The following is a 56,929-nucleotide window of genomic DNA, read 5'->3' as shown; positions in this document are numbered from 1 at the left end:
GATGCGCTGGATGATCTGGCCCGCGCGCTGGGCCTGCTTCGAGGTCTTCTCGAGCGCGGCGAGCAGGGCGTCGTTGTCGATCGACTGGCCCTTGATGCGCGACATCATCCCGTTGCAGTAGTTGGTGATGGCGGTCAGCGGCTGGTTGAGCTCGTGCGCCACGCTGGAGGCCATCTCGCCCATGGTGATGAGGCGGCTGGCGGCCTGGGCCTTGTCGGCCTGCGCGGCGGCCTGTTCCTCGGCGTCGCGGCGCTGCGTGATGTCGGTGGCGATCACCAGCTGCGCAAGCCGGCCGTCCACCCAGGTCAGGTAGCGCGAGCGCACCTCGAGCCACTTGCCGAGGTGGGGCACGAAGATCTCGTTGTTGGCGGTCTGCGCGGCGGTGAGCGTGTCGATCGGCAGGCCGGCGTACGGGTCCACGTCGTCAAGGCCCTCGTCGTGCGCATTCGAGGCCGGCACGCCCGCCTGCGCGACCATGCCCAGGTGGCCCACGGTGTCGGAGCCGAACCACAGGCGATAAAGCTTGTTGGCGAACAGCAGTTCCTCGCTGCCGATGGGAGCCACCGACACCGCCGCGTCGAGCGCCTCCAGCACCGTGGTGAAGCGCTCGTAGGAGGCCGAGAGCTGCTCGCGGATGCGCGTGGGCTCGGTGATGTCGGTCATCGACGTCATCCAGCCGGTCTGGTGGCCGCGCGCGTCGATCAGCGGAGACACGTAGAGGCGGGCGTTGAACACGCTGCCGTTCTTGCGCTTCACCCGCACCTGGAAGCCGCCGGGCAGGGCGCGGCCGTGCAGTTCTTCCTCGAGCCGCTCGTTCATCACCTCGCGGTCGGATTCGAGCCAGTAGGGGAAAGGCGGCGACTGGCCGACCAGTTCTTCCTCGCTCCAGCCCGTCATCGCGCAGAAGGCGGCGTTGACGTAGGTGATGCGGCCCTGCAGGTCGAGCACGCGCATGCCGGTGAGCATGGAGTTCTCCATCGCCCGACGGAAGTTGGTCTCGGCCACCAGCCGCTGCTGCGCCTGCAGCCGGCGACGCGTGTGGCGCCAGGTGCCGATCAGCATCCAGCTGGTGAGCACGCTGAGCGCGCACACCAGCCAGAAGAGCCCGTTGCCGACCACGCCCTGGGAGGTGCGGTAGGCCTGCGCCCGCAGCACCAGCGCATTGCCGACCGGGGACACTGGCACTTCGTATTCGTTCGTGCGCTCGCTCCAGGGCAGCAGGCGCGTGCCGCTTTCCTTCAGGTTCGTGGTGTTGCCGGCGATCACATGGCCCTTGGCGTCGAGCAGCGACACCGCGTAGCGCGCCTGCACCTCGGAGGGCATGCCGTAGCGCAGCAGCCCGTCGACCGAGAATTCGCCCAGCACCACGCCCGCGAACAGGCCCTGGTCGAAGAGGGGAATGTGCAGCTGCAGCATCGACGCCGGGTCGCCGCCGGCCACGGGCTGCGAATAGACCGGCTGCCGCAGCTCGCGGGCCAGCGCGTAATTGCTCTCGATGTCGCCGGGACGCAGCACGTCGCCGATCAGGTGCTGCTGCGCCGGGTGCACGCTGGGCGCCGCGTAGCCGGCCTTGAAGCGGCGGCGATCGTCGATCCAAGTGATGGTCTGCAGCTCGGGGAACTGGCTTACCAGCGACTCGGCGCGGCTGGTGAACTCGACGGGGTCGATCTCCCGGTTGGAGGCATCGCGCGCGATGCGCATCAGCTGTTCCTGCCGCTCGAGCAGCCGCAGGCGCATACGCTGCTGTGCGTACTCGACGTCGCGGCGCACAGACTCCTGCTCACGCTCGACCTCCTCGGTGCGCAGATACCAGAAGGCGGAAACGATGGCGGCGAGGAACAGCAGCACGGCCGCCATCGGCGCGAGCATGGCGACCGCGTCCTGCAGCACCGGAGTCTGGCGTCGCCACCACCTGCGCCACCAGGACAGCGGCGAGGCGTTAACGGCACTGCGGGCAACCGCCAGCGGAGAGGAGAGAGGCATGCGCGGATTCTAGGCTCGCCCCCTCGGCTTGCCACGCCTGGCGCGGGTATCCGCCATGACGGATGCGGCCTGGCAAGACAGGTTTTGCGGCGGGCTTTGCAGGCTCATGTTGTTTTTAAAATTTCATATCAAGAAATCAATGAGCACTATTTGAAATTGCGATGTTTCTATGCGAAACTCCGCCGCGTTCGCCATACGGCGCACTTAAATTACAGCCACTGCCCTAAAAGGAGAGACAAGCATGTCGGCAAATCCCGAGAACCTGTTCGGCTCGGCCGCAAACGATGCGGACGCCCAGGAGACCCGTGAATGGATGGATGCACTGTCCTCCGTCATCCAGAGCGAGGGTCCGGAGCGGGCCCACTTCCTTCTCGAGCAGTTGCTCGAACATGCGCGGCAGAACACGGTCGACATGCCGTTCTCGGCCAACACCGGCTACGTCAACACCATCGAGCCCTCGCAGGAGGCTCGCAGCCCCGGCAACCTCGAGATCGAACAGCGCCTGCGCGCCTACATGCGCTGGAACGCGATGGCCATGGTGGTCAAGGCCAACCGCCACCATCCGCCCGAGGGCGGCGACCTGGGCGGCCACATCGGCTCCTTCGCCTCGCTGGCCAGCATGTTCGGCGCCGGCTTCAACCACTTCTGGCACGCCGAGAGCGAGAACCACGGCGGCGATCTGCTCTACATCCAGGGCCACGTCTCTCCCGGCATCTACGCCCGCGCCTACCTCGAAGGCCGTCTCTCCGAAGAGCAACTGCTCAACTTCCGCCAGGAGGTAGACGGCAAGGGCCTCTCCAGCTACCCGCACCCCAAGCTGATGCCCGAGTTCTGGCAGTTCCCCACGGTGTCGATGGGCCTTGGCCCGCTGATGGCGATCTACCAGGCGCGCTTCCTCAAGTACCTGCACGCACGCGGCATCGCCAACACCGAGAACCGCAAGGTCTGGGTGTTCTGCGGCGACGGTGAAATGGACGAAGTCGAATCGCTGGGCGCCATCGGCCTGGCGGCACGCGAGAACCTCGACAACCTGATCTTCGTCATCAACTGCAACCTGCAGCGCCTGGACGGCCCGGTGCGCGGCAACGGCAAGATCATCCAGGAGCTCGAAGGCGAGTTCCGCGGCGCCAACTGGAACGTCGTCAAGCTGATCTGGGGCAAGGGCTGGGACGCCCTGCTCGAGAAGGATCATGACGGCGCGCTGCGCAAGATCATGATGGAGTGCAACGACGGCGACTACCAGTCCTTCAAGGCCAACGACGGCGCCTACGTCCGCAAGAACTTCTTCGGCCGCGATCCGCGCACGCTGAAGATGGTCGAGCACATGACCGACGACGAGGTCTGGAACCTCCAGCGCGGCGGCCATGACTCGCAGAAGGTGTACGCCGCCTTCCACTCGGCCCAGAACCACAAGGGCCAGCCGACCGTCCTGCTCGTGAAGACCGTCAAGGGCTTCGGCATGGGCAAGATCGGCGAGGGCAAGAACACGGTCCACCAGACCAAGAAGCTCGGCGACGAGGACATCAAGGCCTTCCGCGACCGCTTCAACATTCCGATTCCCGACAGCCAGATCGCCGAGCTGCCGTTCTACAAGCCGGCCGACGACACGCCGGAAATGCGTTACCTGCACGAGCGCCGCAAGGCGCTGGGCGGCTACCTGCCGCACCGCCGCGTCAAGGCCGACGAGAGCTTCACGGTGCCGTCGCTCGACACCTTCAAGGCGGTGATGGAGCCCACGGCCGAAGGCCGCGAGATCTCGACCACGCAGGCTTATGTGCGCTTCCTCACGCAACTGCTGCGCGACAAGGCGCTGGGCCCGCGCGTGGTGCCGATCCTCGTGGACGAGGCGCGCACCTTCGGCATGGAAGGCCTGTTCCGCCAGATCGGCATCTACAACCCGCACGGTCAGCAGTACACCCCGGTCGACAAGGACCAGGTCATGTACTACAAGGAAGACAAGTCCGGCCAGATCCTGCAGGAAGGCATCAACGAAGCCGGCGGCATGTCGAGCTGGATCGCGGCGGCCACGTCGTACAGCACGAACAACCGAATCATGGTGCCGTTCTACGTGTACTACTCGATGTTCGGCTTCCAGCGCATCGGCGACCTGGCATGGGCTGCCGGCGACATGCAGGCGCGCGGCTTCCTGCTGGGCGGCACCTCGGGCCGCACCACGCTGAACGGCGAAGGCCTGCAGCACGAAGATGGCCACAGCCACATCCTGGCCAACACCATCCCGAACTGCGTGAGCTACGACCCGACCTTCGCGCATGAAGTCGGCGTGATCCTGCACCACGGCCTGAAGCGCATGGTCGAGAAGCAGGACAACGTCTACTACTACCTGACGCTGCTCAACGAGAACTACGCGATGCCCGGCCTCCAGCCCGGCACCGAAGAGCAGATCATCAAGGGCATGTACCTGTCGAAGCAGGGCCCTGCGATCAAGGCCGCCAAGGGCAAGGAAGCGCCGACCGTGCAACTGCTGGGCAGCGGCACCATCCTGCGCGAAAGCTTTGCCGCACAGGAGCTGCTCGAGCAGGACTGGGGCGTGTCGGCTTCCGTGTGGAGCTGCCCGAGCTTCAACGAGCTCACCCGCGACGGCCAGGACGCCGACCGCTGGAACCTGCTGCACCCCGACCAGACGCCGCGCGTGCCCTTCGTGGCCGAGCAGCTCGCCGCCTCGACCGGCCCGGTGGTCGCCTCGACCGACTACATGAAGGCCTACGCCGAGCAGATCCGCCCCTTCGTGCCGAAGGGCCGCAACTACAAGGTGCTGGGCACCGACGGCTTCGGCCGCAGCGACTTCCGCAGCAAGCTGCGCGAGCACTTCGAGGTCAACCGCCACTACATCGTGGTGGCTGCGCTCAAGGCCCTGAGCGAAGACGGCATCGTGCCGGTTGCCAAGGTGGTGGAAGCGATCAAGAAGTACGGCATCAATGTCGACAAGGTCAACCCGCTCTACGCCTGATCCCCAATCAACAACCAATCAACGAACGAACGGCGCCTGACGGCGGGAGACAACGATATGGCAGCAGTGGAAGTGAAGGTGCCGGACATCGGCGATTTCGATGAAGTCGCGGTGATCGAGGTGCTCGTGAAGGTGGGCGACACGGTCAAGGCCGAGCAGTCGCTCATCACGGTGGAGTCGGACAAGGCCTCGATGGAAATTCCGTCGTCGACCGCCGGCGTGGTCAAGGAACTGAAGGTCGAGGTCGGCAGCAAGGTGAAAGAGGGCTCGGTGGTGCTCGTGCTCGAGGCCGAAGGAGCGGGTGCCGCAGCACCGGCTCCTGCGCCTGCCGCGGCCCCGGCTGCCGCAGCGCCTGCACCGGCCGCGGCAACGCCCGCGCCGGCTCCTGCCGCCGCACCCGCGGCTTCCGGCCCGGTCGAGGTCAAGGTGCCCGACATCGGCGACTTCAAGGACGTCGCGGTCATCGAAGTGCTCGTGAAGGTGGGCGACTCGATCAAGACCGAGCAGTCGCTCATCACGGTCGAGTCGGACAAGGCCTCGATGGAAATCCCGTCGTCGGCTGCCGGCGTGCTCAAGGAACTCAAGGTCAAGGTGGGCGACACGGTCAACATCGGTGACCTGATCGCCGTGCTCGAAGGCGCCGCCGGTGCGGCTGCTCCGGCACCTGCCCAGGCTGCAGCAGCCGCTGCCGCTCCGGCAGCCGCCACGGCAAGCGCTCCTGCTCCGGCTGCCGCGGCGCCTGCACCCGCCGCAGCGGCTCCCGCCCACAACCCGACGGTCGCTCCCACCGGCAGCCTGCCGCACGCCTCGCCTTCGGTGCGCAAGTTCGCGCGCGAACTCGGCGTGCCGCTCGAGGAGGTCAAGGGCTCCGGTCCCAAGGGTCGCATCACGCAGGAAGACATCCAGAGCTTCACCAAGGCCGTGATGAGTGGCCAGGCCAGCACCAAGGCCTCGGCGGCCAAGGCGCCGGCTGGCGGCGGTGCCGACGGTGCGGCGCTGGGCCTCATCCCGTGGCCCAAGGTCGACTTCACCAAGTTCGGCACGGTCGAGCGCAAGGACCTGTCGCGCATCAAGAAGCTCAGCGGCGCGAACCTGCACCGCAACTGGGTGATGATCCCGCACGTCACCAACAACGACGAAGCGGACATCACCGAACTCGAAGCCTTCCGCGTCTCCACCAACAAGGAGAACGAGAAGTCGGGCGTCAAGGTGACGATGCTGGCCTTCGTCATCAAGGCGGTGGTCGCGGCGCTGAAGAAATTCCCCGAGTTCAACACCAGCCTGGACGGCGACCAGCTCGTCTACAAGCAGTACTACCACATCGGCTTCGCGGCCGACACGCCCAACGGCCTCGTGGTGCCGGTGCTGAAGGATGCCGACAAGAAGGGCATCCTGCAGATCAGCGCCGAGATGGGCGAGCTCGCCAAGAAGGCGCGCGACGGCAAGCTCGGCTCGGCAGACATGCAGGGCGGCTGCTTCTCGATCAGCTCGCTCGGCGGCATCGGCGGCACGCATTTCACGCCGATCATCAATGCGCCCGAAGTGGCCATCCTCGGCCTCTCCAAGGGTCAGATGAAGCCGGTGTGGGACGGCAAGCAATTCGTGCCGCGCCTCACGCTGCCGCTGTCGCTGTCGTACGACCACCGCGTGATCGACGGCGCCCTGGCTGCGCGTTTCAACGCCTACCTGGGGCAAGTGCTCGCGGACTATCGCCGTATCCTGCTATGACCACCGTAGTGGCCGTCCGCAAGGGTGGCCAGGTCACGATGGCAGCCGATTCTCTGGTGACCTTCGGCGACACGCGGCTCTCGCACCGCGCCGAGGCGAACCAGAAGATCTTCACCGTCGAGGACGCGGCGGGACAGAGCCTGTTCGCCGTGGCCGGCGCCGCTGCGCACTTCCTGGTGCTGCAGCACGCGCTGGCCGCGCAGCCGCGCGAGCAGCTGATGTTCGGCAGCAAGCACGAGATCTTCCGCACCTTCACGATGCTGCATCCGGTGCTGAAGGACTCGTTCTTCATGCAGACCAAGGAAGACGAGCACGAGCCCTACGAGTCGAGCCAGTTCACGATGCTGATGGCCAACCAGAGCGGCATCTACGGCATCTACAGCTACCGCGAGGTGTTCGAGTTCAAGGAGTTCTGGGCCATCGGCTCGGGACGCAGCTTTGCGCTCGGCGCCATGCACGCGGCCTATGACATCAAGTCGCGCACCTCGCGCGACGTGGCGGAGGCGGGCATCGCCGCCGCCTGCGAATTCGATCGCAATTCGGCCCCACCGGTCGACGTTCTCACACTCAAACTGAAAGTGTCCAAATGAGCGAACAACAAATCAAGGTGCCCGACATCGGCGACTTCGACGAAGTCGCGGTCATCGAGGTGCTGGTCAATGTCGGAGACACGGTCAAGGCCGAGCAGTCGCTGATCACGGTCGAATCGGACAAGGCCTCGATGGAGATCCCGTCGTCCGCCGCCGGCGTGGTGAAGGCGCTCGCGGTGAAGGTGGGCGACAAGGTCAAGGAAGGCTCGGTGGTGCTGACGCTGGAAGTCGACGGTGCCGCGGCCCCCGCGCCCGCAGCGGCGGCGCCCGCCCCGGCGGCAGCGGCTCCTGCACCGAAGGCGGCTGCTCCCGCGCCGGCCCCCGCTGCACCGGCCGTGGCCGTGTCCAGCTACGGCGGCAAGGTCGATGTCGAGTGCGACGTGATCGTGCTCGGCGCCGGCCCCGGCGGCTACTCGGCGGCCTTCCGCGCCGCAGACCTCGGCCTGAAGGTCGTGCTGATCGAGCGCTACGCCACCCTCGGCGGCGTGTGCCTGAACGTGGGCTGCATCCCTTCGAAGGCGCTGCTGCACGTGGCCTCCGTCATGGACGAGGTCAAGCACTTCGCCGATCTCGGCGTGAGCTTCGCCGCCCCGACGGTCGATCGCGCCAAGCTGCTCGGCCACAAGAACAAGGTGGTGGGCAAGCTCACCAGCGGCCTCACGGCCATGGCCAAGATGCGCAAGGTGACGGTGCTGCGCGGCGTCGGCAACTTCATCGACCCGTATCACATCGAGGTCGAGGAAACCTCCGGCACCAGCTGGGACACCACTGGCAGCAAGCAGACCGTGAAGTTCCGCAGTGCCATCATCGCGGCCGGCTCGCAGGCCGTGAGCCTGCCCTTCATGCCGAAGGATCCGCGCGTGGTCGACTCGACCGGCGCGCTCGAGATGGGTACCGACCCCAAGCGCATGCTGATCCTGGGCGGCGGCATCATCGGCCTCGAGATGGGCACTGTGTACTCCACGCTGGGCGCGCGCCTGGACGTGGTCGAAATGCTCGACGGCCTGATGCAAGGCGCGGACCGCGACCTCGTGAAGGTCTGGCAGAAGATGAACGCGCCGCGCTTCGACAACATCATGCTCAAGACCAAGACGGTCGGCGCCGAAGCCACGAAGGAAGGTATCAAGGTCACTTTCGAGGGCGAGAACGCGCCGAAGGAGCCGCAGGTGTACGACCTGGTGCTGCAGGCCGTGGGCCGCAGCCCTAACGGCAAGAAGATCGGCGCCGAGAAGGCCGGCGTGACGGTGAGCGACCGCGGCTTCATTCCGGTCGACATCCAGATGCGCACCAACGTGCCGCACATCTTCGCCATCGGCGACATCGTGGGCCAGCCCATGCTGGCGCACAAGGCGGTGCACGAGGCGCACGTGGCGGCCGAAGTCATTGCCGGCGAGCTGAAGGGCGACAAGGAGCTGTCGAGCGCGGCCTTCAACGCCCGCGTGATCCCGAGCGTGGCCTACACCGACCCCGAAGTGGCGTGGGTCGGCCTGACCGAGGATCAGGCGAAGGCCGAGGGCATCAAGGTCAAGAAGGGGCACTTCCCGTGGACCGCTTCGGGCCGCGCCATCGCCAACGGCCGCGACGAAGGCTTCACCAAGCTGCTGTTCGACGCGGAGACGCACCGCATCCTGGGCGGCGGCATCGTCGGCACGCATGCCGGCGACATGCTGGGCGAGATCGCGCTGGCGATCGAGATGGGCGCGGACGAGATCGACATCGGCAAGACCATCCATCCGCACCCGACGCTGGGCGAGAGCATCGGCATGGCGGCGGAAGTGGCTCACGGCACCTGCACGGACCTGCCGCCGCAGAAGAAGAGCTGACGGAAAAGAGCTGAAGGCGCCGGTCGACCGATCGGACGCCCATAAAAAAATCCCGCCTCGGCGGGATTTTTTTCGTCCTTGATCGGGGGATCAGGAGATCGGGAAGAGGGCGGGGCTCAGTTGCCGGTATTGGCGACAGCCGCGGCCTTCACCTCGTCCGCCGGTCCGCCGACCACGCGGCGGGCACCGTCGAAGCGGCGCTGCCAGTAGCTGCCGTTCATGTCTTCCACGCGAACCTGGGCGCCGGAGCGGGGCGAGTGGATGAACTTGCCTTCGCCGACGTAGATGCCGACATGGCTGAAGGCGCGGCGCATGGTGTTGAAGAACACGAGGTCGCCGGGCTTGAGCTGGTCGCGGTCGATCTTCTCGGTGGCGGCTGCCTGCTCTTCGGCGCGGCGGGGGAGCATGTGGCCGACCGTCTGGTTGTACATGGCGCGGACGAAGCCGCTGCAGTCGAAACCCGATTCGGCGGTGTTGCCGCCACGACGGTAAGGAACGCCGAGGAATCCGATGGCGGTCACCACCAGGTCGGAGGTGCGTTCGGTGACGGTTTGACGAACCTGCTTGAGTTGTCCGATCAGACCTTTGTCGGCAAGCATTCGTGCCAGCTCGTCATCGGTCTTTTCCTGTTGGGGGGCTGCATGGACTGCAACGGCAAAGAGGAGGGACGCGGGTAGGACGAAAAAACGCATGGCGCGTAGGATATTGATGACGTGCGGTTATGTCAATTTAAAAAGAATTAGCGAATCCCTCTGTAAGTCATTGATTTACATGGGGAATTTCGATCCAGCCAAAGAAAAAATGTAACGACGAACGTTTATGCTCCATAAACGGTTGACCGCGAAAAGGCCTTCGCGAGTCGGGAGAACCAAAGGTTGTGCTGGATTCGGTCGTTATTTATCGACAAGATCACTGCAACTTCACGGAAAAGTCATGAACTTGCAGTGCTCCCCGTCTTTGACTTCTTTTCGCCGCTGGACATTTGTCACGGTAATCGGTTTCTGCGCGGCCGCCGCGGCCCAGACCAGGCCCGAGACGGTGGCCGCGGGTCTCGAAAATCCGTGGGGCGTCGCCTTCCTGCCTGGCGGCCGTTTCGTGGTGACGGAGCGGCCCGGCCGCCTCCGGCTGGTCGGCGCCGACGGCAAGATCGGTGCTCCCATCGCCGGCATGCCTCCCATTGCGGCAGGCGGCCAGGGCGGCCTGCTCGACGTGCTGGCCGACTCCGGCTTCGAGAAGAACCGCACGCTGTATTTCTGCTTCTCCGAGCCCGATGCCGCCGGCTCCGCCAACAGCACGGCGCTGGCCCGCGCCAACCTGTCGGCCGACGGCACGAGGCTGGAGGAGTTGAAGATCATCTTCAGCCAGCAGCCCAAGGTGACCAGCCGCAATCACTTCGGCTGCCGCATCGTCGAGGCGCGTGACGCCACGCTGTTCCTCACGCTCGGCGACCGCTTCAGCCGCAAGGAAGACGCGCAGAAGCTCGACAACCATCTGGGCAAGATCGTGCGTATCGGCAAGGACGGCTCGGTGCCCAAGGACAACCCCTTCGTCGGCAAGGCGGGCGCGCTGCCCGAAATCTGGAGCTACGGCCACCGCAACGGGCAGGGCGCCACGCTCGCGCCCGACGGCCGCCTCTGGATGACCGAGCACGGCCCGCAGGGCGGCGACGAGATCAACATTCCATTGGCGGGCCGCAACTACGGCTGGCCCGTCATCACCTACGGCGAGAACTATGGCGGCGGCAAGATCGGCGACGGCATCACGGCCAAGGAGGGCATGGAGCAGCCGCTGCACTACTGGGTGCCGTCGATCGCACCCTCCGGCATGGCATTTCTCACCAGCGACCGCTACGGCGCCGCCTGGAAGGGCAACCTGTTCGTCGGCTCGCTCAAATTCGGCTATCTCGACCGCATCGAGCTGAAGGGCGGCAAGGTGGCCGCCGAGCACAAGCTGCTGGCCGAGGGCCGCGCCCGAATCCGCGACGTGAAGCAGGGGCCTGACGGATTGCTTTACGTGCTGACCGACGAAGCCGACGGTAAGCTGCTGCGCCTGAGGCCGAATTGAGCCCCGGTTGCCTGTTCAGCCGGGGCAGCCCGGCAGCGGCAGGGTCGGCAGCATGCGTTGCCAGAGGCGGTTCCACTCTGGCCAGTCGTGCCCGCCTTCGGTCGTGAAGACGCGTTCGGGCGGCAGCACGTTCGCCAGCAGCCGGTTGCTGAAGGCGAAACGGTCGTCCAGGCCGTAACCCAGGTAGAGCGGCGGCCGGGCTCCCGCCGTGTTCGTGAAGCCCGAATAGCCGCGCAGCCATTGCCAGAGCTGGGTTTCATCGGGCGTGCGGGGAGGGCTCGCGGCCGGGTCGACCAGCGGGCCACGCCACTTGGCGAGGCCGCCGGCATTGGCGATGTCGGCGCTGAGCGCGCGCTCGCCGAGGTAGGGCGCCAGCGTCACCAGTCCCGCTAGTTCGCCGGGGTGGGTCTGCGCATAGAGCATTCCGCCGAAGCCGCCGAGCGAGATACCGACGAACCAGATGTGGCGATAACCCTGGCTGCGTGCCGGCACCATCACGTCGGCGCTCAGGCGGTCGAGGACGGACTTGTCGTTGAAGTAGCCGAGGTGGGAGTCGACCAGCATCACGTCGGCCGCGATTCGGTTCTCGCGGACCGCGCGGACGAAGCCTTCGTGCTCGAATTCGTCGGGCGTCGAGTACGCGCCGGGGAGCATCACCAGCAGCGTGTCGACGTTGCCGCGCGGGCAGCTGCTTTTCTCGAGCGAGGTCGCCATCGGCACCGTGGTCTTGCGCACGCCGCCGCATGCCATGACGAGCAGCGCGGTGCCCAGGCCCACCGCTGCGAGCCGCAACCGTTTCGAGAAGAGCTTCATCCGCCGGAGTCTAGGCGCGCCGCGAGGCCGGTAGTTCGACCATGACGGCCTGGCCCGGCGTGGTGCAGCCCGTGTCGCAGCATCTGCCGGGCTGGCGGTTGCGGGTGATGGCGCGCTCCGGGTCGTGAGGCGCGGCCGAGGGCGAGCCGTCGGCCGCGATGCCTCGTTCGAGGATGCGCTCGACCAGCTCGACCTTGGAGCCCACCGGGTAGTTGCGCCAGATTTCCTGCTTCATCGCCGCGGGCGAGCCGCCGCCGTGCAGGCTGATCACGCTGTACCAGCCGCCCTGGTAGCCGGCCGTCAGGTCTTCGATGAAGCGGGCCGTCTCGATGCGCTGCTCGTAGGGAATGGCGGGGTTGGCGCGCAGCACGTCCGAGAGGCGGGCGGCGGTCTCGGGGTTGTGGTCTTCGTCGGGGCCGGGCAGGGTGACGATCAGGCCTCCGCTCACGTAGTGAGCGATCCGGTGCATGTCGTAGATCTTCGTGGCGAGCAGCAGCTTGCCGATGTTGCTGAACACCGGGTCGGGCATGAAGACCTCGCAGTGCTCGTCGGCCGTGCCGTACACGCTGGCCGCCACGCCGCAGGCGAAGAAGCTCTCGGTGATGGTGATGAGCTCGACCATCTGCTCGCGCAGGTGGCTTTCCTTGCCCGGATCGAAGCCGTTGGCCTCGCACATCAGCGCGCCTGCGCCGATCAGCAGGTCGCCGAAGCCGGCGCGCGCACCGATGCAACTGTGGCGGTGGTGCGTGGCATAGCTGTAGGTCAGGTGGCCGGAGTGTTCCCACTCGCCGGCGTAGAACACGCGCTCCCAGGGCACGAGCACCCTGTCGAACATGCACACGCCGGTGCTCTGGCCGTACTTGCGGCTGAACAGGGCCTCGCCGTGCTCCAGCTTCTCGCCGGGCCGGCCAGCCGGTCGCGCGACGATGGTGAGGCCTGGCGCATCGAGCGGCACGGCGCAGCAGACGGCGAAGTCGGCGTCTTCCCGGCCCATGTTGCGGCAGGGCATGACCAGCAACTCGTGCACGTAGGGCGCCCCGGTCACGATGGCCTTGGTGCCCGAGATGAAGATGCCGCGCGCATTGCGCTCGACCACGTGCAGGTAGCTGTCGACGTTGGCCTGCTCGTGCGGGCGGCGGCTGCGGTCGCCCTTGGCGTCGGTCATGGCGACGCCGAGCGTCAGGTCCTGGTCCTGCACGCGGTGCAGGTATTCGTGGAAGCGCGCCGTGTGCTCGGTGCTGCCGCGGGCGTCGTCGATGCGGGCCGACACCTGGGCGATGGCGTTGAGCGCGTCGTGCGTCAGGTAGCGCTGGGCGCAGCCGGTTTCCTGGCAGACCAGACGTACGGCCTCTAGCTTGTTGAGCAGGTCGCCCGCGCTGGTGTTGATGTGGGAGAGCCGGTTGACCCGCTTGCCGCTGGTGTGCTGCACGGCGGTCATCAGCGGCTCGTATTCCTTCTTCAGGGCGTAGTCGTAGGTGAGGGCGATGGCATTGATGCCGGGCTGGAAGGCGGGTTCGTCGGCCACGCTGTCGACGCGGCGGCCATCGACGAAAACGGTGGGCTCGTAGCGGCGCAGCGATTCGCGGTAGTCGGCGCCGGACATGAGGGAGGTGCTGGGAAGCGGGGCGTTCATCGAGTTTGTCTCCTGGCTGTTCTGCCAAGATTTAAACACCGTTCAATTTTTCGATCAACGATCAAAAAACTGGATCGACGATCAATCCGAGGGCTATAGTCCCGCCCATGCACGCCAAGCTCCAACGCCGACAGGCGCTCACCGATGCCCGCCGTTCGCTCGTGCTCGATGCCGCCCGCGCGGTCTTCCTGGAGGCCGGCATCGAGGGGGCGAGCGTCCGCGAAATCGCCAGGAGGGCGGGCTACACCCCGGGCGCGATCTATTCGTACTTCGAGAGCAAGGAGGCGATCTACGCGGCCCTGCTCGACGAGTCGATCCAGCGGCTGCAGGCTGCGGTGGCCGAGGCCCCGGTGTCGCAGGACGGCCCCGGCCAGGCGCTCGCCGCGAGAGCCCAGGCGTGGTTCGACTTCTACGCCGCGAATCCGCGCGAACTCGACCTGGGCTTCTATCTGGTGCAGGGCATGCGCCCGCGCGGCCTGACCAGCGAGCTCGACCACGAGCTGAACGACCATCTCTACCAGGCCCTGCGTCCCTGCGAGGAGGCGCTGCAGGAGCTGGGGCTCGACGCGGACGCCGCCCTGCGCGAGAACACCGCGCTGTTCGCCCATGGCGTCGGCCTGCTGCTTATGCAGCACACGGGGCGCATCCGCATGTTCAGGCAGTCGGCCGACGCGCTGTTCAAGGCCTATGTGGCGCAACTGGTGCAGCGCGTCGATGGCGGCACGCGTCAACCCGGTCTTTTCGGTGGTACGGTTCAGCCCGATTCAACCGATTCCTGAAAGAAACTGTTCATGCTGCTCGACGTCTCGCAATCCCAACTCGTCCTGGTCGACTACCAGGAGCGCCTGATGCCGGCGATCTTCGAGGGAGAAGCGGTCGCGCAGAACGCCGTGCGGCTCGGCAAGATGGCGAAGCTGCTGCAGGTGCCGGCGTGGGGCACCGAGCACAACCCCTCCAAGCTGGGCCAGAACCTGCCCGACATCCGCGCGCAGTGCCAGCGCACCCTGTCGAAGATGCATTTCAGCGGCGTGGAGGAGGGCCTGGGCGAGTGGCTGCGCGTGCCGGCCAAGGCGCCGCAGGGCAATGCGCGGAGCCTGCCCAAGCATCTGCAGAAGCCGCAGGCGGCCGCAGAGGAGCGCAACAGCATCGTCATCGCCGGCTGCGAAGCCCATGTCTGCCTGCTGCAGACGGCGCTCGACCTGCTGGAAGACGAGTTCGAGGTCTGGGTCGTCACCGACGCCTGTAGCTCGCGCACCGAGCGCAACCGCGATGCCGCCTTCGACCGGCTGGCCGGTGCTGGTGCCGAACTCGTGACGACCGAGATGGTCGGCTTCGAGTGGCTGCGCACGGCGGAGCATCCCGCGTTTCCCGAAGTGCTCTCGCTCATCCGGTAACCGGGGCAGCGGAGGAAAGCCGGGTTGCCCCGGCTGTCAGCTTGCTGCAAGATCGGTCTCCATAATTATGAATTCAGTTTTGGTGCGACAGCCGGAACGGAACGAATAACAGGAGACAAACCGAGATGAGCCGCTATGAAGAGTTCTATCGTCAATCCGTCGACGCGCCCGAGGCCTTCTGGGCCGAGCAGGCGAAGCTGATCGACTGGCAGACGCCCGCCCAGCAGATCCTCGACGCCAGTCAGCCGCCTTTTGCGCGCTGGTTCGTGGGGGGCACGACCAACCTGTGCCACAACGCCGTCGACCGGCACCTGGCGGCGCGGGGCGACCAGCCGGCGCTGATCTTCGTTTCCACCGAAACGGGCGTCGAGAAGAGCTACAGCTTCGCCGAGTTGCACGCCGAGGTGCAGCGCACGGCCGCCAGCCTCGTCGAGCTGGGGGTGGGCAAGGGCGACCGCGTGCTCATCTACATGCCGATGATTCCGGAAGCCGCCTTCGCGATGCTGGCCTGTGCGCGCATCGGCGCCATCCACTGCGTGGTGTTCGGCGGCTTCGCCAGCGGCTCGCTGGCCACGCGCATCGAGGATGCCGAGCCCAAGGTGATCGTGAGCGCCGATGCCGGCTCGCGCGGCAACAAGGTCATCGCATACAAGCCGCTGCTCGACGAGGCGATCCGGCTGTCGAAGCACAAGCCCTCGGCCGTGCTGCTGACCGACCGCGGCCTCGCGCCGATGGACCTGACGCCCGGCCGCGACCATCTGGCAGCCGAGTTGCGCCGAAAGCATCTCGACGCCAGGGTGCCCTGCACCTGGCTCGCCTCCACCGACATCAGCTACACCATCTACACGAGCGGCACCACCGGCAAGCCCAAGGGCGTGCAGCGCGACGTGGGCGGCTACGCGGTCGCGCTGGCTGCGAGCATGAAGCACATCTTCGACGGCCGCCCCGGGGAAACCTACTTCTCCACCAGCGACATCGGCTGGGTGGTAGGCCACAGCTACATCGTCTACGGCCCGCTGATCGCCGGCATGGCGACGATCATGTACGAGGGCCTGCCCACGCAGGGCATCGACCGGGAGCCCGACGGCGGCATCTGGTGGCGCCTCGTCGAGAAATACAAGGTGACGGTGATGTTCAGCGCGCCCACGGCGGTGCGGGTGCTCAAGAAGCAGGACCCGGCGCTGCTGAAGAAGTACGACCTGTCGACTCTGCGCGCCCTGTTCCTGGCCGGCGAGCCGCTGGACGAGCCCACCGCCCGCTGGATCAGCGAGGGCCTGGGCGTGCCGATCATCGACAACTATTGGCAGACCGAGTCGGGCTGGCCGATGATCACCATCGCCAACGGCGTTGAGGCCAAGGCCAGCAAGTTCGGCAGCCCCGGCGTGCCGATGTACGGCTATCGCATCAAGATATTGCACGAGTCGACCGGCGAGGAGCTCACCGGCTCGAACGAGAAGGGCGTGGTCGTGGTCGAGGGGCCGACCCCGCCGGGCTTCATGCAGACGGTGTGGAAGGACGACGCGCGCTTCGTCAACACCTACTGGAAGAGCGTGCCCGGCAAGATGGTCTATTCGACCTTCGACTGGGGCATCCGCGACGAGGACGGCTATTTCTACATCCTCGGGCGCACCGACGACGTGATCAACGTGGCGGGCCACCGCCTCGGTACCCGCGAGATCGAGGAAAGCATCTCGGGGCATCCCAACGTGGCCGAGGTGGCGGTGGTCGGCGTGGCCGACGCGCTGAAAGGGCAGGTCGCGATGGCCTTCGTGGTGCCGAAGGACGGCAAGGCCGTGGCGGACGCCGACGCGGCCCTCAGGCTCGAGGGCGAGATCATGAAAGTGGTGGCCGACCAGCTCGGCGCCCTGGCGCGGCCGGCCCGCGTGCGCTTCGTCTCCGGCCTGCCGAAGACCCGCAGCGGCAAGCTGCTGCGCCGGGCCATCCAGGCCGTCTGCGAGCAGCGCGACCCCGGCGACCTGACCACCATCGACGACCCCGCCACCCTGCAGCAGATCAAACAGTTACTCGCTTCCGCCTGAATGAGCGGCGAATGAGCAACAGGAGGGGTTGCGAAGCCCGGTTGGACCGTCATATGGTTGACGTGGCACAATGCCAAGGTACTCAGGCCCTTCCCCAGCCACAGTCGCATCCGCCAATCGGTTCAGCCGTGTCGCGGAAGGTTTCTTAAACCAGCTAGTGCTTCCCTCAGGGAAGCGAAGGTCAGCGGATCATGAGCGATTCCTCTACGCCCTCGGCGTATACCGCCTATCAAGGCAACACGTACCTCTTCGGCGGCAACGCCCCCTATGTCGAGGAGATGTACGAGAACTACCTCTCCAACCCCGGCAGCGTGCCCGACAACTGGCGTTCGTACTTCGACGCGCTGCAGAACGTCCCCGCCGCCGACGGCACCAACACCCGCGACGTCCCCCACCTGCCGGTCATCAACGCCTTCGCCGAACTGGCGAAGCAGGGCACGACCAAGGTCGTGCAGGCCAGCGGCGCCGACTCCGAACTCGGCCGCAAGCGCACGGCAGTCCAGCAGCTGATCGCCGCCTACCGCAACGTCGGCGCCCGCTGGGCCGACCTCGACCCGCTCAAGCGCGCGGAGCGTCCCTCCATTCCTGAACTCGAGCCCTCGTTCTACGGCTTCGCCGACGCGGACCTCGAGACGGTGTTCAACACCAGCAACACGTTCTTCGGCAAAGACACCATGTCCTTGCGCGACCTGCTGAACGCGCTGCGCGAAACGTACTGCGGCACCATCGGCGCCGAGTACATGTACACCACCGACCAGAACCACAAGCGCTGGTGGCAGCAGAAGCTCGAGAGCGCCCGCACCAATCCCAAGCTGAACGCCGACCAGAAGAAGCGCGTTCTCGACCGCCTGACCGCGGCCGAAGGCCTGGAGCGCTTCCTCCACACCAAGTACGTCGGCCAGAAGCGCTTCTCGCTCGAAGGCGGCGAGAGCTTCATCGTCGCGATGGACGAGCTCATCAACCGCGCCGGCGAGAAGGGCGTGCAGGAAATCGTGATCGGCATGGCCCACCGCGGCCGCCTGAACGTGCTGGTGAACTCGCTGGGCAAGATGCCCGCCGACCTGTTCGCCGAGTTCGACCACACGGCTCCCGAAGAGCTGCCCAGCGGCGACGTGAAGTACCACCAGGGCTTCAGCTCCGACGTCAGCACCCCTGGCGGCCCGGTGCACCTGTCGCTGGCCTTCAACCCCTCCCACCTCGAAATCGTGAACCCGGTCGTCGAAGGTTCGGTGCGCGCGCGCATGGACCGCCGCGGCGACAAGGAAGGCGACTCGGTGCTGCCGGTGCTCGTGCACGGCGACGCGGCCTTCGCCGGCCAGGGCGTGGTCATGGAAACGCTGGCGCTGGCCGAAACCCGCGGCTACTACACCGGCGGCACGGTCCACATCGTCATCAACAACCAGATCGGCTTCACCACCAGCGACCCGCGCGACAGCCGCTCGACGCTGTACTGCACGGACATCGTGAAGATGATCGACGCGCCGGTGCTGCACGTGAACGGCGACGATCCCGAAGCCGTGGTGCTGTGCATGCAGCTCGCGCTGGAGTTCCGCCAGGAATTCAACAAGGACGTGGTCATCGACATCGTCTGCTACCGCAAGCTGGGCCACAACGAGCAGGACACCCCCTCGCTCACCCAGCCGCTGATGTACAAGAAGATCGCCCAGCACCCCGGCACCCGCCGTCTGTACGCCGACAAGCTGGCCGCGCAAGGCATGGGCGACACGCTCGGCGACGACATGGTCAAGGCTTACCGCGCCGCCATGGACGCGGGCAAGCACACCATCGACCCGGTGCTGACCAACTTCAAGAGCAAGTACGCGGTCGACTGGAGCCCCTTCCTCAACAAGAAGTGGACCGACGCCGGCGACACCGCCATCCCCACGACCGAGTGGAAGCGCCTGGCCGAGAAGATCACCACCGTGCCGCAAGGCTTCACCGTGCACCCGCTGGTGAAGAAGGTGCTGGACGACCGCGCGGCCATGGGCCGTGGCGACGTCAACGTCGACTGGGGCATGGGCGAGCACATGGCCTTCGCCTCGCTGGTGGCCAGCGGCTACCCGGTGCGCCTGTCGGGCGAGGACTCGGGCCGCGGCACCTTCACGCACCGTCACGCGGTGCTGCACGACCAGAACCGCGAGAAGTTCGACGAAGGCACCTACGTGCCGCTGCAGAACGTGGCCGACAACCAGGCTCCGTTCGTCGTCATCGACTCCATCCTCTCGGAAGAAGCGGTGCTGGCCTTCGAATACGGCTACGCCTCGAACGACCCCAACACCCTGGTGATCTGGGAAGCGCAGTTCGGCGACTTCGTCAACGGCGCCCAGGTCGTGATCGACCAGTTCATCGCCTCGGGCGAAGTGAAGTGGGGCCGCGTCAACGGCATCACCATGATGCTGCCGCACGGCTACGAAGGCCAGGGCCCCGAGCACAGCTCGGCACGCCTGGAGCGCTTCATGCAGCTGGCCGCCGACGCCAACATGCAGATCGTGCAGCCGACCACGGCCAGCCAGATCTTCCACGTGCTGCGTCGCCAGATGGTGCGCAACCTGCGCAAGCCGCTGATCATCATGACGCCGAAGTCGCTGCTGCGTAACAAGGACGCGACCTCGCCGCTGTCCGAGTTCATCAAGGGCGGCTTCCAGACCGTGATCCCCGACAGCCGCGACCTGAAGGCCGAGAAGGTCAAGCGCCTGATCGCCTGCTCGGGCAAGGTCTACTACGACCTGGCCAAGAAGCGCGAGGAGAAGGAAGCCGACGACGTCGCGATCATCCGCGTCGAGCAGCTCTATCCGTTCCCGCACAAGGCATTCGCCGCCGAGATCAAGAAGTACCCGAATCTCGTCGACGTGGTCTGGTGCCAGGACGAGCCGCAGAACCAGGGCGCCTGGTTCTTCGTGCAGCACTACATCCACGAAAACATGCAAGAAGGCCAGAAGCTCGGCTACTCCGGCCGTGCCGCCTCGGCATCGCCGGCGGTGGGCTACTCGCACCTGCACCAGGAACAGCAGAAGGCGCTCGTCGATGGCGCGTTCGGCAAGCTCAAGGGCTTCGTGCTGACCAAGTAATCCAGTCCTCTTTCACACGAACACCCTGAAGAACAAATCGGAGCCCACTCCAAATGTCTATCGTTGAAGTCAAAGTCCCCCAGCTTTCCGAATCCGTGGCCGAGGCCACCATGCTCACGTGGAAGAAGAAGGCCGGCGAAGCCGTCGCCGTCGATGAAATCCTGATCGAGATCGAGACCGACAAGGTCGTGCTCGAAGTGCCCGCTCCCTCGGCCGGCGTGCTGGCCGAAATCGTCCAGCCCGACGGCGCCACCGTGGTTGCCGACCAGCTGATCGCCAAGATCGACACCGAAGGCAAGGCCGGCGCGGCCGCTCCGGCAGCGGCGCCCGCCGCCGCGGCGCCGGCGCCTGCTGCAGCTCCGGCCGCAGCCGCTGCCGCCGCCACCGGCGGCTCGAAGGCCGACGTGGCCATGCCCGCCGCCGCCAAGCTGCTGGCCGACAACAACCTGAAGACCGGCGACGTGGCCGGCACCGGCAAGGACGGCCGCGTCACCAAGGGTGACGTGCTCGCCGCCGTTGCCTCGGGCGCCAAGCCCGCCGCACCCGCAGCCACCATCGCCGCGCCGGCTGCCAAGCCCGCGCTGCCGCAGGTCGCCGCTCCGACGAGCGCGCCCGACCTGGGCGAGCGCCCCGAGCAGCGCGTGCCGATGAGCCGCCTGCGCGCCCGCATCGCCGAGCGCCTGCTGCAGTCGCAGTCGACCAACGCCATCCTGACGACCTTCAACGAAGTGAACATGGCGCCCGTCATGGAGTTGCGCAAGCGCTTCCAGGACAACTTCACCAAGGAACACGGCGTGAAGCTCGGCTTCATGTCCTTCTTCGTGAAGGCGGCAGTGCACGCACTCAAGAAGTACCCGGTGCTCAACGCCTCGGTCGACGGCAACGACATCCTGTACCACGGCTACTTCGACATCGGCATCGCCGTCGGTTCGCCGCGCGGCCTGGTGGTGCCGATTCTGCGCAATGCCGACCAGATGAGCTTCGCCGACATCGAGAAGAAGATCGCCGAGTACGGCAAGAAGGCCCAGGAAGGCAAGCTCGGCATCGAAGAGATGACCGGCGGCACCTTCTCCATCTCCAACGGCGGCACCTTCGGCTCGATGCTCTCGACCCCGATCATCAACCCGCCCCAGTCGGCCATCCTCGGCGTGCACGCCACGAAGGACCGCGCAGTGGTCGAGAACGGCCAGATCGTGATCCGCCCGATGAACTACCTGGCGATGAGCTACGACCACCGCATCATCGACGGCCGCGAAGCCGTGCTGGGCCTGGTCGCCATGAAGGAAGCGCTGGAAGATCCGTCGCGCCTGCTGTTTGATATCTGACCCACCCCCGTTGCTTGCTCACTTCGTGTAGCCGCCTCCCCCCTCGAGGGGGCGCACCCTGCGGCCCGGCAAAGCCGGTTCCGCGGGTGCCTCCGAACAGGCCTGCGCTTCGCGCGGCCCTGATCGGAGGCGGTACACAGGATTACGAAAGAACCTATGTCCAAACAATTTGACGTGATCGTCATCGGCGGTGGCCCCGGCGGCTACATCGCGGCCATCCGCGCTGCGCAACTCGGCTTCAACGTCGCCTGTATCGACGAGTGGAAGAACGGCAAGGGCGGCCCCGCACCGGGCGGCACCTGCACCAACGTCGGCTGCATCCCCTCGAAGGCGCTCCTGCAATCGTCGGAGCACTTCGAGCAGGCCGGCCATCACTTCGCCGACCATGGCATCAAGGTCGAAGGCCTGGGCCTCGACGTCGAGAAGATGCTGGCCCGCAAGGACCAGGTCGTGAAGCAGAACAACGACGGCATCCTGTACCTGTTCAAGAAGAACAAGATCGCCTTCTTCCATGGCCGCGGCTCGTTCGTGAAGACGGACGCAGGCGGCTACGAGATCAAGGTGGCCGGCGCCGCCGAAGAGTCGATCGTCGGCAAGCACATCATCCTGGCCACGGGCTCCAACGCTCGCGCGCTGCCGGGCGCGCCCTTCGACGAGGAAAACATCCTGTCGAACGACGGCGCTCTGCGCATCGGCGCGGTGCCGAAGAAGCTGGGCCTGATCGGCTCGGGCGTCATCGGCCTCGAAATGGGCTCGGTGTGGCGTCGCCTCGGCGCGGAAGTCACGGTGCTCGAAGCACTGCCGACCTTCCTCGGCGCGGTGGACGAGCAGATCGCCAAGGAAGCCAAGAAGGCCTTCGACAAGCAGAAGCTCAAGATCGAGCTCGGCGTGAAGGTCGGCGAGATCAAGTCGTCGAAGAAGGGCGTGAGCGTTGCCTGGACCAACGCCAAGGGCGAAGCCCAGACGCTGGAAGTCGACAAGCTGATCGTGTCGATCGGCCGCGTGCCCAACACCATCGGCCTGAACGCCGAAGCCGTGGGCCTGAAGCTCGACGAGCGCGGCGCCATCGCCGTGGACGACGAGTGCAAGACCAACCTGCCCAACGTGTGGGCCATCGGCGACGTGGTGCGTGGCCCGATGCTGGCGCACAAGGCCGAAGAAGAGGGCGTTGCCGTTGCCGAGCGCATTGCCGGCCAGCATGGTCACGTCAACTTCAACACGATCCCGTGGGTGATCTACACCAGCCCCGAGATCGCGTGGGTGGGCCAGACCGAGCAGCAGCTCAAGGCCTCGGGCCGTGCCTACAAGGCCGGCACGTTCCCGTTCCTCGCGAACGGCCGCGCACGCGCGCTGGGCGACACGACCGGCATGGTCAAGTTCCTGGCCGACGCCGCGACCGACGAGATCCTGGGCGTGCACATCGTGGGCCCGCAGGCCAGCGAGCTGATCTCCGAAGCCGTCGTGGCGATGGAGTTCAAGGCCAGCGCGGAAGACATCGCGCGCATCTGCCACGCGCACCCGTCGCTGTCGGAAGCCACGAAGGAAGCGGCACTCGCCGTGGACAAGCGCACGCTGAACTTCTGATCTCACCGATCTTTTGACCAGCGTCAAACAGGCCTACGAGGCGGAACTCGCTGCGCGCGGGTTCAAGAGCGATCCCGCGCAGCTGCGCGCCGTGGAGGCGCTGGATCGCTGCGCCACCGAATGGGCCGCGTACAAGGCCCAGCGCTCGAATGCGCTGAAGAAGTTCATCAACAGGCCGGAGCTTCCGCGCGGCGTCTACATGTATGGCGGCGTCGGGCGGGGCAAGAGCTTCCTGATGGACCTGTTCTTCAACGCCGTGCCGCTGCGGCGCAAGACGCGCCTGCACTTCCACGAGTTCATGCGCGAGGTGCACCGTGAGCTGCGCGAGTTGCAGGGCACGGTCAACCCGCTCGACGAGCTCGGGCTGCGCATCTCGAAGCGCTACAAGCTGATCTGCTTCGACGAGTTCCACGTCGCGGACATCACCGACGCGATGATTCTTCATCGGCTGCTGGTGTCGCTGTTCGACAACGGCGTGGGCTTCGTGACCACCTCGAACTTCAAGCCCGACGACCTGTATCCCGGCGGACTGCACCGCGACCGCATCCTGCCCGCCATCGAGCTGCTGAACGAGAAGCTCGAGGTGCTGAGCGTGGACAACGGCACCGACTACCGGCGCCGCACGCTGGAGCAGCTGCGCATGTACCTCACGCCCAACGACGCGGCGGCCGAGAAGGAGATGCGCAAGGCTTTCGACAAGCTGGCCGAGACGGCCGACGAAAGCCCGATCCTGCACATCGAGCAGCGCGAGATTCGCGCGCTGCGCAAGGCCGGCGGCGTGGTCTGGTTCGACTTCAAGACGCTGTGCGGCGGTCCGCGCTCGCAGAACGACTACCTCGAGATCGCGAGCCAGTTCCACACCGTGCTGCTGTCCGACGTGCCGCACATGCCGGTGCGCATGGCCTCGGAAGCACGCCGTTTCACATGGCTGGTCGACGTCTTGTACGACCGGCGATGCAAGCTCATCATGTCGGCTGAGGTTCCGCCCGAGGCGTTGTACACCGAAGGACCGCTGTCGCACGAGTTCCCGCGCACGGTCTCCCGGCTCACCGAAATGCAATCGAGCGAGTTCCTTGCCTTGGAACGCCGCATCGTCGACACCCGACTCACATGAAGAAAACCGCTCTTGCCCTGCTCATGGCGTTGGCCAGCCTGCCGCTGTGGGCTCAGTCCAACGCCGCGGCGGGCAACGCCGATCTCGAGGCCGAGAAGCGCCGGCTTTCCGGCGAGCGCGAAGTCATCGAGAAGCGCTACGCCGAGGAGCGGGCAGCCTGCTACAAGAAGTTCGCGGTGGAAGATTGCCTGCGCGAGAGCCGCGGCCGGCATCGCAAGGACACCGACAACATCAAGCGGCAGGAAACCGCCATCAACGACATTCAGCGCCAGCGCAGCGGCGCGGCCGAACTGCAGAAGCTCGACCAGAAGGCGGGCACGCAGCGCTCGGTGGATACGCCCGAGAAGCAGCAGCAGTCGACACAGAACCAGAAGGACCGCGAGCAGCGTGCCGCCGACCACGCTGCCAGCCGCGCCGCCACGGCGGCCGAGGCTGCCGAACGCGAGCGCCAGTTCCAGTCCAAGCAGCAGGCGCATGCCGACGAGCAGGCCAAGGCCGCCCAGCGCCGGGCGGAGGCGCCCGAGGCGGTCAAGCGTTTCGAGGAAAAGCAGAAGCGCGCGGCGGAACACCGCGCCGCCCGGGAGCGGCAGAACGCCAACCGAGACAAGCCGCGCGGAGCCCCGCTGCCACCGCCGCCGGCCGAGCCCGCGAAGCCCTGAACCTGTGCTTTGCGTTCAGCCGGGTGTCACCGGCAGCGGATCGAGCTTCAGCACGGCGATCGAGATGTTGTCGCCGGTGCCCCGGGCACGGCGGCGCGCTTCGCCCACCAGGATCTCGACCGCATCGCGCGGCGGTTGCGCATAAAGCACGCTCGCCAGCTCTTCGGGGCTGAAGTAGTGCCAGAGTCCGTCGCTGCAGGCCATCAGCAGGTCGCCGTGGGCCAGTTTCGGGATGTAGTAAGGGTCGATGGGCGGCGGCGTGGTCTTCATGCCCAGGCAGCCGAGCAGGATGTTGCCCTGCGGGTGGATGTTGGCCTCGGCCTCGGTGATCTGGCCGCGGTCGATGAGCACCTGCACGTACGAGTGGTCGCGCGTGCGCTTGACGAGCTCCCCATCGTGGAAGTGATAGATGCGCGAGTCGCCGGCATGGATCCAGGCGCAGTCGCCCTTGGGATTCATCAGGAAGGCGGCGATCGTGCTGTGCGGCTCCTGTTCGCTGGAGACGGCGGTGAGCTTGATGACCGTGTGCGAGTCTTCGAGGATCTGTCTCAGCACGACTTCGGGGTCGTCCTTGCCGGGTTGGTAGCGGCCGAAGAGCTGGCGGGCCGTCATGAGCACCTGGTCGGAGGCCTTGCGCCCGCCGCTGCGCCCACCCATGCCGTCGGCCACGACGCCCAGCACGCAGCCGGGCACGCGGGGATGGCTCATCAGCAGCACCTGATCCTGCTGGTACGGGCGGTCTCCCTTGTGGAGGCCGGTGGCCGCAGCGAGTCGAAAGCCTTGGGTCATGAAGCAATGTGCGCCTGAAGCGCGTGTTCCTGTCTTCTCGGAGATTCGTGTCAGGACGTATTATCGAATGAACATGCGCCGCGGAAACCACGCGTGCGCCCCCCACCGTTGGACTCCAATCTTCACTCCCTTTCCCGCCAGCTGATCGAACTGCGCATCGAGCATGCCGATCTCGACGCCACCATCGACCGGCTGGCCGAAGGCTCGCCCCAGGACGAGCTCCTGCTGCGCCGCCTGAAAAAGCGCCGTCTCGCGCTGCGCGACCAGATCGCCCGCCTCGAGAACATCCTCGATCCGAAAGAGCCGGCGTGACGGGGGCGCTCGAAGACAAGGTGCGCGACGCCTTCGCGCAGGACGGCGCACTGTCGCGCGCCGCGGAGCAGTTCCGCGAACGCACCGGCCAGACCGAGATGGCGATGGCCGTGGCCCGCACCATCGACCAGGGCGGGGTGCTGGTGGCCGAGGCGGGCACGGGCGTGGGCAAGACCTTCTCGTATCTCGTGCCGGCGCTGCTCAGCGGCGAGCGCGTGCTGTTGTCGACCGCCACCAAGACGCTGCAGGACCAGCTGTTCGGCCGCGACCTGCCGCGCCTCGTGGAGGCGTTCGGCCTGCCGGTGCGCACCGCGCTGCTCAAGGGGCGCGCGAGCTACCTCTGCCTGCACCGGCTCGACATGGCGCGCCACGACGCCTCCTTGCCGGAGCGCGGCAGCCTGCGCACCCTCGCCAAGATCGAGCAGTGGTCGAAGGCCACGCGCACAGGCGACCTGGCCGAGCTGCCCGGGCTCGACGAGCGCTCGCCGCTGATCCCGCTGATCACATCCACGCGCGAGAACTGCCTGGGCGCCCAATGCCCGCAGTTCAAGCCCTGCCACGTCAACCTGGCGCGGCGCGAGGCGCTGGCAGCGGACATCGTTGTCATCAACCACCATCTTTTCTTCGCCGATCTCGCGGTGCGCGAGACCGGCATGGCCGAGTTGCTGCCGACGGTGAGCGTGGTGGTGTTCGACGAGGCCCACCAGCTCAACGAGACCGGCGTGCAGTTCCTGGGTGCGCAGCTCGGCAGCGGGCAGGCGATCGATTTCGCGCGGGATATGCTGGCCGCGGGCCTGCAGCATGCGCGTGGCCTGGTCGACTGGCAGCAGCTGGTCTCCACGGCCGAGCGGGCCGCGCGTGAGCTGCGGCTGGTGGTCGGAAAGCAGTGGCCGGGCGCCAAGCTGCGCTGGCTGGGTGCTGCGCCCGAGGGTGTCGACCCCGCCGCATGGCAGCGCGCGCTGGACGATCTGCTGCAGGCCTTCGAGATGGCCGCGGAGGGACTCGCCACCGTCAGCGAGATATCGCCCGATTTCGTGCGACTGCACGAGCGGGCGCGCCAGCTCGCCAAGCGCACTGCGCGCTTCGCCTTGCCGTGCGAGGTCGACTCCGTACGCTGGGTGGATGTGGGATCGCAATTGCGGCTCATCGAGTCCCCGCTGGACATCGCCGACGCGATGCGCAAGCGGGTGCTCAAGATCGCGGACGAGGCCGATGACGCAGATTCGGCCGATACCGACGATGAAGAGCTGGATGCCTACGGGGAGCGCCCGGCACGCGAGAGAGGTGAGCGACTGGACAGCGGCCGCGCCTGGGTCTTCACCTCAGCTACTTTGGGTGATGAGCCCACGCTGCGCTGGTTCACCGAGCCCTGCGGCTTGCAGGATGCGGAGGTACTGCGGGTGCAGAGCCCGTTCGACTACGCCTCGCAGGCCGCCCTCTACGTGCCGCGCGCGTTTCCCAAGCCCAACGACCCGTCGCACAGCCAGCGCGTTGCCCAGCTGGCCGCACGCGGTGCGACCGAGCTCGGCGGCCGCACGCTGGTGCTGACCACCACGCTGCGCGCGCTGCGAACCATCGGCGACGAGATGAGGCAGCAGTTCGAGCTGCTCGATGCCCAGGTGCGGCCCGACGTGCTCGTGCAGGGCGAACTGCCCAAGCGGGTGCTGATGGATCGCTTCCGCGAAGGGGCGAGCGCCGGCCGGGCCGGCTGCGTGCTGGTGGCGTCGGCCTCGTTCTGGGAAGGCTTCGACGCGCCGGGCGACGTGCTGCAGCTGGTGGTGATCGACAAGCTGCCGTTTCCGCCGCCCAACGATCCGCTGGTGGAGGCGCGCTCGCAGCGCCTGGAGGCGCAGGGCCGGAGTTCTTTCGCCGACTATTCGCTGCCGGAAGCGGCGGTGGCTCTCAAGCAGGGGGCGGGGCGGTTGATTCGCCGGGAGACCGACAGCGGCGTGCTGGCGATCTGCGATACGCGGCTGGTGGCGATGGGCTATGGCCGCCGGCTGCTGGCGGCCCTGCCACCGATGCGGCGGCTGGAGAGCGAGTCGGATTTCGACGCGGCGCTGGACGCGCTCAGGACCTAGCTGCCCAATGAAGCCGGCGGAGCAGTTGCTGTTCCGCCGGGGTTGCTCTTACCAGAGCTTCCACCAAGGGTCGTCCTTGCCCTTGAAGCCGTTCGCGAGATAGGTGCTCTGCGGGTAGTTGGTGGTCAGCACGCGCTGGGCGTCGTCCCGCAGGTCCTTCATGCCGAGCGCGTCGTACGACTTGACCATGATGTACAGGGCTTCCTCGAGCGCCGGCACTTCGCGGTAGTCGGCCAATGCGACCTGGGCCCGGTTGATGGCCGCCAGGTAGGCGCCGCGCGAGTAGTAGTAGCGGGCCACGTGAACTTCATACTGCGCGAGCGAGTTCACGATGTAGTTCATGCGCTGACGCGCGTCGGGGGCATAGCGCGAATCGGGGAAGCGCGTGACGAGGTCCTTGAACGACTCGAACGATTCCTTGGCCGCCTTCTGGTCGCGTTCCGACAGGTCCTGGCGCGTCATGAACGCGAACATGCCGAGGTCGTCGTTGAAGTTGATCACGCCCCGCAGGTAGAGTGCGTAATCGAGGGCCGGGCTCGCCGGATGCAGCTTCATGAAGCGGTCGATGGTGGCGATGGCTGCAGCCTTTTCGCCGGACTTGTGCTGGGCGTAGGCCTTTTCCAGCTGCGCCTGCTGTGCCAGCGGCGTGCCGGCGGCGCGGCCTTCGAGCTTCTCGTAGAGCGGAATGGCCTTGTCGTAGGCGCCGGATCCGGCCTCGTCCTTGGCTTCCGAATAGATGCGGTTGGGGCTCCAGGTAGCGGTCTTGTCGACGGTGGAAGTCGACGAGCAGCCTGCTGCCAGCAGAGCCGCCGCGCTGAGCGCGATCCAGGCGGGGACCGATAATTTGGCGCGAAACATCACATACGGCTTTCGTGAAACAGTTGCCCTCAATTATATCGACCGACCCTTTGGGCAATATCCCCGAGAGCGTGGAGGTGGCCGAGCACGAAGAAGGCGCGGATCCCATCGAGCCCAGCGAGCGGCGGCCTTTCGTCATCGATCAGGCCCACCACGGCCAGCGGCTCGATCGCGCGCTTGCCGCGCTGGTCCCCGAGTTTTCCCGGAGCTACCTGCAGCAGCTGATCGAAGCCGGCGCGGTCGAGCTGCAGGGGCGCACGCTCACCAAGGCGTCGGCTGCGGTGAAGGCGGGGCAGTCCGGCCACATCGAGCTGCGCCCCACGCCCCAGAGCCAGGCCTTCCGGCCCGAGGCGATGGACATCGTCACCGTGTACGAGGACGAGCACCTGCGCATTGTCGACAAGCCGGCCGGCCTCGTGGTGCACCCGGCGCCGGGGCACTGGAGCGGCACGCTGCTGAACGGCCTGCTGGCGCTCGATCCGAAGGCCGTGCTGCTGCCGCGCGCCGGCATCGTGCATCGGCTCGACCGCGATACCAGCGGATTGATGGTGGTGGCGCGCACGCGCGCGGCCATGGACGCGATGGTGGCGCTGATCGCCGCGCGCGAGGTGAAGCGGCAATACCTCGCCATCGGCCACCGGCAGTGGGAGGGCGCCGCCGCGCGCCATGTCGATGCCCCCATCGGCCGCGATCCGCGCAACCGGCTGCGCATGGCCGTGGTCGATCTCGAGAGGAATGCGGGCAAGACGGCGCGTACGCTGATCGAGCGGCTCGACAGCAACGCCGAGGGCTGCGCCGTGCGCTGCACCCTCGAAACCGGGCGCACCCACCAGATCCGCGTGCACATGGCGTCCATCGGCCATCCCCTGGTGGGAGATTCGCTCTACGGCGGCGCGCCGGCTGCGGGGCTGTCGCGGCAGGCATTGCATGCATTCAGGCTGGCCTTCGTGCATCCCGTCACGCAGGAGGCCCTGGAGTTCCGTTCGCCGTTGCCGGCGGACCTCATCCAGGCTTTGCAGTCCTGGGGGCTGGATTACAATCGCGCCTGACGGCCCGAGGGCCGCGCCGGTCGCCCGAGACCGGCCTTGCGTTGCATTTGCCGCGTGCCTGCAGCGCCTACTCCTTCCATCCATCTGAACAAAGCGCCCACAGGCGCCTTTTCCCGGATAACGCGAACCATGAATACGGCGGATGCCAAGCGCATTCTCGAAACCGCCTTGATCTGTTCGAGCCAGCCGTTGCCGGTGCGCGATATGCGCGTGCTGTTCGACGACGAGCTGGGTGCGGACACCATCAAGGCGCTGCTGCTCGAACTGCAGGAAGACTGGGCGCAACGTGGCCTGGAGCTGGTGAGCGTCGGCAGCGGCTGGCGCTTCCAGAGCCGCCCGGAGATGCGCGACCACCTCGATCGCCTGCACCCCGAAAAGCCGCCGCGCTACACGCGCGCCGCGCTCGAGACGCTGGCCATCATTGCCTACCGTCAGCCCGCCACGCGCGGCGACATGGAAGACATCCGCGGCGTGACGATCAACTCGCTGATCCTCAAGCAGCTGGAGGACCGCGGTTGGGTCGAGGTCATCGGCCACCGCGAAACGGTCGGCCGGCCGGCCTTGTATGCGACCACGCGCCAGTTCCTCGACGACCTGGGCCTGGCTTCGCTCGACCAGTTGCCGTTGATCGAGACGCCTGCGCAGCAGGCTGCGCTCGTCGACGCGCTCGAGCAGGCCTCGGGCGAGCAGCAGGGGCTGCCGATCGACGCTGCTCCGGAGGCCGCGGCACTCGCCGAAGGCGATGCCGACGCATCCGGAATGGCGGAGCTGGAGCTTTCTTCGGCCGCTGATGTGCCGCCGGGGCCGGATGCCGAGATTGCTGCCGCGCAGCAAGGCGAGGGCGTCGAGGCAGAAGCTCTCGCAGTGCCGGAAGCGCCGGCGCAGGAGCCCGACATCGTCGATAGCGTCGACATCGCACCCGAAGTCGTCGAACCGGCGGAAGCGGCGGAAGCGATCGAAGCCGCCCAGGCGCAGTTCATCGAGAACGAAGCAGGCGCCGAATCCACCCCCATCGAGCCAGAACAAGAACCCGCGTCAGAACCCGATGCCCCGTCCGAGGACGAGGCCGACCCTCACGCTCCCTCTCCCGGAAAAACCTCATGAGCACAACCGACACCGAAGACGCAGCGATGCTGCCGGTCGAGCCCGAAGTCAAGAAGAAGAAAAGGGCGACCACGGCCAAGAAGGCTACGGTTGATGCTATTGAAACGGTAGCGCCGCCCGAACCCGAGGCGCCCAAGAAGCCGCGTGCACCCCGCAAGAAGAAGGTGGTCGAGCCGGCTGTGGTGGAAGGCGAAGCGGTAGCCGTGCCAGCTGCGGAGGCAACTCCGGAAGTGACCGAGCCGCAGGCCGTTGCGGCCGCCGTCGTCGAGCAGGAAGCTCCTGTTGCTGCTGCAGAGGCGGCTATTGACCCGGCGCCTGTCGAGGCTGCCGCCGATACGCCCCGGCCTGCGCAGGCGGAACGCCTCGAAGACCGCGACGACGAAGACCAGGACGACGACGAAGAAGAGCCCGACGAGGAAGAGGACGACCTCGACCGCGCCCGCCGCGCCGCCGAGCGCGAGCAGCGCAACGCGCCGCCGCCCGAGCCGATCCGCTTCGCGGACGTCATCTCGGGCCAGTTCGATGCCGACGAGGAAAGCCCCGAAGTCCCGCCGCTCAAGCGCGTGCTTCTGCCCGAGGCCGATTCGCCCAAGCTGCACAAGGTGCTGGCGCAGGCCGGCCTCGGTTCGCGGCTCGAAATGGAGCAGCTGATTCTCCAGGGCCGGATTTCCGTCAACAACGAGCCGGCCCACATCGGCCAGCGCATCCAGTACGGCGACCAGGTCAAGATCAACGGCAAGCCGATCCGCTACCGCATCGCCCCTCCGCCGCCGCGCGTGATCGCGTATCACAAGCCGGTGGGCGAGGTGGTCACGCACGACGATCCGCAGAACCGTCCGACCGTGTTCCGCAAGCTGCCGCGCCTGCAGCAGGGCAAGTGGCAGTCGGTCGGCCGTCTCGACCTGAACACCGAAGGTCTGCTGCTGTTCAGCAGCTCCGGCGACCTGGCCAACCAGCTCATGCACCCGCGCTTCGGCCTGGAGCGCGAGTACGCCGTGCGCGTGCTGGGCGCGCTCACCAGCGAGGAAAAGCAGAAGCTGCTCGACGGTGTTCGCCTCGACGACGGCATGGCCCAGTTCGGCGCCATCGAGGACGGTGGTGGCGAGGGCTCGAATTGCTGGTACCGGGTGACCATTTCCGAAGGCCGCAACCGCGAAGTGCGCCGCCTGTTCGAGTCGGTGGGCCATGCGGTCAGCCGGCTGATCCGCATCCGCTATGGCGCCATGGTGCTTCCGCGCGGCCTGAAGCGCGGCGCGTGGATGGAACTCGACGATCGCGATATCCGGGCCCTGTTCCAGGCCTCGGGTGGTGCGGTCGCCCGGCCGGGCCAGCAGCAGCGTGGCCCGGGGCAGGAGGGCGGCGGCGGCAATGGTCGCGGCGGCCGCAACAAGAAGCGCCGTGGCAATCGCAATGGCGGTGGCGGCCAGCAGCAACCGCGCGACATGCGCGAGGCGCGTGACGACGGCGGCCGTGAGACACCGATCCCGAATCCGCTGGGCGACGGACGTCCGCCGCGCGGCGATCGGGGAGGGCGTTCCAACCGAGGTGGCGGCAATGGCGGCCAGCCTCAGGGCCAGGGGCGTCGTGGCAACGGCAACCGTCAAGGCGGCGGCAATCGCCAGGGCGACGACCGCCAGCCGGGAGGCGCCAACCAGCCCGATCCGATGAAGACCTCGCTGGGCTACATCGGCGCCGACAGCTTCTCGCGCCAGCGCAAGGAGCAGCGCGGAGGCCAGCGCCGAGGCGGCGGTGGTGGTGGCGGCGGTGGCTTCGGTGGTCAGGGCGGCGGTCGTCGCCGCGGGCGCTGAAAGTCTGCCGTCGCAGCGCGGCCTTTCGCGGGGTTTTCACCGATCCGCAAGGCCGCGCCGGTTAAAATCAGAGGCTTTGTCGACATGTGACGAAACAAATTCGTTGCAGTTGTGACAAAACACTTCAAAATCAAAGCTCCAGGAAGCATTTCAATGGCTATCGAACGTACCCTTTCCATCATCAAGCCCGACGCAGTTGCCAAGAACGTCATCGGCAAGATCGTTTCCCGTTTTGAAGCTGCCGGCCTCAAGATCGTCGCCGCCAAGCTGGTGCACCTGTCGCGCAACGAAGCCGAACAGTTCTACGCCGTGCACAAGGAGCGTCCCTTCTTCAAGGACCTCGTCGAATTCATGATCTCGGGCCCCGTGTTCGTGCAAGTGCTCGAAGGCGAAAACGCCATCGCCAAGAACCGTGACCTGATGGGCGCCACCGACCCGAAGAAGGCAGCTGCCGGCACCATCCGCGCCGACTTCGCCGACAGCATCGACGCCAACGCCGTCCACGGTTCGGACGCTCCGGAAACCGCAGCGAACGAAGTCGCCTTCTTCTTCGCCGGCCTCAACGTCTACGCGCGCTGAAGCCCGCCTCTCGCCCGATTCCATGACCACGGCCAATCTGCTCGATTTCGATCTCGAGGGGTTGGCTGCGTTCTGCGAAAAACTCGGCGAGAAGAAATTCCGCGCCACGCAGCTGTTCCGCTGGATTCACCAGCGTGGCGCCAGCGACTTCACCCAGATGACAGATCTGGCGAAGTCGCTGCGCGAGAAACTCGCGACTACCGCTCGCGTCGAGGCCCTGCCGGTCATCACGCAGCACGAATCCAAAGACGGCACGATCAAGTGGCTGTTCGACGTCGGTGACGGCAATGCCGTCGAAGCCGTATTCATTCCCGAGGACGACCGCGGCACCTTGTGCGTGTCGTCCCAGGCCGGCTGTGCGGTCGGTTGCCGCTTCTGCTCCACGGGGCACCAGGGCTTCAGCCGCAACCTGAGCACGGGCGAGATCGTCGCCCAGCTCTGGTTTGCCGAACACTTCCTGCGCAAGCATCTCAAACGCGACGAACGCATCATCTCCAACGTGGTGATGATGGGCATGGGCGAGCCGCTGCAGAACTACTCGGCGCTGGTGCCCGCGCTGCGCACCATGCTCGACGACAACGCCTACGGGCTGTCGCGCCGCCGCGTGACGGTGTCGACCTCCGGCGTGGTGCCGATGATCGATCGCCTGGGCGCCGATTGCGCCGTGGCGCTGGCCGTTTCGCTGCATGCGCCCAACGATGCGCTGCGCGACGACCTCGTACCGCTCAATCGCAAGTACCCGATCGCCGAGCTGATCGAGGCCTGCAAGCGCTACCTGGCGCATGCGCCGCGCGACTTCATCACCTTCGAGTACTGCATGCTCGACGGCGTGAACGACCAGCCCGAGCATGCACGCCAGCTCGTCGAGCTGGTGCGCAAGCACGACATCTCGTGCAAGTTCAACCTGATCCCGTTCAACCCGTTCCCGGCCTCGGGCCTGCTGCGCTCGCCGCAGCCGCGCGTGCTGGCGTTCGCCAGGGCGCTGAGCGAGGCAGGGCTCGTCACCACCGTGCGCAAGACGCGCGGCGACGATATCGATGCCGCCTGCGGCCAGCTCGCCGGCGACGTCAAGGATCGCACCCGCGCGGCCGAGCGCATGGCGCAGCGCCGTGCGGCGCAGGAGCGCCCCGTTGTTTTGCATCCGGTCCGCAAGACCGTCTCCCAGGAGCATTGAACCGATGAGCATGGCCATTTCGATGACGACCGCGAACGTGCAGCGGATGCTGACTGTGGGTTTCGCGGGCGTCGCCGTGTCGCTGCTGCTTGGGGGCTGCGTGAGCACGCGCACCACCACCACCAGCCTGGCCGACAACAGCAACTCGTCCAAGGGCACCGAGATCGTCACCGAGTCCGACGAGTCCAGCCGCCAGCGCCGCGCACGCCTGCGCATGGAGCTGGCCGCGGGCTATTTCGAGCACGGCCAGACCACCGTCGCGCTCGACGAGATCAAGCAGGCGCTGGCCGCCGACCCCAACAACGCCGACGCCTACAACCTGCGCGGCCTGGTCTACATGCGGCTCGACGACGCCGGCCTGGCCGAGGACAGCTTCCGCCGCGCCATCGCGATCAATCCGCGCGACCCGAACACGCGCCACAACTACGGCTGGCTGCTGTGCCAGCAGAACCGCTATGGCGACGCGGCCGCGCAGTTCAACGAGGCCCTGGCCGTGCCGACCTACGCCGACCGCGCCAAGACGCTCATGACGCAGGGCGTGTGCGAACTCAAGGCCGGCCAGCGCGACAAGGCCGAGCGCAGCCTCATGCAGGCCTACGAGATCGACGCCGGCAATCCGGTCGTCGGCTTCAACCTGGCTTCGGTGCTGGCGCAGCGCGAGGAATGGTCGCGCGCGCAGTTCTACATCCGCCGCGTCAACAACAGCGCCGCGGCCAGCGCCGAGACGCTCTGGCTCGGCATCAAGATCGAACGTAAGCTGAACAACCGCGAGGCAGTCGCGCAGTTGGGAGGCCAACTGCAACGACGCTTCCCCCAGTCGCGGGAGGCAACAGCGTACGAGCGCGGGAATTTCAATGACTGATCGGGTTTCGGAGTTCGGCACTTCCGCATCATTGCCACTGGAAGCTGGCGATATCGCGAACAAGACTGCCGGCGATCTGCTGCGCGAGGCGCGCGAGGCCCACGGCCTGCACATCGAAATGGTGGCCGCCGCGCTGAAGGTGCCGCCGCAGAAGCTCATGGCGCTCGAGGCGGACGACATCGGTTCGCTGCCCGACCCGGTCTTCGCCCGTGCACTGGCGAGCAGTGTCTGTCGCGCGCTGCGCATCGATCCGGCCCCCGTGCTTGCAAAGCTGCCGAGCACCCAGAAGGTTTCGCTGGCCGAAACCGATCGCACCCTCCGCACGAACATCAGTTCGGGCACGCCGCGCTGGAACGGTAACAGCCGCTCCAGCGGGTTGCCTTCGCGGCCGCTGCTGATCGTCGTGCTTCTGCTGCTGATCGGTGCGGGCGCGCTGTTCTGGCTGCCGCAATCGGTGTTCGACCAGCTCAGTGCTTCCGTGGCGCGGCTGACGGCGCGTGGCGATGCCGGTGGCGAATCTGCCCCCTCCAACGGGCCGGGCGTGGCCGCCGGTTCCGTGGCCGAGACCGTGCCCACGCAGGCCGTGGCTCCCACCGGCCCGGTGGCCGGCGAAGCTCCGACTGCTGCTCCTGCTCCCAATGCGCCCGTTGCTGCTGCTGCTGCTGCCGCTGTTGCGGCGCCCGCCGCCACGCCCGTGGCGGCCGCAGCCTCGAGTAGCCAGCAACTCGTCTTCGTGGCACGCGAGGAGTGCTGGATCACAGTGACCGAAGCCGGCGGCAAGCAACTGCTGCGTCGCAGCCTGCAGGCTGGCGAAACCGTGGGGCTCTCTGGCACGCTGCCGTTGTCCGTCGTGGTCGGCCGCGCCTCGAGCGTCGACGTGCAGGTGCGGGGCCAGCCCTTCGACCTGAAGCCCTTCACCAAGGGCGGTGGCGTGGCGCGTTTCGAGGTGAAGTCATGACCTCCGGCAACTGCACTCCCGTTCCCATCGAGGCCGCTGCTCCCAAGCCGCGCCGTTCGCGCCAGGCCAGCGTGGTCTGGGGCCCGCGCGTGGTCACGGTGGGCGGCGACGCCCCGGTGCGCGTGCAGTCCATGACCAACACCGACACCGTCGACGCCATCGGCACGGCGATCCAGGTGAAGGAGCTGGCACAGGCCGGCTCCGAGATGGTCCGCATCACGGTCAACACGCCAGAGGCCGCGGCACAGGTGCCCTACATCCGCGAGCAGCTCGACCGCATGGGCATCGACGTGCCGCTGGTGGGCGACTTCCACTACAACGGCCATCGCCTGCTGACAGAGTATCCGGCCTGCGCCGAAGCGCTGAGCAAGTACCGCATCAACCCCGGCAACGTGGGCAAGGGCGACAAGAGGGACAAGCAGTTCGGCCAGATGATCGACGCGGCCATGCGCTGGAACAAGCCCGTGCGCATCGGCGTCAACTGGGGCAGCCTCGACCAGGAGCTGCTCGCCAGCCTGATGGACACCAACAGCCAGCGCGCCGAGCCCTGGGATGCCAAGCAGGTGATGTACGAGGCGCTGATCACCTCGGCTATCGAGTCCGCGAAGCTGGCCGAGTCGATGGGCATGGCCGGCAACCAGATCATCCTGTCGTGCAAGGTGAGCGGCGTGCAGGACCTGATCTCGGTCTACCGCGAGCTGGCTCGCCGCTGCGACTATCCGCTGCACCTGGGTCTCACCGAGGCCGGCATGGGCACGAAGGGCACGGTGGCATCGGCCACGGCGCTGTCGATCCTGCTGCAGGAGGGCATCGGCGACACCATTCGCGTGTCGCTCACGCCGCAGCCGGGCGAATCGCGCACGCAGGAGGTGGTGATCGCCTCCGAGATCCTGCAGGCGCTGGGCCTGCGCGTGTTCGTGCCGAGCGTCACCGCCTGTCCGGGCTGCGGCCGCACCACCAGCACCACCTTCCAGGAACTGGCCAAGCAGATCGACGACTACCTGCGCATGCAGATGCCGGTCTGGCGCAAGAAATATCCGGGCGTCGAGACGCTGAAGGTGGCCGTCATGGGCTGCATCGTCAACGGCCCTGGCGAGAGCAAGCATGCCGACATCGGCATCAGCCTGCCCGGCACCGGCGAGGCGCCCGCGGCGCCCGTCTTCATCGACGGCGAAAAGGCCCTCACGCTGCGCGGCGACAATATCGCCAACGAGTTTCACCAGCTCGTGGAAACCTACATCGAAAAGCGCTTCGGCGGCGAACACCACGCTGTCGCGGCCTGACATCTCCGCAGACTCATGGCTGAAAAACTGAATGCCGTCAAAGGCATGAACGACATATTGCCGCCCGAATCGGCGCGCTGGGAGTGGCTCGAGGCCACCGTGCGCGACCTGATGGGGCGCTATGCGTACCGCAATGTCCGCACGCCGATCCTGGAGCACACGGCACTGTTCGTGCGCGGCATCGGCGAGGTGACGGACATCGTCGAGAAGGAGATGTACTCCTTCCAGGACCGCTCCGACAAGTATGGCGACAACGACCACCTGACCCTGCGCCCCGAGAACACGGCGGGCCTCGTGCGTGCCGTGATCGAGCACAACATGCTCTACGACGGCGGCAAGCGCCTCTGGTACACGGGGCCGATGTTCCGCCGCGAGAAGCCGCAGCGCGGGCGCTTCCGCCAGTTCCACCAGATCGGCGCCGAGGCACTGGGCTTTGCCGGCCCCGACGTCGATGCCGAGCTGATCCTGCTGGCAAGCGCGCTCTGGAAGACCATCGGCCTGACCGATGTCCGCCTCGAACTCAACAGCCTGGGGCAGCCGGCCGAGCGCGCCCTGCATCGCGCCCAGCTCATCGCGCACTTCGAGAAGAACGCCGACAAGCTCGACGAAGACGGCAAGCGCCGCCTGCACAGCAATCCGCTGCGCATCCTCGACACGAAGAACCCGGCAATGAAGGAAGTGGTCGAGTCGGCGCCTAAGCTGATCGACTTTCTCGGCGCGGAGTCGCTCGCTCACTTCGAGGGGTTGCAGGCCATCCTCAAGGCCAACGACATCGCGTTCACCATCAATCCGCGTCTCGTGCGCGGGCTGGATTACTACAACCTCACGGTCTTCGAGTTCGTCACCGATCGTCTCGGCTCGCAGGGCACCGTGTGCGCGGGTGGCCGCTACGACGACCTGATCGCGCAGATCGGCGGCAAGCCCGCTCCGGCCGTGGGCTGGGCGATGGGCGTCGAGCGCGTGCTGGACCTGATGAAAGAGCAGGGCACCGACATCCCGCTGCCGACCCCGGACGTCTACGCCGTCGTGCCCGGTGCCGCCGCCATGCCGGTGGCGCTGCGCACACTGCAGCAGTTGCGCGATGCCGGCGTGCGCGTGCAGATGCACGCCGCCACGGTCGACGGTCTCGGCAGCTTCAAGTCGCAGTTCAAGCGAGCCGACAACAGCGGCGCCACCTACGCCCTGATCTTCGGCGCAGATGAACTCGCACGCGGCGAAGTGACTCTCAAGGCGCTGCGCGACGGAAGCGGCGCGCAGACCGCCCGGTCTCTTGCCGAGGTGGCCACCTGGGCCGCCACCCTACAATCGCCGGCTCCCAATACCTGACAGCGCATGGCAACCCATCTCGACCTCGAAGAACAGGAACAGCTCGACCAGCTCAAGCATTTCTGGAATACCTACGGCACCCTGATCACCTCGATCGTGCTGCTCGTCGCCGGCGCCTTCGTGGCCTGGAACGGCTGGCAATGGTATGGCCGCAACAAGGCGGCACAGGCCTCGTCGCTCTACGACGAAATCGAGAGGACGGCGCAGGCGGGCGACCCGGCGCGCATCGCGCTCGTGCTCGACGACATGAAGAAGCGCTTCGCGGGCACTACCTATGCGCAGCAGGCCGGCCTGCTGGTCGCCAGGACGCTGTACGAGAAGGGCAATGCCGCGGGTTCGCGCACTGAACTCGAATGGGTCGCGCAGAACGCCATCGACCCCGGCTATAAGGCTGTCGCGAGGCTGCGCTTGGCGGCCGAGCTGCTCGACGGAAAGTCGTATGACGATGCCCTGAAGCAGCTCGACGGCAGCGTGCCCAAGGAATTCGAACCGCTGGTGGCCGATCGCAAGGGCGACATCTACCTGGCCCAGGGCAAGCGCACCGAGGCGCAGGCCGAATACCGCAAGGCTTGGACCGGCCTCGGCCCGACTTCGGACTACCGCCGCCTGATCGAGATCAAGCTCAACGCGGTCGGCGTCGATCCAAAGAGCCTGGCGCCGGTCGTCACCGTCACTCCCGCAGCACCCAAAACTCCCTGACCGCATCATGAATTTCAAGCGTTTCATGCCTGAATCGACCGCCCTGCGTGCGGGATCAGCTCTTGTTTTGGTAGCGTTCCTCGCCGCCTGCTCTGGCTCGGCCAAGCCGAAGCCGGACGAACTTCCCGCCAATCCGGCCCTGATGGGCGTGCGCCAGGCATGGACGGTGCGCATCCCCGACGTGCAGTTCCCGCTGACCACCGACGTCAGCGGCGACACGATCACCGTGGCCGGCAGCGACGGCACGGTGGTCGCCATCGATGCGCGCGCGGGTCGTGAAATCTGGCGCGCCAGCGCCGGCGCTCCCCTGGCGGCAGGTGTCGGCAGCGACGGCCAACTGGCCGCGGTCGTCACCACCGGCAACGAGCTGGTCGGTATCGAGAACGGCAAGGTCCTGTGGAAGCAGAAGCTCTCGGCCCAGGCCTTCACCGCACCGCTGGTGGCAGGCCGCCGCGTGTTCGTGCAGACCGCCGACCGCAGCATCAGCGCCTGGGACGGCCAGAGCGGCCGCCGCCTCTGGATCCAGCAGCGCGCCGGTGAAAACCTCGTGCTGCGCAAGTCGGGCGTGCTCCTGGCCGTCGGCGACACGCTGGTGGCTGGCATCGGTGGCCGGCTGGCAGGCATCAACCCCGCCAACGGCACTTCGCGCTGGGAAGCGCCCATCGCCGCGCCGCGCGGCACCAACGACGTAGAGCGCCTGGTCGACTTGACCGGCAGCGTGAGCCGCTACGGCGACACGGTCTGCGCACGTGCCTACTACGCCAGCGTCGGCTGCGTCGAGACCGTGCGCGGTTCGCTGGTCTGGAGCAAGCCTGCCTCGGGCGCGGACGGCGTCAGCGGCAACGAGAGCTTCATCTACGGCACCGAGTCCGACGGCAGCGTCGTGGCCTGGCGCCGTGCCGACGGCGAGCGCGCCTGGCAGATGTCCCGCTTCAAGAACCGGGTGCTGACCGCGCCACTGGCCGTGGGGCGCTCGCTCATCATCGGTGAGAACACCGGTACGCTGCATTTCGTGTCGCGTGAAGACGGCGCGCTGCTCAATCGCGTCACCCCCGATGGCTCGGCCATCACCGTTGCTCCGGTGCTGGCCGGCAATACGGTCGTGGTGGTGACCGCCAAGGGTGGTGTGTTTGGCTATCGCCCCGAATAATCCCGTTCTTTTTCCTTTCTTCTCTTTCCAAGGCCCGACCATGAAAACCGCGCCCTCGAAAGGCCGGCCATGAAGCCGGTCGTGGCCCTGGTCGGGCGGCCGAATGTCGGCAAGTCGACCCTCTTCAATCGCCTGACGCAGACGCGCGACGCCATCGTCGCCGACTTCGCGGGGCTCACGCGCGACCGCCACTACGGCAACGGCCGCCTGGGCAAGCGCGAATTCATCGTCATCGACACCGGCGGCTTCGAGCCCGACGCGGGCAGCGGCATCTACAAGGAGATGGCCAAGCAGACGCGGCAGGCCGTGGCCGAGGCCGACGTCGTGATCTTCGTGGTCGATGCGCGCGAGGGGCTCTCGGCGCAGGACCATGACATCGCCAACGAGCTGCGCCGCATCGGCAAGCCCTGCGTGCTGGTAGCCAACAAGGCCGAAGGCATGCACGACGGCACCAAGCTGGTGGACTTCTACGAATTGGGCTTCGGCGAAGTACACGGCGTGTCCGCGGCGCACGGGCAGGGCATGCGCGGACTGGTCGAGTTGGCGCTGGCGCCGCTGAACCTGCCCGAGGAAGATGAAGACGCCGAGGAAGACGACGTCAACAAGCCGATCAAGCTGGCTGTGGCCGGTCGGCCCAACGTGGGCAAGTCCACGCTGATCAACACCTGGCTTGGTGAAGAGCGCCTGGTGGCCTTCGACATGCCTGGCACCACGCGCGATGCCATTTCGGTGCCCTTCGAGCGCAATGGGCAACGCTTCGAGCTGATCGACACGGCCGGCCTGCGTCGCAAGGGCAGGGTGTTCGAGGCGATCGAGAAGTTCTCGGTGGTCAAGACGCTGCAGGCCATCGAGTCGGCCAACGTCGTGCTGCTGCTGCTCGATGCCACCCAGGGCGTGACTGACCAGGACGCGCACATCGCCGGTTACATCCTCGAAAGCGGCCGTGCGGTGGTTATCGCCATCAACAAGTGGGACGCGGTCGACAGCTACCAGCGAGAGCAGATCCAGCGGCAGATCGAGACCCGGCTGCCGTTCCTGAAGTTCGCGGCGCTGCATTTCATCTCGGCCATCAAGCGGCAGGGCCTGGGCCCGGTGTGGCAGGCAATCGCGCAGGCCCACAAGTCGGCCACGCGCAAGATGTCGACGCCGGTGCTGACCCGGCTGCTGCTGGAAGCGGTGCAGTTCCAGGCGCCCAAGCGCGGCGGCATGTTCCGTCCCAAGCTGCGCTATGCGCACCAGGGAGGCATGAATCCGCCGGTGATCGTGATCCACGGGAATTCGCTCGAACATGTGACCGATGCTTACAAGCGCTTCCTCGAGGGGCGCTTCCGCAAGGAGTTCGACCTTGTGGGTACCCCCTTGCGCATCGAGTTCAAGAGCTCCCACAATCCCTTCGTCGACAAGGACGACTGAACCCTATTGGCGGCGGATGGCCGCCGTTGAGTTCCGACTGGGGTTGAAGTTCCGGCTTTTGAGAGACGTTATTTTTCAAAGGCTTTTGGGTGCGATTGCTGCGGCGCGGAAACCCTGTGTTAAGGTCTTCTCCTCCAACAACTACTCTTGAACACGGAGAATATCGTGAGCAATAAAGGGCAACTTCTGCAAGACCCGTTCCTGAACACCTTGCGTCGCGAGCATGTGCCGGTTTCCATTTACCTGGTGAACGGTATCAAGCTGCAAGGCCAGATCGAGTCTTTCGACCAGTACGTCGTGTTGCTTCGCAATACGGTGACGCAGATGGTCTACAAGCACGCCATTTCCACCATCGTGCCAGGCCGTGCCGTCAACTTCTCGGCTACCGAGAACGACGACGCCGCAGCCTGATCGCGCGGAGCGCGGCAGCCCCGCTGCCGCGCTTTTTCCAAATTTCCGATCCCGCTTGTCTGAACTGATTCCCCGCCAGGAAGGCGCCGCCGTTCTCGTCGGCGTCGATTTCGGGCTGCCCCATTTCGACAGCGAACTCGAGGAACTCGGCCTGCTCGCGCAGACCGCGGGCCTCACTCCCGTCGCCCGTCTCGCGTGCAAGCGCAAGGCGCCCGACGCGGCATTGTTCGTTGGCAGCGGCAAGGCCGAAGAAATCAAGGAACTGGCCGCCCTGTACAGGGCGAGCGAGGTCATCTTCGACCAGGCCCTGAGCCCTGCGCAACAGCGCAACCTCGAGCGCCAGCTCGACGTCGCGGTCTACGACCGGACCTTCCTCATTCTCGAGATCTTCGCCCAGCGCGCGCGTTCGCACGAAGGCAAGCTGCAGGTCGAGCTGGCTCGCCTGCAGTACCTCAGCACGCGACTGGTGCGCCGCTGGTCGCACCTGGAGCGCCAGACCGGCGGTGCAGGCGTGCGCGGCGGCCCGGGCGAGAAGCAGATCGAGCTCGACCGCCGGATGATCAGCGAGTCGATCAAGCGCACGCGCGAGCGCCTCGCCAAGGTGCAGAAGCAGCGCGGCACGCAGCGCCGCCAGCGCGAGCGGCGCGACACCTTCAACATCTCGCTGGTGGGCTACACCAACGCGGGCAAGTCGTCGCTGTTCAATGCGCTGGTCAAGGCGCGCGCCTATGCGGCCGACCAGCTGTTCGCCACGCTCGACACCACCACGCGCCACCTCTACCTGGGGGATGCGCGGCGGCAGGTGTCCATATCCGACACCGTGGGCTTCATCCGCGACCTGCCGCACGGGCTGGTCGATGCCTTCAAGGCCACGCTGCAGGAGGCGGTCGATGCCGACCTGCTGCTGCACGTGGTCGACGCTTCCAACCAGCACTATCCGGAGCAGATGGCCGAGGTGCAGTCGGTGCTGCATGAGATCGGCGCGGACACCGTGCCGCAGCTTCTGGTCTTCAACAAGCTCGATGCCCTTGAAAGCACGCAGCATCCGCTGCATCTGCAGGACGAGATGGAAATCGACGGCGTGCAGGTCCCCCGCATCTTCCTCAGCGCCAGGACCGGCGAGGGCGTACCGCTGCTGCGAGCCGAGCTCGCCAGGCAGTCGGGCTCCGCACCCGATACGATGACCCCTGCTGCGGACGCTGAATTGCACGATGCAACCGATGGATTGGGCACAATCCCGCCACTGACAAGAGAACGAAGCGAATGAATTCAAAGCCAGCGCGGAGAGGGTTTCTGGGCATGTTCAACCTGAACGACGGCCGATGGGGGCGTGGCGACGAGCCGTCCTCCAACGGCGACCGCCCGGCCGGCAACCGGCCCCCTGATGCCAATCCCCCCGGCGCTCCGACGCCTCCGCCCTCGGGCAACAACAACGACAACCGTCCCCGCGGACAGGGCCCCAACCAGGGCCCGCCCGACCTCGACGAGCTCTGGCGCGACCTCAACCGCAAGCTCGGCGGCTTCTTCGGCGGCAAGGGCGGCGGCAATCGCCCGAACGGCGGCAGCGGCGGTGGCGGCAATGGCTACAAGCCCGACATGAAGAACGCGGGCTTCGGCATCGGCCTCGTGGCCGCGGTGGCCGTCCTGATCTGGCTCGGCACCGGCTTCTTCATCGTGAACGAAGGCCAGCAGGCCGTCATCACCCAGTTCGGCAAGTACAAGAGCACCGTGGGCGCGGGCTTCAACTGGCGCCTGCCTTATCCCATCCAGCGCCACGAAGTCGTGGTGACCACGCAGATCCGCTCCGCCGACGTGGGCCGCGACGCCATCGTGCGCTCCACCGGCCTGCGCGAGTCGGCGATGCTGACCGAGGACGAGAACATCGTCGAGATCAAGTTCGCCGTGCAGTACCGCCTGAGCGATCCGCGCGCGTGGCTCTACGAGAGCAAGTCGCCCGCCGACACCGTCGTGCAGGTGGCCGAGACCTCCGTGCGTGAGGTGGTCGGCAAGATGAAGATGGACGCCGCGCTCGCCGAAGAGCGCGACCAGATCGCCCCGCGCGTTCGTGCGCTGATGCAGACCATCCTCGACCGCTACAAGATCGGCGTCGAAGTCGTGGGCATCAACCTGCAGCAGGGCGGCGTGCGCCCGCCCGAGCAGGTGCAGGCCGCTTTCGACGACGTGCTCAAGGCCGGTCAGGAACGCGAGCGCACCAAGAACGATGCGCAGGCCTACGCCAACAACGTGGTGCCCCTGGCCACCGGTACGGCCTCGCGCCTGAAGGAAGAGTCCGAGGCCTACAAGGCGCGGATCGTGGCGCAGGCACAGGGCGATGCAGGCCGATTCAGCGCGGTGCTGTCCGAGTACCAGAAGGCTCCGCAGGTGACGCGCGACCGCATGTACACCGACGCGATGCAGCAGATCTACGCCAGCACGACCAAGGTGCTGGTGGACAGCAAGCAGGGTTCGAACCTGCTGTACCTGCCGCTCGACAAGCTCATGCAGCTCAGCGGCAGCGGCAATGCCGCCACGCCGGTCGATGCGGCCAGCCCCAGTGTCGCCGGCACCGCGCCGGCGCAATCCTCGGTGATCCCGGTGGCCCCTGCCACGACCGACGTGCGCGGCCGCGATGGCCGCTCGCGTGACCGCGACGTGCGTTGAGAAAGGCCCGCAAGAACATGAACAGAATCGGATTCATCGCCACCTCGATCCTCGTGCTGCTCGTGCTGGCAAGCTCGACCCTCTTCGTGGTCGACCAGCGGCAGTTCGGCGTGGTCTACGCACTCGGCCAGATCAAGCAGGTCATCACCGAGCCCGGCCTCAACTTCAAGCTGCCACCGCCGTTCCAGAACGTGTCGTACATCGACAAGCGCCTCCTGACGCTGTCGAGCGTGGATACCGAGCCGATGCTCACCGCCGAGAAGCAGCGCGTGGTGATCGACTGGTACGTGCGTTGGCGCATCAGCGACCCGCAGGCCTACATCCGCAACGTCGGCCTCGACGAGAACGCCGGTGCCATGCAGCTCAACCGCGTGGTCCGCAATGCGTTCCAGGAAAACATCAACAAGCGCACGGTGCGCGACCTGATCTCGGTGCGCCGCGAGGCCCTGATGGCCGACGTGCAGCGCGAAGTGCTGTCGGTGGTGAAGGGGGCCAAGCCCTGGGGCGTCGATGTGGTCGACGTGCGCATCACCCGTGTCGACTACGTGGAAGCCATCACCGAATCGGTCTACCGTCGCATGGAGGCCGAGCGCAAGCGCGTGGCCAACGAGCTGCGTTCCACCGGTACGGCCGAGGGTGAAAAGATCCGCGCCGATGCCGACCGCCAGCGCGAGGTGATCGTGGCGAACGCCTACCGCGACGCCCAGAAGATCAAGGGCGAGGGCGACGCCCAGGCCGCCGCCGCCTACAGCGAGGCCTTCGGCCGCGACCCGCAGTTCGCGCAGTTCTATCGCAGCCTCGAGGCCTACAAGCAGAGCTTCAACAAGAAGAGCGACGTGATGGTGCTCGACCCGTCGTCGGACTTCTTCCGCGCCATGCACGGCTCGGGCTCGACCACCAACGCACCTCGCCGTTGATTACTTCCGGCCGCAGCCGTCTTCAGGAGCCGTGAGCGCCGACACTTTCTGGAGCGCGTTGGCGCTCGTCCTGGTGATCGAAGGCATCCTGCCCTTCGTGTCGCCGGGAGGGTGGCGGCGCGGCTTCGGCCAGCTGATGCAGCTGCGCGACGGCCAGCTTCGTTTCTTCGGGCTCTGCAGCATCCTGCTGGGGCTGGTTCTGCTCTGGATCCTGGCCTAGTCCGGCCCGTCGATCGACCCCCGCGCGGGACCGGGTGCCCGGTGCCGGTAGAATCCCGTTTTAACCACGCCCCCGATCCCCATGTCCGCCTGGGTCCTCCCGGATCACATTGCCGATGTGCTGCCCTCCGAGGCGCGCCACATCGAAGAACTTCGACGCCAGCTGCTCGATACCGCCCGTGGCTACGGCTACGAGCTGGTGATGCCGCCGCTGCTCGAGCATCTCGAGTCGCTGCTCTCCGGCACCGGCGAGGCGCTCGACCTCCAGACCTTCAAGCTCGTCGACCAGCTTTCCGGCCGCAGCATGGGCCTTCGTGCCGACACCACCCCCCAGGTGGCGCGCATCGATGCCCACCTGCTGAACCGCGATGGAGTGGCTCGCCTGTGCTACTGCGGCCCGGTGCTCCACACCCGGCCCGATCGCCCGCATGCCACCCGTGAGCCCCTGCAGTTCGGTGCAGAAATCTACGGCCACGCCGGCCTCGAGGCCGACACCGAAACCCTGCTGCTGGCGCTCGACTGCCTCGACGCCGCCGGCCTGCGCGAGGGCGTGATCGTCGATCTGGCCGATGCCCGCATCGTGCGCGCCCTGTTTGCCGGCGTGCCGGTCGACGGCGCAACGCTGGCCCAGGTGCATGCCGCGCTGGCCGCCAAGGACGCGAGCGAGCTCGAGTCGCTCACCAGGAACTTCCCCGCCGCCTCGCGCGACGGGCTGCGCGCTCTGATCCAGCTTTACGGCGACGAGGCTGTGCTCGACGAAGCGGCCAAGGCCCTCAAGGGCACGCCTGCGGTCGGTGCGGCGCTGGCCGACCTGAAGCAGCTTGCCTCCGGCCTGAAGGGCGTGCCCGGCCGCCAGATCAGCTTCGACCTGGCCGACCTGCGCGGCTATGCGTACTACAGCGGCATGCGTTTCGGCATCTACGTGCCCGGCGCGGCCGACTCGCTGGTGCGCGGCGGCCGCTACGACGAGGTGGGGGCCGTGTTCGGCCGCAACCGTCCGGCCGTCGGCTTCAGCCTCGACGTGCGCGAACTGGTCGGCGTGCTGCCGGCCCGCCCGCTGCGCGCCGCCATCCGCGCGCCCTGGAGCGACGCGGCCGGCCTGCGTCAGGCCATTGCCCAATTGCGCAAGTCCGGTGAAACGGTAGTCTGCGTGCTGCCGGGCCATGGCAGCGAAATCGATGAATTCCACTGCGACCGCGAGCTCGTCGAGCAGGCCGGCCAGTGGAGTGTCCGTGCGATCTGATTTTTCAAGTAATGGAACGAGCATGAGCGTAACCACCGGAAGAAACGTGGTCGTCGTCGGCACCCAGTGGGGCGACGAAGGCAAAGGCAAGCTGGTCGACTGGCTGACGGAGAGCGCCCAGGGCGTGGTCCGCTTCCAGGGCGGCCACAACGCGGGCCACACGCTGGTCATCAACGGTGTGAAAACCGCGTTGCACCTGATCCCGAGCGGCATCATGCGGCCCGGCGTCAAGTGCTACATCGGCAACGGCGTGGTGCTGTCCGCCGCCAAGCTGTTCGAGGAAATCGAAGGGCTGGAGAAGGCCGGCGTCGAGGTCCGTTCGCGCCTGCGCATCAGCGAGGCCTGTCCGCTGATCCTGCCGTTCCACGCCGCGCTGGACATCGCGCGCGAGGCCTACCGCGAAAAGGGCGGCATCGAGAAGATCGGCACCACCGGCCGCGGCATCGGCCCGGCCTACGAAGACAAGATCGCCCGCCGCGCGCTGCGCGTGCAGGACCTGAAGCACCCCGAGCGCTTCGCCGCCAAGCTGCGCGTGCTGCTCGAATTGCACAACCACGTGCTGACCCAGGTGCTGGGCGCGCCCGCCATCGACTTCGACGAAGTCTTCAACGAGGCGATGAAGCACGCCGAGCTGCTCAAGCCCATGATGGCCGACGTATCGCGCGAGCTGAACGACGCCAACCGCGACGGCGCCAACCTGCTGTTCGAAGGCGCACAGGGCACGCTGCTCGACGTGGACCACGGCACCTACCCGTACGTCACCTCCAGCAACTGCGTGGCCGGCAACGCCGCCGCCGGTTCGGGCGTGGGCCCGGGCATGCTGCACTACATCCTTGGCATCACCAAGGCCTACTGCACGCGCGTGGGCGGCGGTCCATTCCCCACCGAACTCGACTGGGCCACGCCCGGCACCCCGGGCTACCACATGAGCACCGTGGGCGCCGAAAAGGGCGTGACCACCGGCCGCAGCCGCCGTTGCGGCTGGTTCGACGCCGCGCTGCTCAAGCGCTCGGCGCAGGTCAACGGCCTGTCGGGCCTGTGCATCACCAAGCTCGACGTGCTGGACGGCCTCGAGAAGCTCGAGCTGTGCACCGGCTACGAGCTCGACGGCGAAACCACCGACATCCTGCCCATGGGCGCGGACGAGATCGAGCGCTGCACGCCGATCTACGAAACCCTCGAAGGCTGGAGCGAAAGCACCGTGGGCGTCACGCAGTACGACAAGCTGCCGATCAATGCGCGCCTCTACCTGCAGCGCATCGAGCAGGTCACCGGCGTGCCGATCCACATGGTGTCGACGAGCCCCGACCGCGACCACACGATCATGATGCGCCACCCCTACCTGGCCGACTGAACAAAGAGAGAGGAAAAGAAAACCCCATGTTGACCGAAGACGGCAAGCATCTCTACGTCAGCTACGACGAGTACCACAACCTGATCGAGAAGCTCGCGATCAAGGTGCACCAGTCGGGCTGGCAGTTCGACACCATCCTGTGCCTGGCGCGCGGCGGCATGCGGCCCGGCGACGTTCTCTCGCGCATCTTCGACAAGCCGCTGGCGATCATGTCGACCAGCTCGTACCGCGCCGATGCAGGCACGGTGCAGGGCCATCTCGACATCGCCCGCTACATCACCACGCCCAAGGGCGAGATCGCCGGCAAGGTGCTGCTGGTGGACGACCTGGCCGACTCGGGCCACACGCTGCACGCGGTGATGGACATGCTGCGCAACAACTACCCGCCCATCACCGAGCTGCGCAGCGCCGTGATCTGGACCAAGGCGCTGTCGACCTTCACGCCCGACTACCAGGTGGAATTCCTGGCGACCAACCCGTGGATCCACCAGCCCTTCGAAGGCTACGACTCCATGGGCGCGGAGAAGCTGCTCGAGAAGTGGTCGGTCTGATCCGGCCACACTGGCGCCGGCCTACCCGGCGTCGGTGAACATGGCGGTGTAGCGCCGCTGCATTTCCTCCGGCGTCAGCTTCTCGATGCTGTGCCCCACGTTCCAGCGATGGCCGAAGGGGTCATGGAAGACGCCGGAGCGTTCCCCATAGAACTGGTCCTGCGGCGCCATGTCCAGCGTGGCGCCGGCGGCGACCGCGCGTGCCACCACCGCATCGGCATCGTCCACGTGCAGGTGCAGCGAGACGGACGTGTTGCCCAGCGTCTTCGCGCTGAGGATGCCGAATTCGGCGAATTCCTCCGAGATCATCAGGATCGCGCCGTTGTGGAAGTCCAGCTCCGCGTGGCCGATGCGGCCGCTCGGCTCGGTCAGGCGGAAGATCTCCTTCACCTCGAAGACCTTGCAATAGAACTCGATGGCTGCCTTGGCGTCGTGGACGCAGAGGTACGGAAACAGTTCGTGGATGGCCATGGCCTTGTTGTCCCTTCAGTTGAGATGGGCGCGATTCTGGAATTCGCGACGCTTCGGGTCTTGAACGAATTTGACCTTGCCGACGCGCAGCCCGGTCAGACCTGCACGTGCCGTGAGGACGCAGGCGCCGCGCGCCGATAGGCCTGGGGCGACATGCCGGCGATCGCAAGGAACTCGCGGTTGAAGTGCGCCTGGTCGCTGTAGCCGGCCTCCAGCGCCAGCTCGACCCAGGGCCGGGTCGGATCCAACACGAACTGTCCCAGCACGCGATCGAAACGCAGCATGCGCGCGTACTGCTTGGGCGCGATGCCCGTCATGCCGCGGAACAGCTCGATGAAGCGGCGGTGGCTGTAGCCGCTTTGCTTCACCAGTTCGCGGATGGCAACTGCCTGCCCGTCATCGTCGGCGCTGGACAGGCTCGCCAGCGCCTGTGCCACCGCGGGGTGCAGGCCATGCATGGCGCGGGCGGCAAGGCGGGCGCTCAGCAGGGCCTCGAGGGTCGCAAGCTGGCGCTCCAGGGAGGCCGCACCCTGGAGCTGTTCGAGCGCGAAGCCCGCGTCCGCGCCCCAGAGCGCATCGAGCGGCGTGTGGCATTCGGCCAATGCGTCTTCGGGGGCACCGAGCAGCGCCCGCGCCGCACCCGGGTGCAGCATCACGCCGACCGAGTGTGTCTGGATCGACACGTCGCGCACGAAGAAGGCGGAGCGGGCGCCGCCCACCATGGCGTGGCCCACGGTGAAGCCATCGGCGTCCGCATCGTCGCTGAAGAGGCGCAACGGCGGCCCGCCGAGCCGGAACACGAGATGCATGCCGCCCGTGGGCAGCACATGCTCGCGCGCGCCCGGTCGCTCGGCGGGCTTTTCCGCAGGCGCCGAAGCCCACATCAGCCGGACGAAGGGTCGAAGGCGCGGGGAGGGCAGGCGTGTCAGCTGCATGCTGTCCCTATCTATCGGCCCGGGAGCCGTTCGAAGATGGTCGCGTCCTCGGGCAGGTGGTGGAAGGCCTGCTTCTCCTGCGTCCAGAACACCATGTCGGCCTTCCCGAAGGCGCCGGGGTCATCCAGCGCACCAACCTTGACGATCAAGCCACCGGGGGCCTTGGGCGAACGGGAGGCCACATGCACGCCGCATTCGGCACAGAACTCGCGCGCCGGTGCATCGGACGCGTCCGCGCGGGCGAATCTGCGCGGCTCGCCGCGGGTGTATCGGAAGGCCGCAGCCTCCAGGCCCACGAACAGGTTGCCGGCGCCTCCCGAAACCTTCTGGCAGGTCCGGCACAGGCAGAGCCCGCGCATGCGCACCGGCCCGTCGATCTCGAATCGCAACGCACCGCAGAGGCAGCCACCGGTCAGGGTCATTCGCAGGTTCCAGCTTGGTTGCCGGATTCTGGCAAGGGCACGGACCGCGCGCAAATGGGGCTCCGTCGCCGCAGAAAGCGCCGCAGGCAGGCCTGAGCGGCAGGCCCCGGATTCGATCCACTAGCATCTGCACATGAGCAAGCCCTCCACGACCCTGATCCACCACCCCTACGTTCCGCCCGCAACCTTCGCCGCGCCGCAGCCCGGCGTGTTCAAGGCGTCGACCGTGTTCTTCGCCGACGTGGCCGCCATGCGCGCGCGCGACTGGCGCACCAAGGCCGGCTACACCTACGGCCTGCACGGCACGCCCACCACCTTCACGCTGGAGGAGCGCCTGGCCACGCTCGAAGGCGGCACCGAATGCCTGCTCGTGCCCAGCGGGCTGGCGGCCATCTCGCTGGTCTCGTTCGCCTTCCTGAAGACGGGCGACGAGGTGCTGATCCCCGACAACGCCTACGGCCCGAACAAGGCGCTGGCCACCGGCGAGCTGGCGAACTTCGGCATCACGCATCGCCTGTACGACGCTATGAACCCGGCCGACCTCGCGGCCAAGCTGTCGGATCGCACGCGGCTGGTGTGGGTCGAGGCGGCGGGCTCGGTGACCATGGAGTTCCCCGACCTGCCCGCGCTGGTGAACATCTGCCGCGCACGCGGCGTGATGACCGCGCTGGACAACACCTGGGGCGCCGGCCTGGCCTTCGCGCCCTTCGATTTCAACGGCAGCGGGCAGGGCGTCGACATCTCGGTGCACGCGCTCACCAAGTACCCCAGCGGCGGCGGCGACGTGCTCATGGGCAGCGTGACCACCCGCGACGAGCGCCTGCACCGCGCGCTCAAGCTCACCCACATGCGCATGGGCTTCGGCATCGGCGTGGGCGACGTCGAGACGCTGCTGCGTTCGCTTCCGAGCATCGCGCTGCGCTATGCCGCGCACGACCGCGCGGCGCGCGAACTGGCCGGCTGGCTCAACGGCTGCGAGGAGATCGCGCAGGTGCTTCATCCCGCGCTCGAAGACTCGCCGGGCCATGTCCACTGGCGTGCGCTCTGCGGCGAAACCAACCTGGCCGCCGGGCTGTTCTCGGTGGTGTTCGACGAGCGCTACAGCACCGAGCAGGTCGACCGTTTCTGCGACAGCCTGCAGCTGTTCCGCCTCGGCTACTCGTGGGGCGGGCCGATCAGTCTCGTCGTGCCCTACGACATCGGCCTGATGCGCGACGCGAGCGTGGCGCGCTGGCCCTACAAGGGAACGCTCGTGCGTTTTTCCATCGGCCTGGAGGACGTCGACGACCTGCGCGCCGATCTGCAGCAGGCCCTGGCCCGGATGTAATAAACCGCTTCCCATGGCCCGGGGCGCGTCGTGGGGTACCCTCCCGGGACTGCACCGTTATCGCTTACAGTAGGCCACGTGCAGTCACCCTGACTGCCGCGCCTAAGGAGAAGCAGTGGCAACACCCAACTACGGCTACGAGAAGCGCCAGAAAGAGCTGGCCAAGAAGAAAAAGAAGGAAGAAAAGCTCCGGGAAAAGGCGAACCGCAAACTCAATCCGAGCAGCGACGGCCTGGCTCCTGGAGACCCGGAGACCGATGTGGCTTCGCTCGAACGCGATCCCCCCACGGTTCCCGAGTTGCCTACCAAGAACGGTTGATTCGCTTCTGGCGTGCCAATCAAAAAGCCGCCGCGGGCCTGCGCCCGCGGCGGCTTTTTTCATTGCTTCGGCAGGAGCTTGCGCAGCTCGGGCCAGACGTTGTCAAGCAGTCGAGGCTGCGCGGCCGCCGTCGGGTGGATGCGGTCGGCCTGGAACAGCGAGAGCGCATCGGGCGCGTCGGCCACGCCCTTGAGCAGGAAGGGCACCAGCCCCGACTTGGTCGCCTCGGCCACCTTGGAGAACACCGCCTCGAAGCGCCGCGTGTAGTCGCCACCGTAGTTCGGGGGCACCTGGATGCCGACGATCAGCACCTTCGCGCCCGCAGCCTGGGCCGCTTTGGTGATCTGCATCAGGTTGTTCTCGGTGTCGGTGAGCGGCAGGCCGCGCAGGGCGTCGTTGGCGCCGAGCTCGAGCACCACGAGGCTGGGCTTGTGCTGCGCGAGCAGCGGCGCGAAACGTGCGCGCCCGCCGGAACTGGTGTCGCCGCTGATGCTGGCGTTGACCACGGTGGCCGCGACCTTCTGCTGCGCAAGCCTTTTTTCGAGCAAGGGTACCCAGCCTTCGCCGCGCTTGAGGCCGTACTCTGCGCTCAGCGAATCGCCGAGCACCAGGATCACCGGCTTGCCCGAAGACGAAGATGTCTGGGACTGGGCCTGGGCCTGGGCCTGCGCCGCGGTCGTCCATAGCCCCGCGCCGCCGAGCGCGGTGGTGGTCAAGATAAAGTCACGTCGATTCAAAACCAGAGCCTTTCCATGTCCCAACCCCCGTCTGATGCCATTGTCGCCGTCGAGCATGTGTTCAAGTCCGTCACCGATTCGACAGGCACGCTGGACATTCTGCAGGACATCGATTTCACCCTCGGCGCGCGGGAAACCGCCGCCATCGTCGGCGCCTCGGGCTCCGGCAAGAGCACGCTGCTGTCGATCATCGCGGGGCTGGATACGCCCACGCGCGGCACGGTGCGCCTGGCCGGCCAGGACATCTTCGCCATCGACGAGGATGAGCGCGCCGCGGTGCGCGCCCAGCGCGTGGGCTTCGTGTTCCAGAGCTTCCAGTTGCTCGGCAATCTGAGCGCGCTCGAGAACGTGATGCTCCCGCTGGAGCTGTCCAACCGCAAGGACGCCCGCAAGGCCGCCACCGAAATGCTCGGCCGCGTCGGCCTGGGCCAGCGGCTAGGGCACTACCCGAAAGTGCTCTCCGGCGGCGAACAGCAGCGCGTGGCGCTGGCCCGCGCCTTCGTCGTCCAGCCGGCGCTGCTGCTGGCCGACGAGCCCACCGGCAGCCTCGACTTCGCCACCGGCGAGCAGGTCATGCAGCTGATGTTCGACCTGAACCGCGAGCTCGGCACCACGCTCGTGCTCGTCACCCACGACCGGGGCATCGCGGCGCGTTGCGAACGACGTATCACCATCGAGGCCGGGCGCGTCGCTCTTAATGAAAAAGTGGCTCTGGCGCCCGCCTGACAAGCGCAATAAGCTATGAAACATAAATAAAGCGCCCGTCACTTTCGAGGAGATATTCATGGAGGAGCTTCCGCCCGACGCCGTCCTGGCGCTGCAGCGCGGCAGGATGATCGAGGCCATCAAGATCGTGCGCAGCCGCACGGGCGTGGACCTCAAGTCGGCCAAGGAAGCTGTGGACCGGTATGCCGACCGGCTGGAAAGGGGAGAGGACGACAGCGAAGGCGGACGTTGCGTTCCCACCGCGGCCAAGCAGGATCGCGGCTTCGCATCGATGCCGTCCACCGCGCTCGCTGCCCTGGCGCAGGGCAACAAGATGGAGGCCATCCGCCTCACGCGCGAAGCCACCGGGCTGAGCCTGTCGGCCGCCAAGCGGCTGGTCGACAACCACGACGACCCCGCGCTCGGCAGCTTCGGCCCGCTGACCCAGCACATGCCCCGGCGCCCCATGGTCGAGCCGGGCCGCGTGCAGGGCGACGGCTACAAGTGGCTGCCGATCCTGATCATCCTGCTCGCGGCGGTCCTGGTCTGGCTGCTGTTCGGCGGAAAGGCCTGAGGCGATGATCGTTCCCCAGTTCTGGGCCGAAGGCCGCGTCCAGGAGCGCGTGGCCGGCAAGCAGGTCACCGTGCGCCGCTACGGCTGGTCCGACGAGAGCCCCGTGGCCGCGCAGGCGCACGCCGACCAGCGCACCCGCGAGGCCTTCGACCGCATCGTCCACAAGGGCGAGAAGCTCGAACTCCGCGAGCGCAAGATGCCCTACAACGGCGCCGACGGCGTGCCGATCCGCGAGGAAATCGTCGAGCGCCAGGGCGACACCGTCATCACGCGCAACACCTACGGCGCGCGCTGCCTCAACACGCCCGACGTGCTGTTCGTCGACATCGACTTCGAGGAGCCCCTGCGCGGCAGCGTGTTCGGCTTCGCGCTGGTGCCGGCGCTGATCGCCGGCGTGGTCGGCGGCTGGGCCGCCAGGACCTGGCTGGGCGGGTTGATCGCGGGCATCGTGGTCTTCGTCGTGGCGTGGGTCATCGGCCAGCGCAAGAAGCGCGGCGAGCACAGCGGCAACCCCGCACCGGAGAAGCGGGCGGCGGAGCGCATCGCACGTTTCATGCAGCAGCATCCCGACTGGCATCTGCGCATCTACCGCACCCCCGCGGGCTTTCGTTTGCTGGCGATGCACGACGTCTTCGACCCGGCCGCTACCGCGGTGGCCGATTGCTTCCATGCGCTGGGCGTCGACAAGGTCTACGCGCGCATGTGCCGCAACCAGAACTGCTTTCGCGCCCGCGTGAGCGCCAAGCCTTGGCGCGTGGGCATTGGCGACCACATGCGGCCCCAGCCGGGCGTGTGGCCGGTATCGCCCGAGAAGCTGCCCGCGCGCGACGCCTGGATCGCCCGCTATGAAAAGGCCGCCCAGGGCCACGCCGCCTGCCAGTACCTGGAGAGCGTGGGCAACGCCGCGAAAGTGCATCCGAACGCGCTGGCGGTGCAGGAACTGCACGACGAGCGCACCCGCGCGCTCAGCGGCCTGCCGATCGCCTGAACGCGCACGGCGGGCCGGCCCCGAGGGGGCTGGGATAATCCACGGATGTCTTCCCCCAAAGTGATCTTCGGCTTCCATGCCGTGGGCGTGCGCCTCAAGACCGCGCCGAAGTCGGTGCTCGAAGTGTTGTTCGACGCCAGCCGGCGCGACGCGCGCATGAAACAGTTCCTCGCGCGAGCGCAGGAAACCGGCGTGCGACTCATCGAGGCCGACGGCGCGCGGCTCTCCAAGCTCAGCGGCAGCCACGGCCACCAGGGCGTGGTGGCGCGGGTCGAGCCCGTGGCCCAGGTCCGCTCTCTCGACGAACTGCTCGAAGGCCTCGAAGAGGCCGGCACCGTGCCCCTGCTGCTGGTGCTCGACGGCGTGACCGATCCGCACAACCTCGGCGCCTGCCTGCGCGTGGCCGACGGCGCCGGCGCGCACGCGGTCATCGCCCCCAAGGACCACGCGGCCGGCATCAACGCCACCGTGGCCAAGGTGGCGAGCGGTGCGGCCGAGACGGTGCCGTACTTCATGGTCACGAATCTCGCGCGCACCCTCAACGAGCTCAAGGAGCGCAACATCTGGTGCGTGGGTACCAGCGACGACGCGCCGGGCACCATCTACCAGAGCGACTTCAAGCGCCCGCTGGCGCTGGTGCTGGGCGCCGAGGGCGAGGGCATGCGGCAGCTCACGCGCAAGACCTGCGACGAGCTGGTGAGCATCCCGATGGCCGGCGCGGTCGAGAGCCTGAACGTCTCGGTGGCCAGCGGTGTCTGCCTCTACGAGGCACTGCGTCAGCGCAGCGCCTGATCTCTTTCTCTGCTCTTTCCTGACTCTTTTCCGGTTCTTTCCTAGCCCCGGGGCAGCGACCTGCCCTTGCGGT

Annotated in this window: 52 protein-coding genes (2 of these 52 running past the window's edge); 41 read left to right on the top strand and 11 right to left on the bottom strand. The window is 66.9% G+C overall.

Annotated features, from left to right (window positions below; all coding sequences use genetic code 11):
* Positions 1-1,983, bottom strand: partial view of a PAS domain-containing sensor histidine kinase gene (locus tag EJP69_RS05490; protein WP_093201634.1) — the 5' portion only. 558 nt of this gene lie to the left of the window's left edge; the window shows 1,983 of its 2,541 coding nt (coding positions 1-1,983); its start codon is at positions 1,981-1,983; its stop codon lies beyond the left edge, outside the window.
* A gap of 241 nt (positions 1,984-2,224) precedes the next feature.
* Between EJP69_RS05490 and aceE the strand changes: the two genes are divergently transcribed.
* From aceE to lpdA (EJP69_RS05470), 4 genes are read left to right on the top strand one after another with little or no spacing between them, the layout of a single operon-like run.
* The gene (gene aceE / locus EJP69_RS05485; protein ID WP_093201632.1) at positions 2,225-4,951 is read left to right on the top strand and encodes a pyruvate dehydrogenase (acetyl-transferring), homodimeric type; all 2,727 of its coding nucleotides are present in this window, start codon (positions 2,225-2,227) and stop codon (positions 4,949-4,951) included.
* Positions 4,952-5,008: 57 nt separating this feature from the next.
* Positions 5,009-6,679, top strand: a complete 1,671-nt coding sequence (aceF, locus tag EJP69_RS05480) for a dihydrolipoyllysine-residue acetyltransferase (protein WP_093201629.1) — start codon at positions 5,009-5,011, stop codon at positions 6,677-6,679.
* The gene (locus EJP69_RS05475; protein WP_093201627.1) at positions 6,676-7,269 is read left to right on the top strand and encodes an Ntn hydrolase family protein; all 594 of its coding nucleotides are present in this window, start codon (positions 6,676-6,678) and stop codon (positions 7,267-7,269) included. The genes aceF and EJP69_RS05475 overlap by 4 nt, the downstream gene beginning before the upstream one ends.
* Complete coding sequence (lpdA, locus tag EJP69_RS05470) at positions 7,266-9,092, top strand: dihydrolipoyl dehydrogenase (protein ID WP_093201624.1); 1,827 nt, start codon at positions 7,266-7,268, stop codon at positions 9,090-9,092. Before EJP69_RS05475 ends, lpdA (EJP69_RS05470) begins: the two co-directional genes overlap by 4 nt.
* 116 nt (positions 9,093-9,208) lie before the next feature.
* Here the strand turns inward: lpdA (EJP69_RS05470) and EJP69_RS05465 are convergent, their stop codons facing one another.
* Complete coding sequence (locus EJP69_RS05465) at positions 9,209-9,784, bottom strand: C40 family peptidase (protein ID WP_093201621.1); 576 nt, start codon at positions 9,782-9,784, stop codon at positions 9,209-9,211.
* Positions 9,785-10,025: 241 nt separating this feature from the next.
* Here EJP69_RS05465 and EJP69_RS05460 point away from each other — a divergent pair, with 241 nt between their 5' ends.
* Positions 10,026-11,156, top strand: a complete 1,131-nt coding sequence (locus tag EJP69_RS05460) for a PQQ-dependent sugar dehydrogenase (RefSeq protein WP_126468929.1) — start codon at positions 10,026-10,028, stop codon at positions 11,154-11,156.
* 15 nt (positions 11,157-11,171) lie between these two features.
* Here EJP69_RS05460 and EJP69_RS05455 read toward each other — a convergent pair whose 3' ends face one another.
* Positions 11,172-11,969 carry an alpha/beta fold hydrolase gene (locus tag EJP69_RS05455; RefSeq protein ID WP_126468928.1) on the bottom strand — a complete coding sequence of 266 codons (798 nt, stop codon included), beginning with the start codon at positions 11,967-11,969 and terminating at the stop codon, positions 11,172-11,174.
* A gap of 10 nt (positions 11,970-11,979) precedes the next feature.
* Positions 11,980-13,602, bottom strand: coding sequence for a 4-hydroxyphenylacetate 3-hydroxylase family protein (locus EJP69_RS05450; protein WP_126468927.1), 1,623 nt, complete (start codon positions 13,600-13,602; stop codon positions 11,980-11,982).
* Positions 13,603-13,709: 107 nt separating this feature from the next.
* Between EJP69_RS05450 and EJP69_RS05445 the strand changes: the two genes are divergently transcribed.
* The 8 genes from EJP69_RS05445 (at position 13,710) to EJP69_RS05410 (ending at position 24,785) form a co-directional block, all read left to right on the top strand.
* The gene (locus tag EJP69_RS05445; RefSeq protein WP_093201611.1) at positions 13,710-14,381 is read left to right on the top strand and encodes a TetR/AcrR family transcriptional regulator; all 672 of its coding nucleotides are present in this window, start codon (positions 13,710-13,712) and stop codon (positions 14,379-14,381) included.
* Positions 14,382-14,393: 12 nt separating this feature from the next.
* Positions 14,394-14,996, top strand: a complete 603-nt coding sequence (locus tag EJP69_RS05440; RefSeq protein WP_093304894.1) for an isochorismatase family protein — start codon at positions 14,394-14,396, stop codon at positions 14,994-14,996.
* A gap of 71 nt (positions 14,997-15,067) precedes the next feature.
* Entirely contained in the window at positions 15,068-17,035 is a 1,968-nt protein-coding gene (locus tag EJP69_RS05435) for a propionate--CoA ligase (RefSeq protein ID WP_276318370.1), read from the top strand.
* Between the two features lie 191 nt (positions 17,036-17,226).
* Complete coding sequence (locus EJP69_RS05430; RefSeq protein ID WP_093201603.1) at positions 17,227-20,103, top strand: 2-oxoglutarate dehydrogenase E1 component; 2,877 nt, start codon at positions 17,227-17,229, stop codon at positions 20,101-20,103.
* A gap of 53 nt (positions 20,104-20,156) precedes the next feature.
* On the top strand, positions 20,157-21,428 hold the full coding sequence (gene odhB, locus EJP69_RS05425; RefSeq protein WP_093201601.1) for a 2-oxoglutarate dehydrogenase complex dihydrolipoyllysine-residue succinyltransferase: 1,272 nt from the start codon (positions 20,157-20,159) through the stop codon (positions 21,426-21,428).
* Between the two features lie 156 nt (positions 21,429-21,584).
* Positions 21,585-23,012, top strand: a complete 1,428-nt coding sequence (lpdA, locus tag EJP69_RS05420) for a dihydrolipoyl dehydrogenase (RefSeq protein WP_093201598.1) — start codon at positions 21,585-21,587, stop codon at positions 23,010-23,012.
* A gap of 13 nt (positions 23,013-23,025) precedes the next feature.
* Entirely contained in the window at positions 23,026-24,126 is a 1,101-nt protein-coding gene (gene zapE, locus EJP69_RS05415) for a cell division protein ZapE (protein WP_093201595.1), read from the top strand.
* On the top strand, positions 24,123-24,785 hold the full coding sequence (locus EJP69_RS05410; RefSeq protein ID WP_093201593.1) for a hypothetical protein: 663 nt from the start codon (positions 24,123-24,125) through the stop codon (positions 24,783-24,785). The genes zapE and EJP69_RS05410 overlap by 4 nt, the downstream gene beginning before the upstream one ends.
* Positions 24,786-24,800: 15 nt before the next feature.
* Here EJP69_RS05410 and EJP69_RS05405 read toward each other — a convergent pair whose 3' ends face one another.
* Positions 24,801-25,574, bottom strand: a complete 774-nt coding sequence (locus tag EJP69_RS05405) for a PP2C family protein-serine/threonine phosphatase (RefSeq protein WP_126468925.1) — start codon at positions 25,572-25,574, stop codon at positions 24,801-24,803.
* Between the two features lie 108 nt (positions 25,575-25,682).
* On the opposite strand from EJP69_RS05405, the gene EJP69_RS05400 reads away from it, so the two are divergent.
* Both EJP69_RS05400 and EJP69_RS05395 read left to right on the top strand, forming a co-directional pair.
* Positions 25,683-25,886 (top strand): YdcH family protein, encoded by a 204-nt coding sequence (locus EJP69_RS05400; protein ID WP_093201587.1) that lies wholly within the window; start codon positions 25,683-25,685, stop codon positions 25,884-25,886.
* A complete protein-coding gene (locus EJP69_RS05395; protein ID WP_126468924.1) occupies positions 25,883-27,967 on the top strand; it encodes a DNA repair helicase YoaA in 2,085 nt (694 codons plus the stop codon). The genes EJP69_RS05400 and EJP69_RS05395 overlap by 4 nt, the downstream gene beginning before the upstream one ends.
* Positions 27,968-28,015: 48 nt before the next feature.
* On the opposite strand, the gene EJP69_RS05390 is transcribed toward EJP69_RS05395, so the two are convergent.
* Complete coding sequence (locus EJP69_RS05390; RefSeq protein ID WP_093201582.1) at positions 28,016-28,825, bottom strand: outer membrane protein assembly factor BamD; 810 nt, start codon at positions 28,823-28,825, stop codon at positions 28,016-28,018.
* A gap of 50 nt (positions 28,826-28,875) precedes the next feature.
* Between EJP69_RS05390 and EJP69_RS05385 the strand changes: the two genes are divergently transcribed.
* The 20 genes from EJP69_RS05385 to EJP69_RS05290 all read left to right on the top strand — a co-directional run bounded on the left by EJP69_RS05385 (position 28,876) and on the right by EJP69_RS05290 (position 49,586).
* The gene (locus EJP69_RS05385) at positions 28,876-29,874 is read left to right on the top strand and encodes an RluA family pseudouridine synthase (RefSeq protein ID WP_240652040.1); all 999 of its coding nucleotides are present in this window, start codon (positions 28,876-28,878) and stop codon (positions 29,872-29,874) included.
* Between the two features lie 129 nt (positions 29,875-30,003).
* Positions 30,004-30,978, top strand: coding sequence for an SMC-Scp complex subunit ScpB (scpB, locus tag EJP69_RS05380; RefSeq protein WP_126468923.1), 975 nt, complete (start codon positions 30,004-30,006; stop codon positions 30,976-30,978).
* Complete coding sequence (locus tag EJP69_RS05375) at positions 30,975-32,786, top strand: pseudouridine synthase (RefSeq protein WP_126468922.1); 1,812 nt, start codon at positions 30,975-30,977, stop codon at positions 32,784-32,786. The genes scpB and EJP69_RS05375 overlap by 4 nt, the downstream gene beginning before the upstream one ends.
* Before the next feature lie 153 nt (positions 32,787-32,939).
* Complete coding sequence (gene ndk, locus EJP69_RS05370; RefSeq protein WP_019653122.1) at positions 32,940-33,365, top strand: nucleoside-diphosphate kinase; 426 nt, start codon at positions 32,940-32,942, stop codon at positions 33,363-33,365.
* A 22-nt stretch (positions 33,366-33,387) separates the two neighbouring features.
* Positions 33,388-34,539, top strand: a complete 1,152-nt coding sequence (gene rlmN / locus EJP69_RS05365) for a dual-specificity RNA methyltransferase RlmN (protein ID WP_093201574.1) — start codon at positions 33,388-33,390, stop codon at positions 34,537-34,539.
* Between the two features lie 4 nt (positions 34,540-34,543).
* On the top strand, positions 34,544-35,401 hold the full coding sequence (gene pilW, locus EJP69_RS05360; protein ID WP_093201572.1) for a type IV pilus biogenesis/stability protein PilW: 858 nt from the start codon (positions 34,544-34,546) through the stop codon (positions 35,399-35,401).
* Positions 35,394-36,359: a helix-turn-helix domain-containing protein gene (locus tag EJP69_RS05355; RefSeq protein ID WP_126468921.1), complete on the top strand. Its 966-nt coding sequence runs from the start codon at positions 35,394-35,396 to the stop codon at positions 36,357-36,359. The genes pilW and EJP69_RS05355 overlap by 8 nt, the downstream gene beginning before the upstream one ends.
* The gene (gene ispG / locus EJP69_RS05350; protein WP_093201567.1) at positions 36,356-37,642 is read left to right on the top strand and encodes a flavodoxin-dependent (E)-4-hydroxy-3-methylbut-2-enyl-diphosphate synthase; all 1,287 of its coding nucleotides are present in this window, start codon (positions 36,356-36,358) and stop codon (positions 37,640-37,642) included. The genes EJP69_RS05355 and ispG overlap by 4 nt, the downstream gene beginning before the upstream one ends.
* Positions 37,643-37,657: 15 nt before the next feature.
* Positions 37,658-38,968: a histidine--tRNA ligase gene (gene hisS / locus EJP69_RS05345; RefSeq protein ID WP_126468920.1), complete on the top strand. Its 1,311-nt coding sequence runs from the start codon at positions 37,658-37,660 to the stop codon at positions 38,966-38,968.
* A 6-nt stretch (positions 38,969-38,974) separates the two neighbouring features.
* Entirely contained in the window at positions 38,975-39,667 is a 693-nt protein-coding gene (locus tag EJP69_RS05340; protein ID WP_093201561.1) for a YfgM family protein, read from the top strand.
* Between the two features lie 7 nt (positions 39,668-39,674).
* Positions 39,675-40,817: an outer membrane protein assembly factor BamB gene (gene bamB / locus EJP69_RS05335; RefSeq protein ID WP_126468919.1), complete on the top strand. Its 1,143-nt coding sequence runs from the start codon at positions 39,675-39,677 to the stop codon at positions 40,815-40,817.
* Positions 40,818-40,886: 69 nt separating this feature from the next.
* Complete coding sequence (der, locus tag EJP69_RS05330; RefSeq protein ID WP_093201556.1) at positions 40,887-42,230, top strand: ribosome biogenesis GTPase Der; 1,344 nt, start codon at positions 40,887-40,889, stop codon at positions 42,228-42,230.
* A 165-nt stretch (positions 42,231-42,395) separates the two neighbouring features.
* Positions 42,396-42,641 (top strand): RNA chaperone Hfq, encoded by a 246-nt coding sequence (gene hfq / locus EJP69_RS05325; RefSeq protein ID WP_093201554.1) that lies wholly within the window; start codon positions 42,396-42,398, stop codon positions 42,639-42,641.
* 55 nt (positions 42,642-42,696) lie between these two features.
* Complete coding sequence (hflX, locus tag EJP69_RS05320) at positions 42,697-43,908, top strand: GTPase HflX (protein WP_093201551.1); 1,212 nt, start codon at positions 42,697-42,699, stop codon at positions 43,906-43,908.
* A gap of 32 nt (positions 43,909-43,940) precedes the next feature.
* A complete protein-coding gene (gene hflK / locus EJP69_RS05315) occupies positions 43,941-45,302 on the top strand; it encodes an FtsH protease activity modulator HflK (protein WP_093201549.1) in 1,362 nt (453 codons plus the stop codon).
* A 17-nt stretch (positions 45,303-45,319) separates the two neighbouring features.
* Positions 45,320-46,219 carry a protease modulator HflC gene (hflC, locus tag EJP69_RS05310; RefSeq protein WP_093201546.1) on the top strand — a complete coding sequence of 300 codons (900 nt, stop codon included), beginning with the start codon at positions 45,320-45,322 and terminating at the stop codon, positions 46,217-46,219.
* Positions 46,220-46,250: 31 nt separating this feature from the next.
* Positions 46,251-46,439, top strand: a complete 189-nt coding sequence (locus EJP69_RS05305; protein WP_019653109.1) for a DUF2065 domain-containing protein — start codon at positions 46,251-46,253, stop codon at positions 46,437-46,439.
* A gap of 81 nt (positions 46,440-46,520) precedes the next feature.
* Entirely contained in the window at positions 46,521-47,681 is a 1,161-nt protein-coding gene (locus EJP69_RS05300) for an ATP phosphoribosyltransferase regulatory subunit (protein WP_126468918.1), read from the top strand.
* Positions 47,682-47,703: 22 nt separating this feature from the next.
* Positions 47,704-49,035, top strand: coding sequence for an adenylosuccinate synthase (locus EJP69_RS05295; RefSeq protein ID WP_093201541.1), 1,332 nt, complete (start codon positions 47,704-47,706; stop codon positions 49,033-49,035).
* Positions 49,036-49,061: 26 nt separating this feature from the next.
* A complete protein-coding gene (locus EJP69_RS05290; RefSeq protein ID WP_093201538.1) occupies positions 49,062-49,586 on the top strand; it encodes a phosphoribosyltransferase in 525 nt (174 codons plus the stop codon).
* 21 nt (positions 49,587-49,607) lie between these two features.
* On the opposite strand, the gene EJP69_RS05285 is transcribed toward EJP69_RS05290, so the two are convergent.
* The 3 genes from EJP69_RS05285 to EJP69_RS05275 form a co-directional block, all read right to left on the bottom strand.
* A complete protein-coding gene (locus tag EJP69_RS05285) occupies positions 49,608-50,057 on the bottom strand; it encodes a VOC family protein (protein WP_093201536.1) in 450 nt (149 codons plus the stop codon).
* A 95-nt stretch (positions 50,058-50,152) separates the two neighbouring features.
* Positions 50,153-50,992 (bottom strand): helix-turn-helix domain-containing protein, encoded by an 840-nt coding sequence (locus EJP69_RS05280; RefSeq protein ID WP_126468917.1) that lies wholly within the window; start codon positions 50,990-50,992, stop codon positions 50,153-50,155.
* An 11-nt stretch (positions 50,993-51,003) separates the two neighbouring features.
* The gene (locus EJP69_RS05275; RefSeq protein ID WP_126468916.1) at positions 51,004-51,414 is read right to left on the bottom strand and encodes a GFA family protein; all 411 of its coding nucleotides are present in this window, start codon (positions 51,412-51,414) and stop codon (positions 51,004-51,006) included.
* A gap of 133 nt (positions 51,415-51,547) precedes the next feature.
* On the opposite strand from EJP69_RS05275, the gene EJP69_RS05270 reads away from it, so the two are divergent.
* Both EJP69_RS05270 and EJP69_RS05265 read left to right on the top strand, forming a co-directional pair.
* Positions 51,548-52,741, top strand: coding sequence for a PLP-dependent transferase (locus EJP69_RS05270; RefSeq protein ID WP_093201527.1), 1,194 nt, complete (start codon positions 51,548-51,550; stop codon positions 52,739-52,741).
* Between the two features lie 115 nt (positions 52,742-52,856).
* Positions 52,857-53,060 (top strand): hypothetical protein, encoded by a 204-nt coding sequence (locus tag EJP69_RS05265; RefSeq protein WP_093052173.1) that lies wholly within the window; start codon positions 52,857-52,859, stop codon positions 53,058-53,060.
* 59 nt (positions 53,061-53,119) lie between these two features.
* Here the strand turns inward: EJP69_RS05265 and EJP69_RS05260 are convergent, their stop codons facing one another.
* A complete protein-coding gene (locus EJP69_RS05260) occupies positions 53,120-53,776 on the bottom strand; it encodes an arylesterase (protein ID WP_240652038.1) in 657 nt (218 codons plus the stop codon).
* Between the two features lie 36 nt (positions 53,777-53,812).
* Between EJP69_RS05260 and EJP69_RS05255 the strand changes: the two genes are divergently transcribed.
* Genes EJP69_RS05255 through rlmB form a run of 4 tightly spaced genes read left to right on the top strand, consistent with a single transcriptional unit; the run spans position 53,813 to position 56,856 of the window.
* On the top strand, positions 53,813-54,523 hold the full coding sequence (locus tag EJP69_RS05255) for an ABC transporter ATP-binding protein (protein ID WP_126468915.1): 711 nt from the start codon (positions 53,813-53,815) through the stop codon (positions 54,521-54,523).
* A gap of 58 nt (positions 54,524-54,581) precedes the next feature.
* Entirely contained in the window at positions 54,582-55,076 is a 495-nt protein-coding gene (locus tag EJP69_RS05250) for a hypothetical protein (RefSeq protein WP_126468914.1), read from the top strand.
* A 4-nt stretch (positions 55,077-55,080) separates the two neighbouring features.
* A complete protein-coding gene (locus EJP69_RS05245; protein WP_093201520.1) occupies positions 55,081-56,064 on the top strand; it encodes a hypothetical protein in 984 nt (327 codons plus the stop codon).
* Positions 56,065-56,109: 45 nt separating this feature from the next.
* Positions 56,110-56,856, top strand: a complete 747-nt coding sequence (rlmB, locus tag EJP69_RS05240) for a 23S rRNA (guanosine(2251)-2'-O)-methyltransferase RlmB (protein ID WP_093201517.1) — start codon at positions 56,110-56,112, stop codon at positions 56,854-56,856.
* A 41-nt stretch (positions 56,857-56,897) separates the two neighbouring features.
* On the opposite strand, the gene EJP69_RS05235 is transcribed toward rlmB, so the two are convergent.
* Positions 56,898-56,929: the 3' portion of an NAD(P)/FAD-dependent oxidoreductase gene (locus EJP69_RS05235; protein WP_240652037.1), read on the bottom strand. 1,081 nt of this gene lie beyond the right edge of the window; 32 of the gene's 1,113 nt are visible here — the last part of the coding sequence; its start codon lies off the right edge, out of view; its stop codon occupies positions 56,898-56,900.

Origin of the sequence: Variovorax gossypii, from assembly GCF_003965815.1 — a bacterium.
GTDB classification, from domain to species: domain Bacteria; phylum Pseudomonadota; class Gammaproteobacteria; order Burkholderiales; family Burkholderiaceae_C; genus Variovorax; species Variovorax gossypii.
Note: the sequence above shows the minus strand (reverse complement) of the source record. Positions and strands in the feature narration are given on the sequence as shown.

Coding starts and splice junctions, on each gene's coding strand:
- aceE (WP_093201632.1), top strand. CDS start 2,225: ATGTCGGCAAATCCCGAGAACCTGTTCGGCTCGGCCGCAAACGATGCG.
- aceF (WP_093201629.1), top strand. CDS start 5,009: ATGGCAGCAGTGGAAGTGAAGGTGCCGGACATCGGCGATTTCGATGAA.
- EJP69_RS05475 (WP_093201627.1), top strand. CDS start 6,676: ATGACCACCGTAGTGGCCGTCCGCAAGGGTGGCCAGGTCACGATGGCA.
- lpdA (WP_093201624.1), top strand. CDS start 7,266: ATGAGCGAACAACAAATCAAGGTGCCCGACATCGGCGACTTCGACGAA.
- EJP69_RS05465 (WP_093201621.1), bottom strand. CDS start 9,784: ATGCGTTTTTTCGTCCTACCCGCGTCCCTCCTCTTTGCCGTTGCAGTC.
- EJP69_RS05460 (WP_126468929.1), top strand. CDS start 10,026: ATGAACTTGCAGTGCTCCCCGTCTTTGACTTCTTTTCGCCGCTGGACA.
- EJP69_RS05455 (WP_126468928.1), bottom strand. CDS start 11,969: ATGAAGCTCTTCTCGAAACGGTTGCGGCTCGCAGCGGTGGGCCTGGGC.
- EJP69_RS05450 (WP_126468927.1), bottom strand. CDS start 13,602: ATGAACGCCCCGCTTCCCAGCACCTCCCTCATGTCCGGCGCCGACTAC.
- EJP69_RS05445 (WP_093201611.1), top strand. CDS start 13,710: ATGCACGCCAAGCTCCAACGCCGACAGGCGCTCACCGATGCCCGCCGT.
- EJP69_RS05440 (WP_093304894.1), top strand. CDS start 14,394: ATGCTGCTCGACGTCTCGCAATCCCAACTCGTCCTGGTCGACTACCAG.
- EJP69_RS05430 (WP_093201603.1), top strand. CDS start 17,227: ATGAGCGATTCCTCTACGCCCTCGGCGTATACCGCCTATCAAGGCAAC.
- odhB (WP_093201601.1), top strand. CDS start 20,157: ATGTCTATCGTTGAAGTCAAAGTCCCCCAGCTTTCCGAATCCGTGGCC.
- lpdA (WP_093201598.1), top strand. CDS start 21,585: ATGTCCAAACAATTTGACGTGATCGTCATCGGCGGTGGCCCCGGCGGC.
- EJP69_RS05410 (WP_093201593.1), top strand. CDS start 24,123: ATGAAGAAAACCGCTCTTGCCCTGCTCATGGCGTTGGCCAGCCTGCCG.
- EJP69_RS05405 (WP_126468925.1), bottom strand. CDS start 25,574: ATGACCCAAGGCTTTCGACTCGCTGCGGCCACCGGCCTCCACAAGGGA.
- EJP69_RS05390 (WP_093201582.1), bottom strand. CDS start 28,825: ATGTTTCGCGCCAAATTATCGGTCCCCGCCTGGATCGCGCTCAGCGCG.
- scpB (WP_126468923.1), top strand. CDS start 30,004: ATGAATACGGCGGATGCCAAGCGCATTCTCGAAACCGCCTTGATCTGT.
- EJP69_RS05375 (WP_126468922.1), top strand. CDS start 30,975: ATGAGCACAACCGACACCGAAGACGCAGCGATGCTGCCGGTCGAGCCC.
- ndk (WP_019653122.1), top strand. CDS start 32,940: ATGGCTATCGAACGTACCCTTTCCATCATCAAGCCCGACGCAGTTGCC.
- rlmN (WP_093201574.1), top strand. CDS start 33,388: ATGACCACGGCCAATCTGCTCGATTTCGATCTCGAGGGGTTGGCTGCG.
- pilW (WP_093201572.1), top strand. CDS start 34,544: ATGAGCATGGCCATTTCGATGACGACCGCGAACGTGCAGCGGATGCTG.
- EJP69_RS05355 (WP_126468921.1), top strand. CDS start 35,394: ATGACTGATCGGGTTTCGGAGTTCGGCACTTCCGCATCATTGCCACTG.
- ispG (WP_093201567.1), top strand. CDS start 36,356: ATGACCTCCGGCAACTGCACTCCCGTTCCCATCGAGGCCGCTGCTCCC.
- hisS (WP_126468920.1), top strand. CDS start 37,658: ATGGCTGAAAAACTGAATGCCGTCAAAGGCATGAACGACATATTGCCG.
- EJP69_RS05340 (WP_093201561.1), top strand. CDS start 38,975: ATGGCAACCCATCTCGACCTCGAAGAACAGGAACAGCTCGACCAGCTC.
- bamB (WP_126468919.1), top strand. CDS start 39,675: ATGAATTTCAAGCGTTTCATGCCTGAATCGACCGCCCTGCGTGCGGGA.
- der (WP_093201556.1), top strand. CDS start 40,887: ATGAAGCCGGTCGTGGCCCTGGTCGGGCGGCCGAATGTCGGCAAGTCG.
- hflK (WP_093201549.1), top strand. CDS start 43,941: ATGTTCAACCTGAACGACGGCCGATGGGGGCGTGGCGACGAGCCGTCC.
- hflC (WP_093201546.1), top strand. CDS start 45,320: ATGAACAGAATCGGATTCATCGCCACCTCGATCCTCGTGCTGCTCGTG.
- EJP69_RS05300 (WP_126468918.1), top strand. CDS start 46,521: ATGTCCGCCTGGGTCCTCCCGGATCACATTGCCGATGTGCTGCCCTCC.
- EJP69_RS05295 (WP_093201541.1), top strand. CDS start 47,704: ATGAGCGTAACCACCGGAAGAAACGTGGTCGTCGTCGGCACCCAGTGG.
- EJP69_RS05290 (WP_093201538.1), top strand. CDS start 49,062: ATGTTGACCGAAGACGGCAAGCATCTCTACGTCAGCTACGACGAGTAC.
- EJP69_RS05285 (WP_093201536.1), bottom strand. CDS start 50,057: ATGGCCATCCACGAACTGTTTCCGTACCTCTGCGTCCACGACGCCAAG.
- EJP69_RS05280 (WP_126468917.1), bottom strand. CDS start 50,992: ATGCAGCTGACACGCCTGCCCTCCCCGCGCCTTCGACCCTTCGTCCGG.
- EJP69_RS05275 (WP_126468916.1), bottom strand. CDS start 51,414: ATGACCCTGACCGGTGGCTGCCTCTGCGGTGCGTTGCGATTCGAGATC.
- EJP69_RS05270 (WP_093201527.1), top strand. CDS start 51,548: ATGAGCAAGCCCTCCACGACCCTGATCCACCACCCCTACGTTCCGCCC.
- EJP69_RS05255 (WP_126468915.1), top strand. CDS start 53,813: ATGTCCCAACCCCCGTCTGATGCCATTGTCGCCGTCGAGCATGTGTTC.
- EJP69_RS05250 (WP_126468914.1), top strand. CDS start 54,582: ATGGAGGAGCTTCCGCCCGACGCCGTCCTGGCGCTGCAGCGCGGCAGG.
- EJP69_RS05245 (WP_093201520.1), top strand. CDS start 55,081: ATGATCGTTCCCCAGTTCTGGGCCGAAGGCCGCGTCCAGGAGCGCGTG.
- rlmB (WP_093201517.1), top strand. CDS start 56,110: ATGTCTTCCCCCAAAGTGATCTTCGGCTTCCATGCCGTGGGCGTGCGC.